The sequence below is a fragment of the Dokdonella soli genome, from assembly GCF_039523175.1.
Lineage (GTDB): Bacteria > Pseudomonadota > Gammaproteobacteria > Xanthomonadales > Rhodanobacteraceae > Dokdonella_A > Dokdonella_A soli.
In genome coordinates, this window is sequence record NZ_BAAAEU010000025.1 from 1 (window position 1) to 57,671 (window position 57,671).

The 57,671-nt window shown below is 66.4% G+C and carries 49 protein-coding genes and 4 tRNA genes (1 of these 53 running past the window's edge); 27 read left to right on the forward strand and 26 right to left on the reverse strand.

Annotation, left to right across the window (positions count from 1 at the left end):
* Positions 1-152: 152 nt before the first annotated feature.
* From ABD002_RS17080 to ABD002_RS17095, 4 genes are all read right to left on the reverse strand, one after another.
* Positions 153-228, reverse strand: a tRNA-Thr gene (locus ABD002_RS17080).
* 92 nt (positions 229-320) lie between these two features.
* Positions 321-394 (reverse strand) — tRNA-Gly (locus tag ABD002_RS17085).
* Positions 395-456: 62 nt separating this feature from the next.
* Positions 457-542, reverse strand: a tRNA-Tyr gene (locus ABD002_RS17090).
* A gap of 298 nt (positions 543-840) precedes the next feature.
* Entirely contained in the window at positions 841-1,332 is a 492-nt protein-coding gene (locus tag ABD002_RS17095; RefSeq protein ID WP_343793327.1) for an acyl-CoA thioesterase, read from the reverse strand.
* A gap of 139 nt (positions 1,333-1,471) precedes the next feature.
* Between ABD002_RS17095 and ABD002_RS17100 the strand changes: the two genes are divergently transcribed.
* A complete protein-coding gene (locus ABD002_RS17100; protein WP_343793329.1) occupies positions 1,472-2,491 on the forward strand; it encodes a DUF11 domain-containing protein in 1,020 nt (339 codons plus the stop codon).
* 53 nt (positions 2,492-2,544) lie between these two features.
* Here the strand turns inward: ABD002_RS17100 and ABD002_RS17105 are convergent, their stop codons facing one another.
* The 9 genes from ABD002_RS17105 to ABD002_RS17145 form a co-directional block, all read right to left on the reverse strand.
* Positions 2,545-3,072 (reverse strand): GNAT family N-acetyltransferase, encoded by a 528-nt coding sequence (locus tag ABD002_RS17105; RefSeq protein ID WP_343793331.1) that lies wholly within the window; start codon positions 3,070-3,072, stop codon positions 2,545-2,547.
* The gene (gene ychF, locus ABD002_RS17110; protein WP_343793333.1) at positions 3,069-4,160 is read right to left on the reverse strand and encodes a redox-regulated ATPase YchF; all 1,092 of its coding nucleotides are present in this window, start codon (positions 4,158-4,160) and stop codon (positions 3,069-3,071) included. The genes ABD002_RS17105 and ychF overlap by 4 nt, the downstream gene beginning before the upstream one ends.
* Before the next feature lie 115 nt (positions 4,161-4,275).
* Positions 4,276-4,863: an aminoacyl-tRNA hydrolase gene (gene pth, locus ABD002_RS17115; protein ID WP_343793335.1), complete on the reverse strand. Its 588-nt coding sequence runs from the start codon at positions 4,861-4,863 to the stop codon at positions 4,276-4,278.
* A gap of 97 nt (positions 4,864-4,960) precedes the next feature.
* Complete coding sequence (locus ABD002_RS17120; protein WP_343793337.1) at positions 4,961-5,647, reverse strand: 50S ribosomal protein L25/general stress protein Ctc; 687 nt, start codon at positions 5,645-5,647, stop codon at positions 4,961-4,963.
* 110 nt (positions 5,648-5,757) lie between these two features.
* A complete protein-coding gene (locus tag ABD002_RS17125; protein WP_343793742.1) occupies positions 5,758-6,714 on the reverse strand; it encodes a ribose-phosphate diphosphokinase in 957 nt (318 codons plus the stop codon).
* A 182-nt stretch (positions 6,715-6,896) separates the two neighbouring features.
* Positions 6,897-6,971, reverse strand: a tRNA-Gln gene (locus tag ABD002_RS17130).
* Between the two features lie 10 nt (positions 6,972-6,981).
* The gene (ispE, locus tag ABD002_RS17135) at positions 6,982-7,872 is read right to left on the reverse strand and encodes a 4-(cytidine 5'-diphospho)-2-C-methyl-D-erythritol kinase (RefSeq protein WP_343793339.1); all 891 of its coding nucleotides are present in this window, start codon (positions 7,870-7,872) and stop codon (positions 6,982-6,984) included.
* Positions 7,869-8,480, reverse strand: a complete 612-nt coding sequence (gene lolB, locus ABD002_RS17140; RefSeq protein WP_343793341.1) for a lipoprotein insertase outer membrane protein LolB — start codon at positions 8,478-8,480, stop codon at positions 7,869-7,871. The genes ispE and lolB overlap by 4 nt, the downstream gene beginning before the upstream one ends.
* Positions 8,477-10,162, reverse strand: a complete 1,686-nt coding sequence (locus ABD002_RS17145) for a tetratricopeptide repeat protein (protein WP_343793343.1) — start codon at positions 10,160-10,162, stop codon at positions 8,477-8,479. The genes lolB and ABD002_RS17145 overlap by 4 nt, the downstream gene beginning before the upstream one ends.
* Positions 10,163-10,405: 243 nt before the next feature.
* Here ABD002_RS17145 and hemA point away from each other — a divergent pair, with 243 nt between their 5' ends.
* A complete protein-coding gene (hemA, locus tag ABD002_RS17150; RefSeq protein ID WP_343793345.1) occupies positions 10,406-11,683 on the forward strand; it encodes a glutamyl-tRNA reductase in 1,278 nt (425 codons plus the stop codon).
* Positions 11,684-11,861: 178 nt separating this feature from the next.
* Entirely contained in the window at positions 11,862-12,944 is a 1,083-nt protein-coding gene (prfA, locus tag ABD002_RS17155; protein ID WP_343793347.1) for a peptide chain release factor 1, read from the forward strand.
* A 3-nt stretch (positions 12,945-12,947) separates the two neighbouring features.
* Here the strand turns inward: prfA and ABD002_RS17160 are convergent, their stop codons facing one another.
* The 6 genes from ABD002_RS17160 to map all read right to left on the reverse strand — a co-directional run bounded on the left by ABD002_RS17160 (position 12,948) and on the right by map (position 19,668).
* On the reverse strand, positions 12,948-13,691 hold the full coding sequence (locus ABD002_RS17160; RefSeq protein ID WP_343793349.1) for an energy transducer TonB: 744 nt from the start codon (positions 13,689-13,691) through the stop codon (positions 12,948-12,950).
* 56 nt (positions 13,692-13,747) lie between these two features.
* Positions 13,748-14,902, reverse strand: coding sequence for a succinyl-diaminopimelate desuccinylase (gene dapE / locus ABD002_RS17165; RefSeq protein WP_343793351.1), 1,155 nt, complete (start codon positions 14,900-14,902; stop codon positions 13,748-13,750).
* Between the two features lie 16 nt (positions 14,903-14,918).
* Complete coding sequence (locus ABD002_RS17170) at positions 14,919-15,272, reverse strand: Spx/MgsR family RNA polymerase-binding regulatory protein (protein WP_343793353.1); 354 nt, start codon at positions 15,270-15,272, stop codon at positions 14,919-14,921.
* Between the two features lie 114 nt (positions 15,273-15,386).
* Entirely contained in the window at positions 15,387-16,208 is an 822-nt protein-coding gene (gene dapD, locus ABD002_RS17175; RefSeq protein ID WP_343793355.1) for a 2,3,4,5-tetrahydropyridine-2,6-dicarboxylate N-succinyltransferase, read from the reverse strand.
* Positions 16,195-18,888: a [protein-PII] uridylyltransferase gene (gene glnD / locus ABD002_RS17180; protein ID WP_343793357.1), complete on the reverse strand. Its 2,694-nt coding sequence runs from the start codon at positions 18,886-18,888 to the stop codon at positions 16,195-16,197. The genes dapD and glnD overlap by 14 nt, the downstream gene beginning before the upstream one ends.
* 12 nt (positions 18,889-18,900) lie before the next feature.
* Positions 18,901-19,668 (reverse strand): type I methionyl aminopeptidase, encoded by a 768-nt coding sequence (gene map / locus ABD002_RS17185; protein WP_343793359.1) that lies wholly within the window; start codon positions 19,666-19,668, stop codon positions 18,901-18,903.
* A gap of 292 nt (positions 19,669-19,960) precedes the next feature.
* Here map and rpsB point away from each other — a divergent pair, with 292 nt between their 5' ends.
* The gene (gene rpsB / locus ABD002_RS17190) at positions 19,961-20,845 is read left to right on the forward strand and encodes a 30S ribosomal protein S2 (RefSeq protein ID WP_343793361.1); all 885 of its coding nucleotides are present in this window, start codon (positions 19,961-19,963) and stop codon (positions 20,843-20,845) included.
* A gap of 206 nt (positions 20,846-21,051) precedes the next feature.
* Positions 21,052-21,930, forward strand: a complete 879-nt coding sequence (gene tsf / locus ABD002_RS17195; RefSeq protein ID WP_343793363.1) for a translation elongation factor Ts — start codon at positions 21,052-21,054, stop codon at positions 21,928-21,930.
* A 105-nt stretch (positions 21,931-22,035) separates the two neighbouring features.
* Here the strand turns inward: tsf and ABD002_RS17200 are convergent, their stop codons facing one another.
* The gene (locus ABD002_RS17200) at positions 22,036-22,698 is read right to left on the reverse strand and encodes a trimeric intracellular cation channel family protein (protein WP_343793744.1); all 663 of its coding nucleotides are present in this window, start codon (positions 22,696-22,698) and stop codon (positions 22,036-22,038) included.
* A 375-nt stretch (positions 22,699-23,073) separates the two neighbouring features.
* Here ABD002_RS17200 and pyrH point away from each other — a divergent pair, with 375 nt between their 5' ends.
* The 17 genes from pyrH to ABD002_RS17285 all read left to right on the forward strand — a co-directional run bounded on the left by pyrH (position 23,074) and on the right by ABD002_RS17285 (position 42,336).
* Positions 23,074-23,799 carry a UMP kinase gene (gene pyrH, locus ABD002_RS17205; RefSeq protein WP_343793365.1) on the forward strand — a complete coding sequence of 242 codons (726 nt, stop codon included), beginning with the start codon at positions 23,074-23,076 and terminating at the stop codon, positions 23,797-23,799.
* 432 nt (positions 23,800-24,231) lie between these two features.
* Complete coding sequence (locus ABD002_RS17210; protein WP_343793367.1) at positions 24,232-24,570, forward strand: hypothetical protein; 339 nt, start codon at positions 24,232-24,234, stop codon at positions 24,568-24,570.
* Positions 24,571-24,839: 269 nt separating this feature from the next.
* Positions 24,840-25,541 (forward strand): RNA polymerase sigma factor, encoded by a 702-nt coding sequence (locus tag ABD002_RS17215; RefSeq protein WP_343793368.1) that lies wholly within the window; start codon positions 24,840-24,842, stop codon positions 25,539-25,541.
* Between the two features lie 596 nt (positions 25,542-26,137).
* Positions 26,138-28,147 carry a Kelch repeat-containing protein gene (locus ABD002_RS17220; RefSeq protein ID WP_343793370.1) on the forward strand — a complete coding sequence of 670 codons (2,010 nt, stop codon included), beginning with the start codon at positions 26,138-26,140 and terminating at the stop codon, positions 28,145-28,147.
* Positions 28,148-28,571: 424 nt separating this feature from the next.
* On the forward strand, positions 28,572-29,129 hold the full coding sequence (frr, locus tag ABD002_RS17225) for a ribosome recycling factor (protein WP_343793372.1): 558 nt from the start codon (positions 28,572-28,574) through the stop codon (positions 29,127-29,129).
* A gap of 76 nt (positions 29,130-29,205) precedes the next feature.
* Positions 29,206-29,946, forward strand: a complete 741-nt coding sequence (gene uppS / locus ABD002_RS17230; RefSeq protein WP_343793374.1) for a polyprenyl diphosphate synthase — start codon at positions 29,206-29,208, stop codon at positions 29,944-29,946.
* A 10-nt stretch (positions 29,947-29,956) separates the two neighbouring features.
* Entirely contained in the window at positions 29,957-30,787 is an 831-nt protein-coding gene (locus ABD002_RS17235; RefSeq protein ID WP_343793376.1) for a phosphatidate cytidylyltransferase, read from the forward strand.
* Positions 30,784-31,983 (forward strand): 1-deoxy-D-xylulose-5-phosphate reductoisomerase, encoded by a 1,200-nt coding sequence (locus ABD002_RS17240; RefSeq protein WP_343793378.1) that lies wholly within the window; start codon positions 30,784-30,786, stop codon positions 31,981-31,983. Before ABD002_RS17235 ends, ABD002_RS17240 begins: the two co-directional genes overlap by 4 nt.
* Positions 31,980-33,356: an RIP metalloprotease RseP gene (gene rseP, locus ABD002_RS17245; protein ID WP_343793380.1), complete on the forward strand. Its 1,377-nt coding sequence runs from the start codon at positions 31,980-31,982 to the stop codon at positions 33,354-33,356. The genes ABD002_RS17240 and rseP overlap by 4 nt, the downstream gene beginning before the upstream one ends.
* Before the next feature lie 64 nt (positions 33,357-33,420).
* Entirely contained in the window at positions 33,421-35,835 is a 2,415-nt protein-coding gene (gene bamA, locus ABD002_RS17250; RefSeq protein WP_343793747.1) for an outer membrane protein assembly factor BamA, read from the forward strand.
* 52 nt (positions 35,836-35,887) lie between these two features.
* Positions 35,888-36,439, forward strand: coding sequence for an OmpH/Skp family outer membrane protein (locus ABD002_RS17255; RefSeq protein ID WP_343793382.1), 552 nt, complete (start codon positions 35,888-35,890; stop codon positions 36,437-36,439).
* On the forward strand, positions 36,436-37,476 hold the full coding sequence (gene lpxD / locus ABD002_RS17260) for a UDP-3-O-(3-hydroxymyristoyl)glucosamine N-acyltransferase (protein WP_343793384.1): 1,041 nt from the start codon (positions 36,436-36,438) through the stop codon (positions 37,474-37,476). Before ABD002_RS17255 ends, lpxD begins: the two co-directional genes overlap by 4 nt.
* Entirely contained in the window at positions 37,473-37,940 is a 468-nt protein-coding gene (gene fabZ, locus ABD002_RS17265; protein WP_343793386.1) for a 3-hydroxyacyl-ACP dehydratase FabZ, read from the forward strand. The genes lpxD and fabZ overlap by 4 nt, the downstream gene beginning before the upstream one ends.
* Entirely contained in the window at positions 37,940-38,710 is a 771-nt protein-coding gene (gene lpxA / locus ABD002_RS17270; RefSeq protein WP_343793388.1) for an acyl-ACP--UDP-N-acetylglucosamine O-acyltransferase, read from the forward strand. The genes fabZ and lpxA overlap by 1 nt, the downstream gene beginning before the upstream one ends.
* Entirely contained in the window at positions 38,707-39,933 is a 1,227-nt protein-coding gene (gene lpxB, locus ABD002_RS17275; RefSeq protein WP_343793390.1) for a lipid-A-disaccharide synthase, read from the forward strand. The genes lpxA and lpxB overlap by 4 nt, the downstream gene beginning before the upstream one ends.
* 67 nt (positions 39,934-40,000) lie before the next feature.
* Positions 40,001-41,734, forward strand: a complete 1,734-nt coding sequence (locus ABD002_RS17280) for a sulfatase-like hydrolase/transferase (RefSeq protein WP_343793392.1) — start codon at positions 40,001-40,003, stop codon at positions 41,732-41,734.
* On the forward strand, positions 41,731-42,336 hold the full coding sequence (locus ABD002_RS17285; RefSeq protein WP_343793394.1) for a ribonuclease HII: 606 nt from the start codon (positions 41,731-41,733) through the stop codon (positions 42,334-42,336). Before ABD002_RS17280 ends, ABD002_RS17285 begins: the two co-directional genes overlap by 4 nt.
* A 72-nt stretch (positions 42,337-42,408) precedes the next feature.
* Here ABD002_RS17285 and ABD002_RS17290 read toward each other — a convergent pair whose 3' ends face one another.
* Both ABD002_RS17290 and ABD002_RS17295 read right to left on the reverse strand, forming a co-directional pair.
* Positions 42,409-44,841: a right-handed parallel beta-helix repeat-containing protein gene (locus tag ABD002_RS17290; RefSeq protein WP_343793396.1), complete on the reverse strand. Its 2,433-nt coding sequence runs from the start codon at positions 44,839-44,841 to the stop codon at positions 42,409-42,411.
* Positions 44,842-44,995: 154 nt separating this feature from the next.
* Positions 44,996-47,611: a CHAT domain-containing protein gene (locus ABD002_RS17295; protein WP_343793398.1), complete on the reverse strand. Its 2,616-nt coding sequence runs from the start codon at positions 47,609-47,611 to the stop codon at positions 44,996-44,998.
* Between the two features lie 3 nt (positions 47,612-47,614).
* Here ABD002_RS17295 and ABD002_RS17300 point away from each other — a divergent pair, with 3 nt between their 5' ends.
* Positions 47,615-48,070, forward strand: coding sequence for a hypothetical protein (locus ABD002_RS17300; RefSeq protein WP_343793400.1), 456 nt, complete (start codon positions 47,615-47,617; stop codon positions 48,068-48,070).
* A gap of 185 nt (positions 48,071-48,255) precedes the next feature.
* Here the strand turns inward: ABD002_RS17300 and ABD002_RS17305 are convergent, their stop codons facing one another.
* The 4 genes from ABD002_RS17305 to ABD002_RS17320 form a co-directional block, all read right to left on the reverse strand.
* Positions 48,256-49,851 carry a serine/threonine-protein kinase gene (locus tag ABD002_RS17305; protein WP_343793402.1) on the reverse strand — a complete coding sequence of 532 codons (1,596 nt, stop codon included), beginning with the start codon at positions 49,849-49,851 and terminating at the stop codon, positions 48,256-48,258.
* Positions 49,841-50,431 (reverse strand): RNA polymerase sigma factor, encoded by a 591-nt coding sequence (locus ABD002_RS17310; RefSeq protein ID WP_343793404.1) that lies wholly within the window; start codon positions 50,429-50,431, stop codon positions 49,841-49,843. Before ABD002_RS17310 ends, ABD002_RS17305 begins: the two co-directional genes overlap by 11 nt.
* Before the next feature lie 152 nt (positions 50,432-50,583).
* Positions 50,584-50,826: a hypothetical protein gene (locus ABD002_RS17315; RefSeq protein WP_343793406.1), complete on the reverse strand. Its 243-nt coding sequence runs from the start codon at positions 50,824-50,826 to the stop codon at positions 50,584-50,586.
* Entirely contained in the window at positions 50,763-51,185 is a 423-nt protein-coding gene (locus tag ABD002_RS17320; protein ID WP_343793408.1) for a hypothetical protein, read from the reverse strand. Before ABD002_RS17320 ends, ABD002_RS17315 begins: the two co-directional genes overlap by 64 nt.
* 154 nt (positions 51,186-51,339) lie before the next feature.
* On the opposite strand from ABD002_RS17320, the gene ABD002_RS17325 reads away from it, so the two are divergent.
* The 4 genes from ABD002_RS17325 to ABD002_RS17340 form a co-directional block, all read left to right on the forward strand.
* Positions 51,340-53,055 carry an LTA synthase family protein gene (locus ABD002_RS17325; protein ID WP_343793410.1) on the forward strand — a complete coding sequence of 572 codons (1,716 nt, stop codon included), beginning with the start codon at positions 51,340-51,342 and terminating at the stop codon, positions 53,053-53,055.
* Positions 53,056-53,353: 298 nt separating this feature from the next.
* Positions 53,354-56,845: a DNA polymerase III subunit alpha gene (gene dnaE / locus ABD002_RS17330; RefSeq protein WP_343793412.1), complete on the forward strand. Its 3,492-nt coding sequence runs from the start codon at positions 53,354-53,356 to the stop codon at positions 56,843-56,845.
* A 53-nt stretch (positions 56,846-56,898) separates the two neighbouring features.
* Entirely contained in the window at positions 56,899-57,573 is a 675-nt protein-coding gene (locus tag ABD002_RS17335) for a hypothetical protein (protein WP_343793414.1), read from the forward strand.
* A gap of 63 nt (positions 57,574-57,636) precedes the next feature.
* Positions 57,637-57,671, forward strand: partial view of an acetyl-CoA carboxylase carboxyltransferase subunit alpha gene (locus tag ABD002_RS17340; protein WP_343793416.1) — the start only. It continues 925 nt past the right edge of the window; only the first 35 of its 960 coding nucleotides appear in the window; it begins with the start codon at positions 57,637-57,639; its stop codon lies off the right edge, out of view.

Consider the following 57,671-nt stretch of genomic DNA (forward strand, 5'->3'; position numbering starts at 1 on the left):
CGTGGCCAATCGTGCCCACGTTCACGTGCGGCTTCTTGCGCTCGAATTTTTCCTTGGACATGCCGAAAAACCCCGATCTGATGAAACGGTTTAGGTGGAGACGAACCCGGCGAAACCAACCGGGAAAACGATGAATCGGTGACGCTCTTGAATGGTGCTCACGAATGGAATCGAACCATCGACCTCCTCCTTACCAAGGAGGTGCTCTACCGACTGAGCTACGTGAGCGGTTTATTTCAGCGGTCCTCCTGACCGCAAAGAACAGACCAGCATCCATGCTGGACTTTTCAAAATGAGCCAAAACCTCGCGGGCGGTTCAATGGAGCGGGAGACGGGAATCGAACCCGCACAATCAGCTTGGAAGGCTGAGGTTCTACCATTGAACTACTCCCGCGCCGGAACGACCTGCTTGGGTATTGCGCCGATGGCTGGTACGTCCATCGGGTCTTGCTTGCCTGGTGGAGGGAGGTGGATTCGAACCACCGAAGGCGTAAGCCAGCAGATTTACAGTCTGCCCCCGTTGGCCGCTTGGGTATCCCTCCAACAATTTCTGAATTCTTCGACCTATCGCTTCCTGCCCTGCCAGCCCGGGAGGGGATTACCTCAGGGCTTTCCTGTCCTCCGCCCTTCGGGCCGCGCCGCTTCGCGTCGCGCTCAAGTTCGCTCCCGGCAAATTGGGTCGAACCACCGAAGATGGCCGCTTGGATATCCCTACGACACGGAGCCGCGCATTTTCCTTTCCAGGACCGCCTACTGTCAAGGCTCTGAGACGCCCAATTTAACAGCTTGGCAGGCAAACCCGACGACTGCGCGTCCGCACGTGCAGCGCGCCGGTGGATTTCAGCTCTGCAGCGCGGGCCTGAACCGCGCCACTTCCGCCTCCATCGCCTTGGACAGGTCGAGCAGGCGCTGCGCGTAGTCGGCCAGGCGGCGGTCGTCGTCGCTGGCCGGTTGCCAGGATGGCACGGCAGTCGGCTTGCCATCGGGGGCATCCAGCGCGACGAAGATGATCACGCAGCTGGTCGCCAGGCGCTCCGCGGTCGTCTTGAGATCGCGCGCCGTCACGTCGACCGCGAAATGCATGCTCGAGTTGCCGGTGTGGATCAGCTTGCAGCGCACGGTGACCAGGTCGCCAATCAGGATCGGCGCGACGAACTGGATGCCGCCGACCGCCACCGTCACGCAGTACCGGCCGCTCCAGCCGACCGCAGCCGCGTAGCCGGCCTGGTCGATCCATTTCATGACCATGCCGCCGTGTACCTTGCCGCCGAAATTGACGTCCGTGGGCTCGGCCAGGAAACGGAACTCGACCTGGCGCTGCTGGCCTGGCATGGGGACTCCGGAAAATCGCGAGGGGCGCGTAGCCTAGCGCCTTGGCCAATATTTGTGTGATCGCAGTCGCGTCTCGGCAGGTGCCGCGCTCGTAAGCTGGCCGCGCCGACCACTCGGTCGCTACCACAGGGGCACGGGAATGCGCACGGGAATCTCGCTGGGATTCGCGCTCGTCTTCGCCGGCGGCGCTGGCGCCGCCGAAGTGACCGTAAAGAACGACTCCCTGGCCAACAATACCAGCGGCGCCATTCAGGCCGGGTTTGTCGCCGGCGAAAAAGCTGCGGCATGGCTGACCACGCCCTGCGACGGCAACATCGTCGCTGCACAGGTGTTCTGGCGCTCGCTGACCGGCGGTGCAGCGCAGAGTGTCGAGGGTTCCGTTGATATCTACCGTTCCGGCTCGTTCCCGAATCCCGGCACGCTGGCGCAGCGGATCATCGGCCCTCAGCTGACTGACGGCGTCATCAACGAATATCGCTATCTCGATACGAACAACACGATTCCGCTCAGCGTGCCGGTCATCCAGAACGAAACCTTCGTTGTCGCGCTGACCTTCGCCCAGGCGCCCGACCCGACTCAGGGCCCAAGCGTCGTCGACGATGCCGCTGGCCTCCAGCCGAACCGAAACGCGATCTACGCCAACATCAGCGGGAGCACCTACGCCTGGATGTCCAACGCCGACGCGCACGTCAACGGCAACTGGGTCATCCGCGCTGTGGTCAACTGCCAGGCGAGTTCCAACAGCGCGGACGTGGCCGTGACGATGACCGCCGCTCCACCATCGTATACGGCTGGCTCGACCCTCCAATACACGATCACGGTCTCGAACGCGGGACCGGCCGCGGCGCCGGGCACCAACGTCACGGATACCTTCCCTGCGGCCTATACCGGCGTGATGTGGACCTGCACGGCCAGCGGCGGCGCAAGCTGCGGGGCAGCAGGCTCCGGCAACATCGCGCAAGCCGTCGGCCTGCCCGCCGGAAGCCAAGTCACCTACACGGTGAACGGCACGGTGGCCGCCAGCGCGACGGGCACGCTCGTCAATGCGGCGACCGCGATCGTCTCGCCGCCGGTAACCGATCCGAACAGCACGAACAACACCGCGAGATTGAGCCTGGCCCCGATGAGCGACCTGATCTTCGCCAACGGGTTCGACTAGGATCCGTCATTGCGAACGGCCGGGCCGCATGCTTCCGACCGCCGAATCCGCCCTCAACCCGTCCCGCGCCCGCTCACGCGGAACACCATCGGGGTCGAGACGATGTCGTTCTCGGATCGCTCCGGCTGCACGACCTCGAAGCCGAGGCGCAGATACATCGGCACTGCGAATGCCGATGCATTGACCGTGATGCGTTCCGGTCGCGCCGCCTCGACACAGGCCGCGAGCGCGGACTGCCAGAGCGTACGTGCTAGGCCGCGGCGCTGGAACGGCGTATCGACGAAGAGCAGATGCATGTGTGCGTTGTCGCGCGTCGCGACCACGCCGGCCAGCGCAGACCCGATCTCGGCCAGATGATGCCGGTGTCCGGCCGCGATGCGCGCTGCAACCGCGTCGGGCGCCATCCATGCGCGCAGCGTCTCCGCCGCAGGTTCCGGTTGGTCCGGCAGCACGTATTCGCGCGTCAACCGCGAGATGAGCGCGCTGATCGCCGCCGCGTCAGCGACACCTGCCAGGCGGATCGCGATCGCAGTGCTGACCGCACGGCTTTCGCAATCTGCTGGAGCGCCGTGCTCGGTCACACGTTGAAGCGGAAATGCAGCACGTCGCCTTCCTTGACGATGTACTCCTTGCCCTCGAGGCGCAGGCGTCCGGCATCGCGGGCGCCGGCCTCGCCCTTGTACTTGATGTAGTCGTCGTAGGCGATCGTTTCGGCGCGGATGAAGCCACGCTCGAAGTCGGTGTGGATCACGCCGGCCGCCTGGGGCGCGGTCGAGCCCTTTTTCACCTGCCAGGCGTGGACTTCCTTCTCACCGGCCGTGAAATAGGTCTGCAGGCCGAGCAGCTTGTAGCCGGCGCGGATCACGCGGTTCAGGCCCGGCTCGTCGAGGCCGAGGTCCTTCAGGAATTCGTCGCGGTCGGCGTCCTCGAGCTGAGCCATCTCCTCCTCGATCGCGGCGCAGACCGGTACGACTTCGGCGCCTTCGACCGCCGCGCGTGCACGCACCTTGTCCAGATGCGGATTGTTCTCGAAACCGTCCTCCTTGACGTTCGCGATGTACATCAGCGGCTTCAGGGTCAGCAGGAACAGGTCGCGCACCAGCGCTCTCTCGTCCTCGTCCAGCCCAAGGCTGCGCGCGGACTTGCCCTCATTGAGACCGGCGGCGAGCTTCTGCAGCACCGGCTTTTTCGCGATGGCTTCCTTGTCGTTCGCCTTGGCGGCACGCTCGACCCGGTTCAGCGCCTTGTCGACCGACTCGAGGTCGGCCAGCGCCAGCTCGGTGTCGATCGTGTCGATGTCCGAGATCGGATCGATCTTGCCGGCGACGTGCGCGATGTCCGGATGTTCGAAGCAGCGCACCACATGCGCGATCGCGTCGACCTCGCGGATATGCGCGAGGAACTTGTTGCCGAGTCCCTCGCCCTTCGACGCGCCGGCGACGAGGCCGGCGATGTCGACGAACTCGATCGAGGTCGGGATGATCTTCAGCGGCTTGGCGATGCCGGCCAGCGCGGCCAGGCGCGGATCCGGAACCGGCACCACGCCGATGTTCGGATCGATCGTGCAGAACGGAAAGTTCGCCGCCGCAATGCCGGCCTTGGTCAGCGCGTTGAAGAGAGTCGACTTGCCGACGTTCGGCAGGCCGACGATGCCGCATTTGATGCCCATGTCTTGAAGTCCGTGATTGGGGATTCGTGATTGGTGACTCGTGACAGCAGGATGGGCGGGACGGAACCGTCGGAGTTGCGAAGGGTTTTCGCGTTTCCGAATCACCAATCACCAATCACGAATCCCGGCTGTTCGTGTGCAACTCTTTCATGGCCCGATCGAACTCGCCCGCGACCGCCAGCGGCAGCACGTCGAGCGAACGCGCGACCGCATCGATGATCGCCGCCTCGTCTGCGGCGGAGGGACGCCCGAGCACCCAGCCGGTCACGCGGTCCTTGTGGCCGGGATGCCCGATGCCCAGGCGCAGCCGGTGGAACCTGCCGTGGCCGATATGCGCGAACAGGTCGCGCAGGCCGTTCTGGCCTCCGTGCCCCCCGTCGAACTTGAGGCGCGCCGCGCCCGGTGGCAGATCAAGGTCGTCGTGGACGACCAGCATCTCCTCCGGCTCGATTTTCCAGTAGCGCAGCGCCGCACCGACCGAGGCGCCGCTCGCGTTCATGTAGGTGGTCGGCTTCAGCAGCCACAGCGGTTCGCCGGCGAGCACGACCTTCGCGGTCTCGCCGCGCAGCTTGGACTCGATGCCGAAACGCGCTGTTTCACGCTGGGCGAGTGCGTCGACCAGCCAGAAACCGGCGTTGTGCCGCGTCCGGAGATGTTCGGCCCCAGGATTGCCGAGGCCGACGATGAGGCGCAAGCCTGTCATGCGAGAGCCCCCTCACCCCTTGCCCTCTCCCGCAAGGCGGGAGAGGGGGAGCGATCGTTGCGCTGCGCGCAACCGCGATACTTCATAGAAGAGAGGATTACTTCTTCTCGTCCTTCTTCGCCGGAGCGGCGGCGGCAGTGGCGCCCGCCGGAGCGGCAGCCGCCGCTTCGCCTTCGGCCGCAACCGGAGCCGCTTCGACTTCCTCGCGGACTTCCTTCGCGACGACGACCGCGTGGTCGTGCTCCTTGCCAAAGCGCAGCTCGGGAATCTCCACGCCCGCCGGCAGCTTCAGGTCGGACAGGTGCACGATCTCGTCGGTCTTCAGCGCCGACAGATCGATCTCGATGTATTCCGGCAGATCCTTCGGCAGGCAGGAGATCTCGACTTCGTTCATCTCGTGGGTGATGACGACACCCGAGGTCTTGCCGGCCGGCGAGGCTTCCTGGTTCATGAAGTGCAGCGGCACGCGCACGCGGATCGCTTCGTTCTCGTTGACGCGCTGGAAATCCAGGTGCAGCACGAGCTGCTTGAACGGATGGCGCTGCATGTCGCGCAGAAGCACCTTCTGCACGTCGCCGCCCAGGCTGAGGTCGAGGATCGAGGAATAGAACCACTCGTTCTGGCTGGCGTGCCAGACATCGTTGTGCAGCAGCTGGATGCTGACCGGCTTCACTTCGCCACCGTAGACGATCGCCGGGACAAAACCAGCGCGACGCAGGCGGCGGCTCGCACCCTTGCCTTCATCGTTGCGCTTTTCAACCTTGATTTCGTGAGTCTTTGCCATTTTCGTATTGCCTTCTCGCAGTTGGGCCGCCTCGCGGCGGCTGGGTGACTCCCCCGCGACCAGGGGAGCTTCGCTTCAGGGCGAAGGGCCGAAGGCCCTCAGCCTGTCAATCAATCGACGTACAACGAACTCACCGACTCGCCATAGGCGATGCGGCGGATCGTTTCGGCGAGCAGTTCCGCGACCGAGAGCTGGCGGATCCTGCCGCAGCCCTTCGCTTCAGGGGACAGCTGGATTGTGTCGGTGACGACCAGTTCGTCGAGCGCCGAACCGCTGATGTTGCGGATTGCCGGCCCGGACAGCACCGGATGCGTGCAGTAGGCGACGACCTTGCGCGCGCCATGCTTCTTCAGCGCCGCCGCCGCCGCGCACAGCGTGCCGGCGGTGTCGACGATGTCGTCCACGAGCACGCAGACCTTGTCCTTGACCTCGCCGATGATGTTCATCACGGTCGCCTCGTTCGGCCGCGGGCGGCGCTTGTCGATGATCGCGAGGTCCGCGTCATCGAGTCGCTTCGCGATGGCGCGAGCACGCACCACGCCACCGACGTCCGGCGAGACCACGATCAGGTCGTCCTTGCCGTGGTGGCGCCAGATGTCCGCAAGCAGCACTGGCGAGGCGTACACGTTGTCGAGCGGAATATCGAAAAAGCCCTGGATCTGGTCCGCGTGCAGGTCGACGGTCAGCACGCGGTCGGTGCCGACGACGCCGATCATCTCCGCCGCGACCTTCGCCGTGATCGGCACGCGCGCCGAGCGCGGGCGACGATCCTGGCGCGCGTAGCCGAGATACGGGATCACCGCGGTCACGCTGGCGGCCGATGCGCGCTTGAGCGCGTCGATCAGCGCCAGCAGGTCCATGAAATTGTCCGCGGTCGGCGCGCAGGTCGGCTGCACGACGAAGACCTCCTGGCGACGGACGTTCTCCTCGATCTCGACCTGCACCTCGCCGTCGCTGAAGCGGCCGACGAGTGCCTTGCCGAGCGGCACGTTCAGTTCCGCGCAAATCGCCGCGGCGAGTTCGCGATTGGCATTGCCGGTGAAGACCAGAATGCCGGATGCGCCCATGTTGGTGTCCACGCTGCTCTACTCCGTTGCCTGATTACCGGGATTCAGTCCATCCCGGACTTCTTCCCGGCGCGGCGAGCCCGGCACATCTGCCCGGCTCACCTTCGCTGGATCGACCACTGCGCCCGATCCGCGGGCAGATGCATCCAGGCATCGCTTCACCAACACATCGACACCACGAATGGCTGGGGCGGCAGGATTCGAACCTGCGAATGCCGGGATCAAAACCCGGTGCCTTACCACTTGGCGACGCCCCAACCGAAACCTCTACGCCAGCGCCTGACGCCATTCATGCAGCCGCGCCAGCAGCGGCGACCGTGCCGTGCCGCGGACGACATACCCGCGCAGGCCCGGCGGGCACCGCGCGGCGATCGCCGCTCCTGCCTTGGCGGATTCGACCGGTGCAAAAATGCAACCACCCGAACCGCTGAGCCGCGCCTCGCCGTGACCGTTCAGCCAGTCCAGCGCACGCGCCACCGCTGGAAAGCGTTCGCGCACGACCGGCTCGAACACATTGACCGTCGTGGCGCCCGAAACAAAGAGCGGAATTGTCAGATGCGGAGCGTCGCGTGTCAATTCTGGCGCGCGAAACAGGTCGGCAGTCGGCACTTTCGCATCGGGGTCGACGACCACGTACCAGCGCTCAGCGAGGTCGATTGCACTCAGCCGCTCGCCGATGCCCTCGGCCCAGGCGCTATGCCCGCGCACGAACACCGGCACGTCGGCGCCAAGCTCGAGTCCGATCGCAGCCAGTTCGCCCTCGTCCAGGTCCGCCTCCCATAACGCATTCAACGCGACCAGCGTGGTCGCTGCATCGGAGCTGCCGCCGCCGAGGCCGCCGCCGAGCGGAATCCGCTTGTCGATCGCGATGTCCGCGCCGAGCCGGCTGCCGGACGCAGTCCGCAACGCGCGCGCCGCGCGCACCGCAAGATCATCGTCCGAGGCGACACCGGGCAGTGGGTCGACGCGCCGGACCTCGCCGTCGGTACGCACGCGCAGGCGCACTGTGTCACCCCAGTCGAGCAGCTGAAACACGGTCTGCAGCAGGTGATAGCCGTCGGCGCGACGGCCGGTGATGTGCAGGAACAGGTTGAGCTTGGCCGGCGCCGGCCAGTCGCTCCAGCCACCCCCGCCGGCAGCCGACGGATCCGACTTCACTGCAGCGTCCAGTCGCGGATCGCGAGCCGTACCCGGGTATCGCCCTTGCTCGCGAACACCTTGCTCGGCAGCGGCGGATCACGGCGCTCGTCGTAATCGAGGTATTGCACCTTCCAGCCGTCCTGGTCGATCTCGGCCGGCAGGCCATCGGTGCGGAATTCGATACGCGCTTCGCCCGGCGCTCGCAGGCCGCGCACCCAACTGGCCAGCTGGGTGACGGGGACATGCCAGCCGAGTTCGCGATCGAGCAGCCCGGCCGCGTCGGCGCCCTCGACTGGCTGCTCGCGCAGGCCTTCGAGCACTGCATGGCCCGCGTCGCCGGACAGCATCCAGGTCTTGCCGGTCACCGGCGCGTGAACGCTGAAGCGGAACGCGGCGCCGTCCTGCGTCCATTCCAGTGATCCGCTGCCGCTGTCCCGCGCGTCGGAGACTCCGAGCCGGCCGTGCAAGGTCCACGCGGCGTGCTTCGCCAACGCACTCTCGCGCGCTGCCTGGCGCGCGAGCGCCTCCGCGTCCGGCGGCTGCGGCTTCACACGCGGCCCGGCGCACGCGGCCAGCAGCAACGCGATCGTGGCGAGCGCGACGAGGGGCGACGATCGCCGCATCATGTCGTCAGCCGCCGGATCGCCTCGAGCAGGGTCTTGTTCTTCGCGTCCTTCCTGCGGCCCGCGTCCCAGACCTTGCGCGCTTCGTCGTGCTCGCCCTTGACCCAGAGCACTTCGCCGAGGTGCGCCGCGATATCCGCATCCGGCTGCTTGGCGTAGGCACGGCGCAGCTCCGCGAGGGACGCGTCGAGATCGCCCATGCGGTAGCGCAGCCAGCCCATGCTGTCGATGATCGCCGGCTCGTCCGGCTTCAATTTCAGCGCACGCTGGATCAGGTCGAGCGCTTCATGCTGCTTCGCGTCGCCCTTGCGGCTGCTGTCGGCGAGTGTGTAGCCGAGCGCATTCAGCGCCTCGGCGTCGTCGGGCCGGAGTTCGATAACGCGACGCAGATCGCTCTCGCCGGCGGCGACATTGCCCTGGTCGACCGCGAGCAGCGCCCGCGCGTAGAGCAGGCGCGGATCGTCGGGCAGCGTGTCGAGGGCGCGTGCATACACCGTGAGCGCGTCATGTGCACGCCCCTTGCGCGCGAGCAGCTCTGCTTCCAGGAGATAGGTGTTGCCGAGCTGGTCGCTGTCCTCGGCGGTCTGCGCCTCGAGCTGATGCAGGAAATCGAGCGCCTGGCCGGTGCGACCGAGCTGGTCGAGCACCACCGCCTCGCGCATCTGCGCGTCGAACCAGCGTTCGTCCTGATCGGAGATCTCGCGGTACCAGGCCAGCGCCTCGTCGCGCTTGTCGATCATCTCGGCGACCTGGCCGAGCAGGTACAGCCGCTTGCCTTGGCGGCTCGACTTGTCCGCATTGAGTTCGCGATAGAGCGCGCCCAGCGCCAGCTTGTCGTCGGCGCGCGCGGCATAGGCGGCACGCGCGGCGTAGGTGGTGTCGTCCTGCGGGCCGCTCGCGAGCGCGCGTGCGGCGCCGGCGTTGTCGCCGCTCTCCGCAAGCAAGGCCGCATAGCCGCCACGCAGGCGCAGGCTCTTCGGATCACGCTGCAACGCCTCGGCATAGGTGGCGCGCGCGGCCGCCTTGTCACCGCGATCGAGCGCGAGCCGCGCCCGCCATGCATAGGCGTCGTCGCCATGGAAGCGCGCGACCGCCGCGTCGGCGAGGCGCTGCGCCAGCCCCTTGTCGCCCAGCTTGAATGCGAGTTGGCTGACCGCGACCCAATTGTCCTCCTTCGCGGCAAGGTGCTCCGGCGTCGCGAGCCGGCCGAGCAGCTGCGCCGCCGCGGCCTTGTCCCCGGCGCTGAGCAGGGTCTGTGCGATCAGGCGCCAGGCATCGTCGCCACCGCGCCCGGCCAGCGCGTCGAGATCGGTGTAGGCTTCATCGGTGCGCTTCTCGCCGAGCGCGATCCATGCACGCGACTGCGCAATGCCCGGATCCTTCGGTGCGAGCTGCTGCCAGCGCGCCAGGGCGCGCTGCGCGAGCGGCCAGTTCTTGACCGAGAGCGCGAGCCGGGTCGCCTCCTCGCTGAGCGCCGGATCGGCGGATAGCGCGGCCGCGTCGGTGAAACCTTGCGCGCCAGTAGCGAGGTCGTTGTCCTGCAACGCGAACTGAGCTGCCAACAGCTTCAGCATCAGGTCGTGCTCTTCCGCGACCGGCGCAACGGCAGGACTCGCGGGGCCGCGTACAAGCGCCTTCGGTCGCGCGCTCGCGCAGGCGACGAGCAGCGCGCAAAGCGCGACCATGCACAGCACAAGGAGTGTGCGAACGCGGCGGATTTCGTGGACTTGGGGGGAGCGAACAGGATGCATGCAAAGCCTTGTCTTGCTTGATATCGCCGGCCAGCGCCCGCACAATCCTCGGCACTTGTCGCAGCTGGCGTGCCCGGAACGGAAGGCGCCAGCTAGCTTATCTGATCTGCTCCGCCGCGATCGGACACCCACCAAAATCACCGCCGAAATCCGCCGCGTTACGTTCGACCCTTCCACATGGCGCTGATCGCCCTCGGACTCAATCACCTGACCGCCCCGGTTTCGCTGCGCGAACGCGTCGCCTTTCCGCCCGAAGCGACTTCGCCTGCGCTCGCCGGACTGCTGGCCGAACCCGGCGTGCGCGAAGCGGCGATCCTGTCGACCTGCAACCGCACCGAGCTGTACTGCACGGTCGACGCCGGCGCGGAAGGCGTGCCGGCCGCGTGGCTGCATCGCCATCAGGATCTGACCAGCGCGCACATCGACGAGTTCCTGTATCGCCACCACGATGCCGACGCGGTGCGTCACCTGTTCCGCGTCGCGACCGGGCTGGAATCGATGGTGCTCGGCGAACCGCAGATCCTCGGCCAGGTCAAGGACGCGTATGCGCTCGCGCGCGAGGCGCACACGCTGAAGGCGCCACTCGAGCGCCTGTTCCAGAACACGTTCGCGGTCGCCAAGCGCGTGCGTTCGGACACGCGCATCGGCGCGAACACCGTGTCGGTCGCGTTCACCGCGGTGCGACTCGCCGAACGCGTGTTCACGGACCTGCGCGAGGCCTGCGTGCTGCTGATCGGCGCCGGCGAGACGATCGAGCTTGCCGCCCGCCACCTGACCGAGGCGAAGGTGCGCCGTTTGATCGTCGCCAACCGCACGCTCGACAATGCACAGACGTTGGCAACCCGCTTCGGCGGCTATGCGATCGCGCTGGCCGATCTCGGCAAGCATCTGGCCGAAGCCGACATCGTGATCGCCTCGACCGCGAGCCGCGAGCCGGTGCTGCTCCGCGAGCAGGTCGCCGCTGCGATCGCGGCGCGCCGGCGCCGCCCGATGTTCCTGGTCGACATCGCGGTGCCGCGCGACATCGAACCGTCCGTCACCGAGATCGAGGACGTCTATCTGTACACGATCGACGACCTGCGCCAGGTCATCGACGACAACCTGCGCTCGCGCCGCGAGGCTGCGCTCGAAGCCGAGGCGATGATCGAGCTGTCGGTCGAACATTTCATGGGCTGGTGGCGCGCGTTCGACGTGCACAATCCGGTCATCGACCTGCGCCGCGTTGCCGAGGCAAACCGCGACGAGACACTGGCCAAGGCGCAGGCACTGCTCGCACGCGGCAAGCCGCCGGAGGAAGCGCTCGAATTCCTCGCCAACACGCTGACCAACAAGCTGCTGCACGCGCCGAGCGCGAACCTGCGCGCGGCCGCGCTGCGCGGCGACGAGGAACTGCTGCGCGCTGCCGAGCGCCTGTTCGACGCTGCGCCCGCGGCGCGTGGCGAGCGCGAGAATTAGCTGCGTTTCCGGGCCACCCGTCGTCGTGGTTTGTCAACGCCGCGGCCTTCAATGCTCCGAGAGTGCGGCAAAATCCCACGCCGTTCGTGCTGAGGTATCGAAGCATGAACGGCCTCATGAACCTCGACAGCTCGAGATTCGCCCTTCGATACCTCAGGGCGAACGGTATGCTTATCCCATGCAAGCCAGCATCCGCCGCAAGCTCGAACAACTCGCCGAGCGCCACGAGGAACTCGAGCACATGCTCGCAAGTTCCGAGGTGCTCGCCGATGCCAAACGCCTGCGCGAGGTCTCGCGCGAACACGCGCACCTGACCCCTTTGGCCGAATCGCTGCGCGCCTACGACGAGGCCGGCAGCGCGCTGGAATCGGCGCGCGCGATGCTGCGCGATCCGGAACTCAAGGACCTCGCGGTCGAGGAAGTCGCGACGCTGGAAGCCGAGCGCGCGACGCTCGAGGACGATCTCAACCGACTGCTGATCCCGAAGGATCCGCGCGACGAGGGCAACCTGTTCCTGGAGATCCGCGCCGGTACCGGCGGCGACGAGGCCGCGATCTTCGCCGGTGACCTGCTGCGCATGTACCTGCGCTATGCCGAACGGCGCCGCTGGAACGTCGAGGTGCTCTCATCGAGCGACGGCGAGCACGGTGGCTACAAGGAGGTCATCGCGCGGGTCGAGGGCCACGGCGCGTTCTCGCGGCTCAAGTACGAATCCGGCACCCATCGCGTGCAGCGCGTTCCGGCGACCGAGGCGCAGGGCCGCATCCACACCTCGGCGGCAACCGTTGCGATCCTGCCGGAGCTCGACGAAGTCGACGAGATCGAACTCAAGGATGCCGACCTCAAAGTCGACACCTTTCGCGCCTCGGGCGCCGGCGGCCAGCACGTCAACAAAACCGACTCGGCGATCCGCATCACGCATCTGCCGAGCGGCATCGTCGTCGAATGCCAGGACGAGCGCAGCCAGCACAAGAACCGCGCGCGCGCGCTGTCGCTGCTGAAGGCGCGCCTGCTCGACGAAGAACGCAGCAAGCAGAGCGCCGCGCAGGCCGAATCGCGCAAGCTGCAGGTCGGCTCGGGCGACCGCAGCCAGCGCATCCGCACCTACAACTTCCCGCAGGGCCGCGTCACCGACCACCGCATCAACCTGACGCTCTATCGCCTGCCCGAGATCATCGCCGGCGACATGGACGAACTGATCGATGCGCTGACGCGCGAGGATCAGGCCGACCAGTTGCAGCGGCTGACTGCGGCGTCCTGACGACTACAAGGTGCGGCCGATCACGTCGGTCTGCAGTTTCGCCGCTGGCGCCAGCGCAAACGCGCCACCATTGTCTATCTTCGACCGGCTCCCGGGTGGCGTCCATGCGCAATCAAAATCAGGCGGTGCGCGTCCATCCGTGACCGTATAGCAGATCGGTACCATCACGCTTGCCGCGACGCCGTGGCCGCCAACGCGCTCGGGATCGACCGTCCATTTCCGGACCGCGGCAACAGTCGCGGCCTGTAGCGACTTCGACGAGTTGATGCCCTGGTCGGGCTGCGGTTCCACCGCGACGACCTTGCCGTCCGCGTCGTAGTTCGCCTTCACGACCACGCGTGCGACTAGGCCGAGGCGCGCCGCATCGCGAGGGAAACGGGGCGGGGCCTTCTTGCTGGTGGCTGCATTGATGATGCCGCCTGTTCTCGCGTCGTCGATGCGCACGGTGTAGTTGCCGTCCGTCGCACGCAGGAACGTGACATCCAGCGTCAGTGTCGTCTCGGTCGACACAGGCTTGCCATCGATTCTGCCGGGTTCGAACGACCAGCCGCGAATTGCGCGTTCGAGCGGCTCGCGCACCGCGGGCGCCAACTCGCCCTTATCCATGAGCGATGCGACCTTTCCGCCCGCATCGAGCGAGACGTGCCACTCGTGCGTCAGGTGCAGCGCCGCATCTTTCGGAACGGCGGCGGCGACTGGAATCGCGAACGTCAGGGCGATCGGGGCGGCAACGAACAGATGGCGCATGGCGAGACCCTTCTGTGCGGCGGGAAACCCGAGTCTGCCCGCCTAACGTGTCGCCATCAAGCGCGAAGCGCAAGCAGACGCTCGATGATCGAGCGATACAGCCCTGGCAGCCGTTCGACTTCGTCGAGCGCGACGTGCTCATCGACCTTGTGGATGCTCGCATTGACCGGCCCGAGCTCTATGACTTCGGCGCCGAGCGGTGCGATGAAGCGGCCATCCGAGGTGCCGCCGCCGGCGCTCAGTTCCGGCTGATCGATGCCGCAACGCTCGCGGATCGCGGCGATGGTCGCCTCGCGCAGCACGCCGGCGCGGGTCAGAAACGGTTCGCCGGACAGCCACCAGTCCAGCTGATTGCCATTGGACGCGGGATCGACGCCCTGTTCGCGCAGGATCGCTTCGGTGCGCTCACGCAGCGATTCCTCCGTGCTCGCGGTGCCGAACCGGAAGTTGAACACCACGCGCAACTCGCCCGGAATCACGTTGTCGGCGCCGGTTCCGGCATTGATGTTCGAAACCTGGAACGAGGTCGGCGGGAAAGCATCGTCGCCGTCGTCCCAGCGTGTCGCCGCCAGCGCCGCCAGCGCCGGCGCGAAGCCGTGGATCGGATTTTTCGCCTTGTCCGGATACGCGACGTGGCCCTGTACGCCGGCGACGCGCAGGCGACCGGTCAGCGATCCGCGCCGGCCGACACGGATCAGGTCGCCGAGGCGCTCCTTAGACGACGGTTCGCCGACCACGCACCAGTCGATGCGCTGCTCGCGCCGACGGAACTCGGCCGCGACGCGGCGCACGCCATCGACCGCGCTGCCCTCCTCGTCCGAGGTCAGCAGCAAAGCAACGGTGCCCGGATGATGCGGATGCGCTTCCACGAAATCGGCCAGCGCGATCACCATCGCGGCGACGCCGGATTTCATGTCCGCCGCGCCGCGGCCGTAGAGACGGCCGCCGCGCACGGTCGGTTCGAACGGCGGGCTGGCCCATGCCTCGGCCGGACCGCTCGGCACGACGTCGGTGTGGCCGAGAAACGCGAGCACGGGATCGCCGCTGCCGTGCGTCGCCCACAGGTTGTCGACGGAGCCGAAGCGCAGGCGTTCGATCACGAAACCGGCTCGCGCCAGACGCTCGGCGATGACTGCCTGGCAGCCCGCATCGTCGGGCGTCACCGAGGCGCGGTGGATCAGTTCGCAGGTCAGGTCGAGGACGGCGGACATAGGAGTAACGACGCGATTATTTGAACAGTTCGGCGAACCGCTTGTCGGTAAAGCCCTGGTGCACGCTGCCGTCGCCCAGGACGACCAGCGGACGGCGGATCAGCGCAGGATACTCCTTGATCAGCAGGGTCCACTCGGCAGCGCTGCCCGGTGATTTGCGCGCCTCAGGCAGGCTGCGCCAGGTCGTCGAGGCGCGATTGACCAGCTTCTCCCAGCCACCGAGCGCGGGCGCCCATTCCTTCAGCGTCGCCACGGGAATCGGATGCGCGCGGTAGTCGATGAATTCGTACGCGGCCTTGTGGCGGTCGAGCCAGTTGCGCGCCTTCTTGCAGGTGTCGCATTTGTCCAGGCCGTAGATTTTCGCTGTCATGGGTGCCCTGTCACCTCAAATGTCTCGCATAGTCTTGTAGGAGTGGCTTCAGCCGCGATGCCGTTCCCCTTGAGGGGAGCATCGCGGCTGAAGCCGCTCCTACGCAATGCCTCGTCAAGCGCGCAACAACTCGTTGATCGCGGTCTTCGCACGCGTCTTCGCATCGACGCGTTTGACGATCACCGCGGCATACAAACTGTGGCTGCCGTCCGCGGCCGGCAGCGAGCCGGCGACGACGACGCTGCCGGCGGGCACGCGCCCATAGCTGACTTCGCCGCTCGCGCGATCGTAGATCTTCGTCGACTGGCCGAGGAACACGCCCATGCCGATCACGCTTCCCTTTTCGACGACCACGCCTTCGACGACCTCCGAACGCGCACCGATGAAGCAGTCGTCCTCGATGATCGTCGGGTTGGCCTGCAGCGGTTCCAGCACGCCGCCGATGCCGACGCCGCCGGACAGGTGCACGTTCGCGCCGACCTGCGCGCAGGAACCGACCGTGGCCCAAGTGTCGACCATCGTGCCGGCGCCGACGTGCGCGCCGATGTTCACGTAGCTCGGCATCAGCACCGCGTCCCTCGCGACATGCGCGCCACGGCGCACCAGCGCGCCGGGAACGACGCGCGCACCGGCTTCGCGAAACGCCGCATCGTTCGCGCCGGAGAAGCGCAAAGGCACCTTGTCGAACGCAGCCATGGGGCCGCCGTCCATAACGCGGTTCGCGCTGATGCGGAAATACAGCAGCACGGCCTTCTTCAGCCATTGGTGCGTTTTCCAACCGCCACTGCCGTCCGGTTCGGCCACGCGCGCGGCGCCCGACTCGAGCGCGTCGAGCACGCGCTCGATCCCCGGGCGCAAGGTCGTCTCGACTTCCGTATCGGCCAACGCGGTGCGGCGCTCCCAGGCGTCGTCGATCAATGCTTCAAGATGCTGCATGTGCATTTCCATTGTTGATGGCGCGCGGCACGTCGAGGCTGCGCAGCAGGATCGCGCGCAGCGCAGCCTGTGCAGGCTCCGCCAGCGCGGCGTTGTGTTCGTCGGTGAGCGTGAAGAAATCCTCCACGCGCTCGCCGAAGGTCGCGATGCGCGCATCGTGCACGCGCACGCGTGCCTCGCGAAACGCCTGCGCGACCTGCGCGAGCAGACCCGGCCGATCGCTGCAGACCAGCGCCAGCTGGGTCGCTGCGCCGACCGCCGCGAATTCTACCTGCGGCACGCGCTGGAAGTGGCGCAATCGCCGCGACAGGCTGCGGCGCGTGACGCGGGGCGCCAGATCGCGTGCGCCGAGCACGCGCTTCAACGCTGCTTCGAGATCGCCCAGACGCGCCGCGTCCGGCGCCGTCAGCGTGACGGCATCGAGCAGTTCGAAGGTGTCGAACACGCGACCGTCCGCCGCGACCAGCAGGCGCGCGTCGACGACGCTCAGGCTGAGCCGGTCCAGCGTCGCCGTGATTGCCGCGAACAGGCCGTCACGGTCCGCGGCACAGACGAACAGTTCACCGCTGCCGCCGCGCGTCGAACGCGGCTGCACTGCGATGACGGTTCCCGCAGGCTCCGTGCGTGCGATCGCCCGCGCCTGCCAGGCGACCTGCTCGGGACGGTGGCGCAGGAAACTCGCTTGCGGAAAACCGGCCAGCAGTTGCTGCACGCGCGCCGCGTCGAGTCCCGCCTCGGCGAGCAGCTCCGACGCGCGCGCGCGGCATGCGATGGCGCGCGCCTCGGCGTGTGGCGGGCGCCCGAGACCGGCGCGCAGCGCATAACGCGCGGCAATGTGGAGATCGGCGAGCAGGCGTGCTTTCCACTCGTTCCAGAGCTTCGGATTGGTGCCGGCGATATCCGCGATCGTCAGCAGATACAGATGATCGAGCCGCTCGCGATCGCCGACCTGGACCGCGAAGCGGTGCACGACATCGGGGTCGGTGATGTCCTGGCGCTGCGCGGTCACGCTCATCAGCAGGTGCCAGCGCACGAGCCAGGCAACGAGATCGATGTCTGCTTCGGGCAGCGCAAGCTTCGAGCAGAACGCGCGCGCGTCCTCTTCGCCAAGCATGGAATGGTCGCCGCCGCGGCCCTTGGCGATGTCGTGGAACAGTGCGGCCAGCAGTAGGAGTTCGGGTTTCTCCAGCGCCGCAAAGGTCTGGCTGGCGATCGGAAATTCCGTGGCCGCGGCCACGTCGGCGAAGCGCGCGACATTGCGCAGCACGCGCAGCGTGTGTTCGTCGACCGTGTACACGTGGAACAGGTCGTATTGCATGCGCCCGACCACACGACGGAATGGCGGCAGGATCGCGGCGAGCACACCGTGCCGGTTCATCCGCGCGAGCGCCTCGACGGCCGGCGCTCCGTGGCGCAGCAGCGCGAGAACCGCGGCCATCACATGTGCGTCGGCCGCGAAGTCGTCGCCGTAGTGCGCGAGCGCTTGCTGCAGCAAGCGCATCGTTTCGGAAGACAACCCGCGCAGCTCCGGATGATCGAGCTGGACTGCGAACACATCGACCATCGCGCGCGGCCGGCGCAGGAACAGGTCCGGCGCACGTACTTCGATACGCGGTCCGATCGCGATGAAGTCCCGGTCCAGCTCGCGCGGTACGGCGCCGGGCGGCTCCAACAGCTCGGTGCAGCGCTCCTTGAACTGCACGCATAGGCGCTCGGCGATCGTCGCCGCGCGGTAGTAGCCCTGCATGAACTGCTCGACCGCGAGGTTCTTTTCGTGCTCGTCCTCGTAACCGAATTCGGCGGCGAGCCGGCGCTGGTAGTCGAACAGCAGGCGTTCCTCGGCGCGTCCCGCCGCGAGATGCAGTCCATAGCGGTCGCGCCACAGCATCGCCTCGGAACGCTGCAAGGCCGCGCGCTCGGTCGGATCGAGCAGGCCGTGCTCGACCATCGCGTCGAAATCGCCGGCATCGGCGACGCGCCGGCCGATCCAGCGCATCAGGTCCAGCGTGCGCAGGCCGCCGGGGCCGTCCTTGAGGTTCGGCTCGAGGTTGTACGCGGTGTCGTTGAAACGCGCGTGACGCGCAGCCTGCTCGGCGCGCTTGGCGGCAAGGAACACCGCCGGAGGCCAGATGGCAGGATCGCTGGTGATCGCCGTAAGCGCAGCCGTGAGGGTTGCGTCGCCGGCCAGCAGGCGCGCATCAAGCAGCGAGGTAAACACGCTGACATCCGTTGCCGCGAGCTCGCGGCACTCGGCCTGCGTGCGCACCGCGTGGCCGGGTTTCAGGCCGATGTCCCACAGGCAGGCAAAGAACGCCTCCAGCGCGCGCGCCTGGCGCGGCATCGCCACAGGCAGCGCGAGCACCAGCAGGTCGACATCGGAATAGGGAAACAGCACGCCGCGGCCGAAGCCGCCGACCGCGAACAGCGCGCAGTCGGGTGCCTCGCCCACGCAGGCCTGCCAGACGTGCGTGACGACGCGCCCGATCGCCTGTGCGCGGTGCCGCACCAGGGCGGCCGTATCGACACCGGATCGGAATCCGCCGGCAAGGCCGCGATCGACATCGCCGAGCACCTGGCGCAATGCCAGCCTCGCCTCGGCGGAGACGCCGCTGCGCGGCAGCGCCGCGGGAAGGCGCGGGAGTTCTGGAAGGAGTGCGGCGGCAGCCTCGTGCGGCGCCATCGGTCGATCAGGTCAGGCCGCGCTCGGCCACGCGGTCAGGATTTCGTAGCCGTCGTCGGTGACCGCGACCGTGTGCTCCCACTGCGCGGACAGCGAGTGGTCCTTGGTGACCACGGTCCAGCCATCCGGCAGCAGGCGCGTCTGCGGCTTGCCGGCATTGACCATCGGCTCGACCGTGAAGGTCATGCCTTTCTGCAGCTTGAGGCCGGCGCCGGCATGACCGTAGTGCAGCACCTGCGGGTCCTCGTGGTAGACCTGTCCGATGCCGTGCCCGCAATACTCGCGGACGATGGAGAAGCCCTGCGCCTCGGCGTGTTTCTGGATCGCGTTGCCAATGTCGCCAAGCGTCGCGCCGGGACGGACCTGACCGATGCCGAGCAGCATCGCCTCTAGCGTGGTGTCGACCAGGCGCCTGGCAAGCACCGATGGCGTTCCGGCGAAATACATGCGGCTGGTGTCGCCGTGCCAGCCGTCCTTGATCACGGTCACGTCGATGTTGACGATGTCGCCATCCTTGAGAAGCTTGCCGGGATTCGGGATGCCGTGGCAGATCACGTGGTTGACCGAGGTGCACAGCGTCTTCGGGAACCCCTTGTAGCCGACATTGGCCGGGATCGCCTTCTGCACATTGACGATGTGCTCGTAGGCGAGCCGGTCCAGCTCCTCGGTGCTGACCCCCGGCTTCACGTGCGGGACCAGCATTTCCAGCACTTCGGCGGCGAGGCGGCCGGCGACACGCATCTTCTCGATCTGGTCCGGGGTCTTGACGGTGACGGGCATGGTTCCTCGACGCTGGATGCTGGCCTGTGGCAACGGCGCGCCACACAGGCTATAATTTTATGGTTTCATCGCTCGACTTTGTAAGTCGTTGCAGCGAAACGAATAATGCGGTCACGCAGGCAATCTGCAAGGCCGCAACGGCAATAACGCCGAATCCGCACACGTATCGTCACCGCGTTCGGGGTGCTCCGCAAGGAGTCGCACGCGGCGGGTACGTGGAGGTCCAACCCCGGGTTTCACCGCGCAATCATCCATTGCAAGCCGCGGTGCGCCCACGCATTGGAGTTTCACCATGCCTCAAGTCACCATGCGCCAGATGCTCGAAGCTGGCGTGCATTTCGGTCACCAGACCCGCTACTGGAACCCCCGCATGGCGCCGTACATCTTCGGCGCGCGCGGCAGGATCCACATCATCAACCTCGAAAAGACCCTGCCGCTGTTCACCGACGCGATGAACTTCATCTCGGCGATCGCGCAGAAGCGCGGCACGATCCTGTTCATCGGCACCAAGCGTTCGGCACGCGAGGCGATCAAGGAAGAAGCGGCGCGCTGCAGCATGCCGTCGATCTCGCAGCGTTGGCTCGGCGGCATGCTGACCAACTTCCGCACCGTCAAGCAGTCGGTCTCGCGCCTCAAGGAACTCGAGACGATGTCCACCGACGGCAGCTTCGAGAAGCTGGTCAAGCACGAGGTGCTGTCGCGCATCCGCGAACGCGAGAAGCTCGAGAAGTCGCTCGGCGGCATCAAGGAGATGAACCGCCTGCCCGACGCGCTGTTCGTGATCGACATCGGTCACGAGGACATCGCGATCAAGGAAGCCAAGAAGCTCGGCATCCCGGTCATCGCCGTGGTCGACACGAACTACGATCCGTCCCTGGTCGACTACCCGATTCCGGGCAACGACGACGCGATCCGCGCGGTGCAGCTCTACGCCAGCGCGGCCGCCGACGCGGTGCTCGAGGGCAAGGCCGCTGCGCCGATGATGGCCGCGAGCGAGAAGGACGATTTCGTCGAACTCGATGCCGAGGGCAATCCGGTCGCGAAGAAGGAAGCGCGCGAGCGCGACGACCGCCGCAAGCCGGGTCCGCGCAAGCCGGGCGGCGACAAGCGTCCGCCGGCCGGCCGTCGTGGCCCCGCACCGCGTGGTGGCAAGGGCGAAGCCCCGGCTGCCGAGTAAGCGTCATGATCGGGCCGCATGATCGCGGCCCGACGGTGCTCGATACCGAACAACCGAGTCGTCATTCCGGCGAAAGCCGGAATCCAGTCTCTCCATCGCGAAAGAAATGGATCCCGGCTTTCGCCGGGATGACGAGCAAAGGCTTGAGTCGAAATTCCTGAAACGAGCGTCGCGCCCGCGCGCCGCTCCGGCTATACGAGGACACCATGGAAATCACTGCACAGCTGGTCAAGGAACTGCGCGAGCGGTCCGGCGCCGGCATGATGGAATGCAAGAAGGCGCTGACCCAGAACAACGGCGACATCGAAGCCGCGATCGAGTGGCTGCGCAAGCAGGGCCTGGCCAAGGCCGACAAGAAGGCCGACCGCGTCGCTGCCGAAGGCCGCATCGTGCTCGGCCACGACGGCGGCAAGGCCGTGCTGGTCGAGATCAACTGCGAGACCGATTTCGTCGGCAAGGACACGAGCTTCCTCGCGTTCGCGAACGAAGTCGCCCAGGTCGCATTGACCAGCGGCGCGCCGGACGTGCGCGAACTGCTCGACATGGTGTGGCCGGGCGGCGGCAGCGTCGACCAGGCGCGCCAGACGCTGGTCGCGAAGATCGGTGAGAACATCCAGGTGCGCCGCATGGTACGCGTGGACAGCGCGAACAAGGTCGGCGCCTACGTGCACGGCGGCCGCATCGGCGTGCTGGTCGAACTCAAGGGCGGCTCGGCGGACTTCGCGCGCAACGTCGCGATGCACATCGCCGCGATGAACCCGCCGCACATCTCGCCCGCGCACGTGCCGGCCGAGATCGTCGCCAAGGAACGCGAGATCGCGCTGGCCCAGGTTTCCGAGAAGGACAAGGCCAAGCCGGCCGAGATCCTCGAGAAGATCACTTCGGGCAAGGTCAACAAGGTCATCTCCGAGATGACGCTGACCGGTCAGCCGTTCGTGCTCGACACCAACGTGACGGTCGAGGCGGCGCTGAAGAAGGAAGGCGCCGAAGTGCTCGCGATGTACCGCCTCGCCGTCGGCGAAGGCATCGAGAAGAAGGAAGAGGACTTCCACGCCGAGGTCATGAAACAGGCCGGCCTGGCCTGAGTCACTGATTCTCCGGGATCGAAAAAGGCCGCGGATTCCGCGGCCTTTTTTGTGCGCCACAGCGGATGCGCGAGTGCGCGCGCAATGACCTCCTCCGTCCTGCGTCTATCCGGCGCGATCGGATCCCCTATCCTTCCCCGGCGTCTTCGTGGCGTCCCGCGAACCACCGGCCACTGGCAGCTGCCAGCCGCGACGAATCGCGATCGTGCGCAAGCCGAAACACAACAGCGCGCCGGCCATCGTGGTCGCCATCGACGGCAACGCCAGCGTGCTGCCGACCACGACCACGGTCGCACCGGCGAGCGCGGCGACCGCGTACAGGTCGGCGCGCAACACCATCGGCACGTCGGCCAGCAACACGTCGCGCGCCATGCCGCCGCCGATACCGGTCAGCATGCCGAGCAACGCTGCCATGACCGGATTGAGACCGGACGCGAGCGCCTTCTGCGCGCCGGCGACCGCGAACAGTGCGAGTCCCGCCGCATCGAACATGCGCACCGGGTTCTGCAGCTTCTCGATCTGCGGTGCCCACCCGAACGTGATCAGGCCGGCCGCCAGCGAGGCCGCGAGATAGCGCCAGTCGCCGATAGCCGCCGGCGGCACCGCGCCGATCAGCAGATCGCGCACGATACCGCCGGAATTGGCCGCGGCGAACGACAACACGAGCACACCGAACAGGTCGAGCCGGCGCCGCACCGCCGCGGTCGCGCCGCTGAGCGCGAAGACAAAGGTGCCGCACAGGTCGAGTATCAGTACCAGCGTCTTGATCGTCGGCACGGGGATCTCCCAAGGCTGGGAGCGCGCACTGTACCTCCCCCGATTCGGCCGGGTCAGCCCAGTGGATGCTCGCGCGTTGTCTCCTGCGCGACTCGAACCGCCAATCGACGCGCGATCATCGCCTGGAAAGGCCAGGCAGCATCAGACCAGGCTGGAGTTCAGCGCAGGTCGACCGTGGATCGACTGCATGTCGCCGATCCGGGCTGATCCCGCCGTCGCGTCCCACCGCTGCAATGCCTGATGCAACCGTGTGAGACGCGTCCAATTCCCGCTGCGACGCAGCGACGCACGTGCAAACAGCCGCAGATGGACGATCTCCCGCTAAACTACCCCGGTTTTGCCCACCGCCCACGCAGGAGCTGCCGCATGCCGAACGAGATCAAGTACAAGCGCATCCTGCTCAAGCTCTCCGGCGAGGCCTTGATGGGCGACGCCGACTACGGCATCGATCCGAAAGTGCTGCACCGGCTCGCGCGCGAGATCATCGAGGTGCAGCGCGCCGGCGTACAGGTCGGCGTGGTGATCGGCGGCGGCAATATCTTCCGTGGTGCCGGACTGGCCGCCTCCGGTATGGACCGCGTCACCGGCGATCACATGGGCATGCTCGCGACCGTGATGAACGCGCTGGCGATGCAGGACGCGATCGAGAAGGCCGGCGGCTTCGCGCGCACGATGTCCGCGATCAAGATCAACGAGGTCTGCGAGGACTTCATCCGCCGCCGCGCGATCCGCCATATCGAGAAGGGCCGCATCGCGCTATTCGCGGCAGGCACCGGCAACCCGTTCTTCACCACCGACTCGGCGGCTGCGCTGCGTGCGATCGAGATCGGCGCCGATCTTCTGCTGAAGGCCACCAAAGTCGATGGCGTCTACACGGCGGATCCGAACAAGGATGCGAGCGCGACGCGCTATGAACGCCTCTCCTACGAGGAAGTCATCCAGCGCAACCTGCAGGTCATGGACACCAGTGCGATCGCACTGTGCCGCGACCACAAGATCCCGCTGCGCATCTACGACATGTCGCGCGAAGGCGACCTGATGCGCATCATGCGCGGCGAACAGATCGGCACGCTGGTCGGCAGCAGCCGCTGATCCTCGCGGTGCAGCGCGCATTCTCCGGCGCGACCGATATATTCTGACCGGAACCTCGCCGCGCCCCTCAAGGTTTGCTGCCCGTCGCGCTTGACGCCAGCTCGAAACCCGTTCGCGAAGACGCGGTCGGAAATGACGGCCAGCTTCCGCATAGCGAAATCCACCGTCGAGTCGCAAGTCGCAAACCGCCGGCAGCCCCTGGACGACCCATGACGGAAGTCACGCTGCCCGGGCACCTGTCTTTTCGTTTCGTCCCATGCATGCGTCGTTACATCGCACGCCTGCGCAACGACCTGTAACTCGCCAGCGTCGCTCTCGTATTACTCCAATGAAGGCAACCACCTTCGGCAGCCCGAATGGATCGGACGCCCTTGTTCCGCAAGCCAGCCAGGGACATGGCCTGCGCGCGGCCATCGCGAAGGAGCATTACCCATGAAACCCCTGCTCGCCATCACCATCATCACAAGCCTGTGCGCCGCATCCGGCCTTGCCGGTGCCGGCGACAACCCGCAGCGCACGCTCGCGCCGATCACCGTCCAGCGTGGCCAGGCGAACGACTGCACGCCGCCTTCCTCGGACAAAGCCTGTGCCACGTTGCATGCGCAGATCCGCCACGACTTCAGCAAGCGCGAGATCGGCATGCTGTTCGGCGCGCGAACGTCCTACCCGGAGTCCCTGACCTCGTACGGGCGCGTACATGCGCGCTATGAGTCGTTTCTGCGCGATGTCGACATGTACGGCGCGGAGAATGTCGCACTCGTGGTCCGATAACGCCGTACCTTCGTGATCTGGCAGCGCCGTAATGCAACGGCCGCTCGACTTGCGCCCCGCGCCCCCGCGGGGCGCTTTTCTTGTAATCGCAGACGCACGTTGCGGAATGAGATATCGGCCGCGCCTGCGTAGCACAGCCGAAACGCGCATGAGCGCGGGTCGGACTGCGCCGGGCGCGCGGCCGAGCGCGTATCCGCGTCCGCGGAGGCAGGCGACGCTTGCGCAACTGCGGCATAATCGCGGGACTGCTTCCTGCCCTGGAGGCGGGAATGGCGAAGTTCGATACCACGCGCTGGAGTCTGGTGCTCGAGGCGCGAGAGAGCACGCACGATGCGCAGACGGCTCTCGCAGCGCTGTGTCGCACCTATCGCCCGCCCGTGCTCGCCTATATCCGCCGCCACGGCTACGTCGAGGACGTCGCCGAGGATCTCACCCAGACGTTTTTCACCCACTTCATCGAACACGCCCGGCACACCAGCGCCGACCCCTCACGCGGCCGCTTCCGCGCATTCCTGCTGACCGCGCTCAAGCGCTTCCTGATCGACTGCAACGCGGAAGCGCGCCGGCTCAAGCGCGGCGGCGCATTCCGCTTCGAAACCCTTGCCGATGCGCGCGCGCTCGAGATCGCAGACAACGAATCCCCCGAATCCGCGTTCGAGCGTGACTGGGCGATCACCGTGCTCGACGCCGCGCTCGCGCGCCTGCGCGCTGAAGCCGCGAGCGCCGGCAAGCTCGCGCTGTTCGAGCAGTTGAGCGAATTCCTGACCGAGCGCCCGGACGAGTCCGACTACGCGCGCGTCGCTGCTGCGCTGAACCTGCGTCGCAACACACTCGCGGTCGCCGTGCATCGCCTGCGCCATCGCCTGCGCGAACTCGTGCACGAGGAAATTTCGCACACTGCCGCGGATCGCGAACAGCTCGACGGCGAGCTGCGCGAGCTGCGTGCAGCGTTAAGCGCAGTCTTGGATTGAAGACCTGAGCCAATCGTCGTTGCGTGTACCCACGGCGCGCTTGCGGCGCCTGTTGCTGGACACAGGTTGGCGCATGGAGCGATCTCTTGTCTCTCCCGAAAACATGGAGGGCCTGCTGAGGGTTCGTGATGAATACGGCGCCTCGCGCTCGACTGGAAGCGCGACCCCTGGCAGGCGAACCTGATCGGCAATTACATCGCCGGTCAACTCGACTGCGCGTTCGGCGGCCCTGATCCGGCAAGCTACTTCGGCACGCCGCTGCCGCGTTTCTCGCACTACGCGACCGCGGATTTCCAGCTCGGCCGCAGCCTGCCGTGGCGCGGCAAGACGATCCTGGGAATCCGCAATCTGACCGATCGCAGTCCGCCGATCGACCTGCTGGTCAATGGCGCCTACAACGGCGACCTTTACGACATCATCGGCCGCACGTTCTATGTTCGTCATGAACAATCGTTTTGACGCGGCCACAGCTTGAACGCCTTCGTGGATCGCGATTCGTTTCCGCGGCCCTGCCGATTCTGCGATTCGATGTAATCGCGCACGGCAAACGCCGAATGCTTAAGGAGTGAGGCCCACTCGTTGGCAGGGAGAATGTCATGCGCAACCATTTCGTCGCGATGCTTTCCATCCTGTTGGGAGTCGCCCTACCCGATTCGCCCTGCGGATTCTTCGCTGCCGAATCTGCGACACAGGCCACCTGGGTACCTGCCGGCAACATGCAGGCACCGCGTGCGGCACATGCGGCCACATTGATTGGGAACGGCAAGGTCCTGGTCGCTGGCGGCGACGAAGGCCTGGTCAGCTTGCCCAGTGCGGAGTTGTACGATCCCACAACGCGGACCTGGAGCTACACCGGCTCGCTCGCAATGCCCCGGAACGGACACACGACCACGTTATTGCCCAACGGCAAGGCCCTGGTTGCAGGCGGACTCACCGGTCACGGGGCGTCTTCAACCCTTGTCGCAATGGCGGAGTCGTATGACCCGGCCACGGGTATCTGGAGCCCTACGGGCAACCTGGCCGCGCCTCGCTACGGGCACACGGCAACGCTGCTGAAAACCGGCAAGGTTCTGGTGGCGGGGGGCTTCGGCATGGATTTTGTTGCGAGCGCGGAGTTGTACGATCCGGCGACCGGCACCTGGAGCGCAACCGGCAACCTTGCGACGGCCCGCTATCGGCACACTGCGACGCGGCTCCAGAACGGAAAGGTACTGGTGGTCGGCGGGTCGAACAATGGTGATCTTGCCGCGTTTCTATCCAGCGCGGAATTGTACGATCCGGTCGCCGGTACCTGGAGCGCCGCCGCCCCGCTGCAATCGGCCCGGGGCTTTCACGTGGCTACGTTGCTGCAGAACGGCAAGGTCTTGGTTGCAGGCGGGGAGGGTGCTGAAGGCGGCGGCGTGCAACACACGTTGAGTTCAGTCGAGGTCTTCGATCCGGCGACCGGAATGTGGGCCGCCGGCAGCGCACTGGTCGCCGGGCAAGACGGCCTTACCGCATCCGCGCTGACGGATGGCACTGTCCTGGTTGCGGGAGGCTTTTCCAACTTTGGGCCGTCTCTGTTCGCGACCGCCACCGAGCTGTATCAGCCGGACAACGCGAGCTGGAGCGCCGCCGGCAATCTTCACACCGCGCGGGCCGGTCACACCTCCACCGTGCTGGCGAGCGGCGACGTCCTGGTTGCAGGCGGCTACAACAGCTATGACATGGGAACCTCCGGTTCGCCCGTTGCGCTTGGCAGTTCGGAGCTCGCGCAAGGCACAGCGCCCGCGGTCAACCTCGACCAGTTCGGGTTGACCGGCTCCTGGGCCAATCCGGTCACGAACAGCCAGGGTTTCGTCATGGAGGTCGATCCGGACTTCCTTGGTCCCGGTTCCGGAAACCTGTTCGCCGGCTGGTTCACCTACGACATGACCGTTGCGGGCGGCCATCGCTGGTACACGATCCAGGGGCCGGTCAACAACGGCAGTGCCTCCGCGAGGCTGCCGATCTATCTCACCGACGGTGGTCAATTCGACACGGCACAGGCGACGACGACCACACCGGTCGGACAGGCGATCCTCCAGTTCAGCGACTGCATGCACGGCATGCTGAACTACGCGTTCTCCGACGGCAGCGGCCGCACCGGCACCATTCCACTCACCCGCCTGCTCGCGAACGTGACCTGCGGGCCGACGGGCGACAATGGCAATGCCGGCAAGAGCTACCTGTTCTCCGGCGCTTGGGCCGACCTCGCCACCTCCGGCCAGGGCCTGGTGTTCGACATCAATCCGGTGCAGGGCGTGCTGTTCGCCGCGTGGTACACCTACTTTGCCGATGCCGCTCCGGGCAGCGGTCCCGCCGAGCAGCACTGGTACACGCTGCAGGCCCTGCTGATGCCGGGCATCAGCACGTTGAACGACGTCGGCATCTACGAGACCATCGGCGGGGTGTTCGATCAGGCGGCAAACACCTCGACCCATCAGGTCGGCACCGCGACCCTGACTCCCCACAGCTGCACTTCCACGACCATGACCTTCAATTTCACGGCGGGTCCGAACGCCGGCAGGAGCGGCACGCTGAACTTGACGCGAATCGCCCCGCCGCCGGCTGGCTGCCACTCGTAAGTCGATCAGCATGCAGGCGGGGTCGCGAAGGCCCCGCCCGCTGCCCACTCGCGAAATTTTCGACAGGCAACAAACTGCAGGTGCGCGTGCCACCGGCGCCAGCCGGGAATCGGCTTCGCAGTCGCGATCGTATTGGCCCGGTGCACGCCGGTCAGGCAGGCAGACCGTTGACGTCAATCCGGCCGGCATGATTCGCACGCGCTCTTCCGGAACCTGATGCATGAAGGCGCATGCAAGACTCGCTTCCTCCTGCCGCGTTGACGAGAACGGTGCACGCCGGGTGAGCATCTTTCATGAGCGCGATGGCCACCTGCGCCGAGCGCTCTTCCGACACCGAAAGACCGGGCCGGACGGGCGGGCCAGCGATCGCCTGCCCGCTGGTATACTCGCCGGCCACTCGCAACACGGAAACGGTGGCCTCGACATGCTCGACAACATCAAGAAGGACACGCAGACGCGCATGCAGAAGAGCGTCGATGCGCTCAAGAACGAACTCATGCGCCTGCGCACCGGTCGCGCCAGCACCGCGCTGATCGAACCGCTGAAGGTGCCGTACTACGGCAATGACACGCCGATCACGCAGGTCGCCAACGTCGCGATCGCGGACTCGCGTTCGATCACGATCACGCCGTTCGAGAAGAATATGGTCGGTGCGGTCGAGAAGGCGATCCTCGCCTCCGACCTCGGCCTGACCCCGACCACGGTCGGCACCGTGATCCGCATCAACCTGCCGCCGCTGACCGAGGAGCGCCGCAAGGAGCTCTCCAAGCATGTCTCGCACGAGGGCGAGAATGCGAAGGTCGCCGTGCGCAACGTGCGCCGCGATGCGCTGCATCAGGTCAAGGAACTGCTGAAGGACAAGAAGATCAGCGAGGACGACGAGCGTCGTGCCGAGGACGAGATCCAGAAGTTCACCGACAAGTTCGTCAAGGACGTCGATGGCGTCGTGAAAGCGAAGGAAGACGAGCTGATGGCGATGTAGGAAGGGCCGCAGCTTTCGCTCCTGAAAAGAGCATCGCGGCTGAAGCCGCTCCTACGCCGCCCCTACGATGTGAAGCATGGAATCCGACACCGCTCCACGCATCCCGCGCCATATCGCGATCGTCATGGACGGCAACGGCCGCTGGGCCGAACGTCGCCATCGGCCGCGCAGCTTCGGCCATCGCGAGGGTCAGAAGGCGGTGCGCGCGGCGGTCGAGTTCTGCCGGCGCCGCGGTGTCGAAGCGCTGACCCTGTTCGCATTCTCCAGCGAGAACTGGAAACGCCCGGACGAGGAAGTCGGCGCGCTGATGCAGCTGTTCCTGAAGGCGCTGGACCGCGAGGTCGACGAGTTGCACGCGAACGGCGTGCGCATCGCGTTCGTCGGCGACCTGTCCGCGTTCACGCCTGAACTCGCCGCGCGCATGCGCGCGGCGATGACGCGCACGGCCGGCAACGCCGCACTGCACCTCAACATCGCGGTCAACTACGGCGGGCGCTGGGACATCGCGCAGGCGGCACGCGCGATGGCCGAAGCGGCCGTGCGCGGCGAACTCGATACCGGCGCGATTGACGAGACGATGCTCGCGCGCCACATTTGCCTCGCCGACCAGCCGCCGGTCGATCTGTTCATCCGCACCGGCGGCGAGACGCGCGTCAGCAATTTCCTGCTCTGGCAGATCGCCTATGCGGAGCTGTACTTCACCGACGCGCTGTGGCCCGACGTCGACACTGTCGCGCTCGATGCGGCGCTCGCCGAATACGCGCGCCGCGAACGGCGCTACGGCCTGACCTCCGCGCAAGTGCGCGCAGCCAGCTGACGGGACACGCATGCTCAAGCAACGCACCCTGACCGCCCTCGTGCTGGCTCCGCTCGCCGTCGCGATCATCCTGTTCCTGCCGACCACGGTGGTCGCGGCCATCATCGCGGTGCTGTGCCTGCTGGCGCTGTGGGAATGGACGCGGCTGGCGGGCGTCGGCTCGCGTGCCTGGCGCGGCGGCATCGTTGCCGTCAACGCGCTGCTGTTCGCCGTGCTCTGGCGGGTCCGCGACCAACCGGCCGCCTGGTGCGTGATCGGCGCAGGGATCCTCTGGTGGCTGCTCGCGCTGCTGTGGCTGCGCAATTTCACCTACGCCGCGGCGCCGACCCGCGAGAATACCGCGGTGAAGCTGGTCGCAGCCGAGGTCGCGATCCTGCCGGCGTGGCTGGCCCTGATGAAAATCCATGAAGGTCCGGACCACGGGCACGCCTGGGCCCTGTTCGCGCTCGTTCTGATCTGGGCCGCGGACACCGCCGCATTCTTCGCCGGCAAGCGCTTCGGCACGACCAAGCTCGCGCCGAAGATCAGTCCGAACAAGACCACCGCCGGCGCCTGGGGCGCGCTGGCCGGCGCGGGCGCGCTCGCCGCCGTCTGGGGCTGGCTGGCCGAGGTACGCGGCGCCGCACTCGTTGCGCTGGTCGGGCTCGCGCTGCTCGCGATCGCCGCGTCGATCGTCGGCGACCTGTTCGAGAGCCTGATCAAGCGCCAGGCCAACGTGAAGGACTCCGGCACGCTGTTCCCCGGCCACGGTGGCCTGCTCGACCGCTTGGACAGCCTGTTCGCGGCGCTGCCGGTGTTCGTCGCCGGGAAAGCCCTGCTCGACCTCGCGCTTCGCCCATGAAGCGGATCGCGGTCCTCGGCGCGACCGGCTCGATCGGCGCGAGCACCCTCGACATCGTCGCGCGGCATCCCGATCGTTTCCGCGTCACCGCACTGGCCGCACACCGCAACGTCACCGCACTCGCGGACCTTTGCGCACGGTTCCGCCCCGAACTGGCCGTGATCGCCGATCCGGCCTGCGAGAGCGAACTGCGCGCGCGGCTCACGGAGGCCGGCGTCACCTGCCGCGTCGCGGCCGGACCGGCGGCGCTGATCGAGGCTGCTGCCGGCACGCATTGCGACACCGTGGTCGCGGCAATCGTCGGCGCTGCCGGGCTCGAATCGACGCTCGCCGCGGCACGCGCCGGCAAGCGCCTGCTGCTCGCCAACAAGGAAGCGATCGTGATGGCCGGCCCGCTGCTGCTGGCCGCGCTCGCTGAAGGCGGCGGCGAGCTGCTGCCGCTTGATTCCGAGCACAACGCGGTGTTCCAGTGCCTGCCCGGCGGGCGCCCGAACCTCGCCGCGGCGGGCGTGCGGCGCATCCTGCTGACCGCGTCCGGCGGCCCATTCCGTGGCTTGAAGGCATCGGATCTCGTGGAGGTGACGCCGGAACGCGCCTGCGCGCATCCGAACTGGCGCATGGGCCGCAAGATCTCGGTCGACTCGGCGACGCTGATGAACAAGGGCCTGGAGGTCATCGAGGCGCACTACCTGTTCGATGCGCCGGCCGAACGCATCGAGGTCGTCGTGCATCCGCAGAGCATCGTGCATTCGCTGGTCGAGTACGTGGACGGCTCGGTGCTGGCCCAGCTCGGCAACCCGGACATGCGCACCGCGATCGCCTGTGCGCTGGCCTGGCCCGAGCGCGTCGAGGCCGGCGTCACCCCGCTGGATCTGCTGAAGATCGCGCGGCTCGACTTCGAGGCACCGGATCTGGCGACCTTCCGCTGCCTCGACCTCGCCTACCGCGCGCTGGCTGCCGGCGGCACCGCGACCGCTATCCTGAACGCGGCCAACGAGGAGGCGGTCGCGGCGTTCCTGGACGGCCGCCTGCCGTTCCTCGCGATTCCGGAAACGATCGAGCGCTGCCTGGCCGGGCTGGGGGCGACCGCGGCGATCGACCTGGCCACGGTCCTTGACGCCGATTTAACTGCGCGTCGGGATGCCCAACGTATCATCGCCACCCTGTCCGCCAGAACGCACAAATCCGCGCCATGAGTCAATTTTTCGGTTCCATCTGGTGGCTGATCGTGACCATGGGCCTGCTGGTCACCTTCCATGAGTTCGGCCATTTCGTGGTCGCGCGACGCTGCGGCGTCAAGGTGCTGAAATTTTCGATCGGCTTCGGACCGGCGCTGTGGTCGCGTCTCGACCGCCACGGCACTCAGTTCGTGATCGCCGCGATCCCGCTCGGCGGCTACGTCAAGATGCTCGACGAGCGCGAAGTGGACGGCGCGGTCGGCCCCGAAGGATTGAAAGGCGCGCACAACCGCCAGCCGGTCCTCAACCGCATGGCCATCAGCGCGGCCGGGCCGGCATTCAACCTGATCTTCACGCTGGCCGCATTCTGGCTGATGTTCGTGATCGGCAAGCCGGACTACCTGCCGGTCGTCGGCCATGTCGATCGCGTCGCGGCCAGCGCGGGCTTCCAGAGCGGCGACCGCATCACCGCGATCGACGGCTCGGCGGTCGACACCTGGACCGACGCCAGCCTCGCGCTGCTGCAGGCCGGCATGGACCGCCACGATATCGGCGTGACCGTCATCGACGGCGGCGGCACCGAGCGCCAGCACAAGCTGGCGCTCTCGCAGCTGCCCGCGCAGCTCGACGAGGAAGGCATCATCCGCGAGATCGGCCTCGAGCCGCGGCAATGGGCGCTGGCGCCGGTGATCGGCACCGTACAGCCGGACAGCGCCGCCGCACGTGCCGGCCTCAAGCCCGGCGATCGCCTCGTCACGATCGCCGGCGACCGCATCAACGACTGGCGCGACATCCCGGCCGCGATCCAGAAACACGCCGAAGCGGGCAAGCCGCTGACGCTGGGGGTACACCGCGGCAACCAGTTGCTGTCGCTGGACGCGACGCCGACCCGCAATGCGGCGAACGCGGACACCAAGGCGCACACAGCGGGCGCCTGGGTGCTCGGGGTCACACCGCAGCCTTCCGAGGCGAAATACGACGCCACCCTGCACTATGGCCCACTGGCGGCGATCCCGAAGGCGTTCGGCGAAACCTGGGAACGCAGCCGGCAGACGTTCGGCATGCTCGGCCGCATGCTGACCGGCAGCGCGTCCCTGAAGAACCTGTCCGGCGTGATCACGATCGCCCAGGTCGCGAACAGCTCGGCCCAACTCGGACCGGCCTGGTTCCTGAATTTCCTCGCGATCATCTCGCTGAGCCTGGCGATTCTGAACCTGTTGCCGATTCCGATCTTGGACGGCGGCCACCTGCTGTATTACCTTATCGAGCTGATAAAGGGCAGCCCGGTCAGCGAACGTGTGCAGATCGCCGGTCAGTACGTCGGCCTTACCCTGCTCATGGCCCTGATGGGTCTGGCGTTCTACAACGATATCCTGCGGATCGCGTCCTGATCCGCGGGCTTGCCCCATAACAAAACCTGGCCGCGGCTGCGCCCGTCGCGGGCCCAACGATGCCCTGACGGAAGTGACGATGAAGCGTATAGCCGCCCTGTTCCTGCTCGCCTTTTTCGCCGCGCGAGCCGCCTCCGCCTTCGATGCCTTCACGATCTCCGATATCCGTATCGACGGGCTTTCGCGCATCGCGCCAGGCACGGTGTTCACCTACCTGCCGGTCGAGAAGGGCGACACCCTGACCGCCGATCGCGCCGACCAGGCGATCCGCGCGCTGTACAAGACCGGGTTCTTCAACGACGTGCAGCTCGGCCGCCAGGGCGACATCCTCGTCGTGACCGTCAGGGAGCGCCCGCAGATCACCAAGATCACGATCCGCGGCAACAAGGACCTGAGGGAAGAGGACCTGCGCAAGGGCCTCAAGGGCATCGGCCTGGCCGAGGGCGAGGCGTTCGACGACCTCAAGCTCAACGAGGTGCAGAGCGAGCTGATCCGCCAGTACTACAACCGCGGCAAGTACAACGTCTCGGTGAAGACCTCGAAGGTCAATCTCGACCGCAACCGCATCGAGGTCGCGATCAACATCGCCGAGGGCAAGGCCGCGAAGATCAAGCACCTGAACATCGTTGGCAACGCGACCTATCCGGACAAGCAGATCCGCGGCGACTTCGAGTCCGACACCTCGAACTGGACCTCGTGGTACTCGAAGGACGACCAGTACTCGCGCGAGAAGCTCTCCGGCGACCTCGAGAAGCTGCAGTCGTTCTACATGGACCGCGGCTATGCCGACTTCAACGTCGACTCGACCCAGGTCAGCATCAGCCCCGACAAGCGCAAGATGTACGTCACCGCCAACATCAAGGAAGGCGAGATCTACAAGGTCACCGACATCAAGCTGACCGGCGCCCTGGTCCTCAAGGAGGAGGATCTGCGCAGGCTGCTGCAGATCAAGGCCGGCGACGTGTTCTCGCGCAAGAAGATCGAGCAGTCGGTCGATGCGATCAGCGCCGCGCTCTCGAACATCGGCTACGCCTTCGCGAACGTCGAACCGATCCCGGCCATCGACAAGGACAAGCGCGAGGTCGGCCTGAATTTCTTCGTCAATCCCGGCAAGCGCGTCTACGTGCGCAAGGTCGTGTTCAAGGGCAACCAGCACACCGAGGACGAGGTGCTGCGCCGCGAGATGCGCCAGCTCGAGGGCGCCTGGTACTCGCAGGCCGCGATCGACCGCTCGAAGATCCGCCTGCAGCGCCTCGGCTTCTTCAGGACCGTCACGATCGACACACCGAAGGTTCCGGGCACCGACGACCAGGTCGACCTGAGCGTCGCCGTCGAGGAACAGAATTCCGGCCAGTTCACGTTCGGCCTCGGCTATTCGCAGGTGCAGGGCATCATCGCCAGCATCGGCGTGACCCAGAACAACTTCTTCGGCACCGGCGACCGCATCTCGGTCACCGCAACGAAGAGCTCCTTCCTGCAGCAGTACCAGCTGTCGTATTTCGAGCCATACCTGACCGACGACGGCGTCGGCATCGGCTACGACATCAAGCACACCAAGCTCGATACCGGCCAGCAGAACCTGGCGAGCTACCTGAGCAGCACGGATGCGTTCGACATCTACCTCGGCCTCCCGATCACCGAATCGGACACGATCAACACCCAGATCGGTCTCAGCAAGACCGGCATCGTGACCCTTCCGGGCTCCACGCCGCAGAGCGTGATCGACTACATCGACAACCTCGGCCACCACACGTTCCACACCTGGAACGTGCAGCTCTCGTGGGCGCACGACACGCGCAACCGCTTCTGGAACCCGACCCGCGGCTCGCTGCAGCAGCTGTCACTGGAGACCACGCTGCCCGGCTCGACCGTCGAGTACTACAAGGTCAACTACCGGTTCGGGCAGTATCTGCACATGACCGACAGCCTGACGTTCTACGGTCACTTCAACGTCGGCTACGGCAACACCTACAACAGCCCGACCAGCGTGCTGCCTACGAACCACCCGCGCTACATGGGGAATCTCTCGGGCCTGCCGTTCTTCGAGAATTTCTATGCCGGCGGCGTGGCGGACGTGCGCGGTTTCCGCGACAACACGCTCGGCCCGTACGACGTGTTCACCCCGCTGACCTGCCCGACGACGGACAAGAACTGCCGCCTGCCGCTCGGTGGCGCATTGAAGACCGTGGCTTCGGCCGAGGTCATCTTCCCGACACCGTTCGTCAAGGAAAACAACGACAGCACGCGCCTTTCGGCGTTCTTCGACGTCGGCAACGTGTTCAAGAACAAGCTCTGCGTTCTTCCGGAATGCAAGGCGTACAACAGCTGGAGCGCCAGCCAGCTGCGTGCGTCGGTCGGCCTGTCGCTGGTGTGGCGCGCGCCGGTGGGACCGATCGTGATCAATCTCGCCAGGCCCATCAAGAAGCAGAACGGCGACGACACCGAAGTGATCCAGTTCACCTTCGGCAACACGTTCTGAAGTCCGCGCGCGGAGGCCGCGAGCAGCGTCGAGGGTAGCGAGGAGATGCCAGGTGACGCACCACGTACAACCGCGAAACCTGATCCGTGCCCTGCTGCTCCTGTGGGCGATCGCGTTGGCCGGCGTGGCCGGCGCGCAATCGCCCCCGCCCACCCGCATCGGCTACGTGGACATGAAGCGACTGCTCGACAACGCGCCGCAGGTGGTCGCCGGACGCCAGAAGCTCGAACGCGAATTCGCCGCGCGCGACACCACGCTCAAGGCGGATGAGAAGCGCGCCGGCGAGCTGCGTGCACGCCAGACCCGCGAAGCGGCATCGCTGTCCAGGGCGGACGCGGATTCGCTGCAGCGCGAGATCGACGCGCTCGATCGCTCGATCAAGCGCAGCCGTGACGGCCTGCGCGCGGACCTGAAGACGCGCAGCGACCAGGAGCTCGACCGCAGCTGGCGCGAGATCAATGACGCGGTGGTCGAATTCGCGCGCGAGCAGAGCTACGACCTGATCGTGCCCAGTCCGGTCGTCTACGCAAGCCCCAAGGTCGACGTCACCGAGCAGATCCTCGAACGCCTGCGCCGCCAGGCCGCGAAAGGCGCTGCGAAATGAGTACCGTCCCCCGCACGCTCGGCGAGCTCGCGACACGTTTCGGGCTCGAACTGCGCGGTGATCCGGGCCGGGCGATCCGCGGCGTGGCCACACTCATCGACGCCGACGCGGATCAGCTCGGTTTCCTGGCCAACCCGCGCTACCGCTTGCAGCTGGCCGACACGCGTGCCGGCGCGATTGTCCTGCGCCGCGCCGATGCGGACGCCTGGAGTGGCGCGTGCCTGATCGCGGACGATCCCTATGTTGCGTTCGCACGCATTGCCGCGCTGTTCGAGCATCAGCCCGCCGCGACGCCGGGCATCCATCCGAGTGCAGTCGTCGCGCAAGGCGCCACGATCGCCGCTGGCGCATGCATCGGCCCGCTCTGCGTGGTCGAGGACGGCGCCGTCGTCGATGAAGGCGTGATACTCGGTCCGCATTGCGTGATCGGGCGCGGCTGCACGATCGGCGCGCAGTCGCGCCTGGTCGCGCGCGTGACCCTCGTGCAGGACGTGACCCTCGGCAAGCGCGTGCTGATTCACCCCGGCGCGGTGCTCGGCGCCGACGGTTTCGGCCTCGCGTTCGAGCGCAGCGCTTCCGATCACGGGCACTGGATCAAGGTGCCGCAACTGGGTGGCGTGCGCATCGGCGACGACTGCGAGATCGGCGCGAACACGACGATCGATCGCGGCGCGCTCGGCGATACCGTGCTCGAGGAGGACGTACGCCTCGACAACCAGATCCAGATCGCGCACAACGTGAGGATCGGCGCGCACAGCGCATTGGCCGGCTGCGCCGCGGTCGCCGGCAGCGCGACGATCGGGCGCTACTGCCTGATCGGCGGCGGCGCTGGCATACTCGGTCATTTGAGCCTCGCCGACCGTGTCACCGTGACCGCGATGAGCCTGGTCACCCATTCGATCCGCGAGGCCGGGGACTACTCCTCCGGCACACCGATCCAGCCGAATCGCCAATGGCGACGCAACGCGGCGCGCTTCAAGCACCTGGACGAGATTGCCAGGCGCATCGACGCTTTTGAAAAGGAAACGAAGTCATGACCGAACAACCCGCGTCCGTCGAACTGCCGATCGGCGTCGAACAGATTGCGGCGATGCTGCCGCACCGCTATCCGTTCCTGCTGCTCGACCGCGTCGTCGCATTCGAGCATGGCAAGCGCGTGACCGCGATCAAGAACGTGACGATCAACGAGCCGTTCTTCCAGGGCCATTTCCCCGGCCACCCGGTCATGCCCGGTGTGCTGATCATCGAGGCGATGGCGCAGGCTGCCGGTGTGCTGATCAAGCTGTCCCGCTCCACCGTCGCCGCGCAAGCGACCGTGTTCTATCTGGTCAAGGTCGATGAGGCGCGCTTCAACCGCATCGTCGTGCCAGGCGACCAGCTGCGGCTTGAGATCGAGCACAAGCGCTCGATGCGCAACATGAGCCAGTTCCAGGGTCACGCATTCGTCGGCGACCAGATCGCCGCCGAGGCCGAGATACTGTGCGCTGGGGTCGCCAACTGATGATCCACGCGACCGCGCTCGTCGACCCGGCCGCGAAGATCGGCGCCGATGTCAGCATCGGCGCCTACAGCGTCATCGGGCCGGACGTCGAGATCGGCGACCGCACCACGATCGGTCCGCATGTCGTGATCGAGGGCGCGACACGGATCGGCCGCGACAACCGCATCTTCCAGTTCGCCTCGCTCGGCGCGGAGCCGCAGGACAAGAAATTCCACGGCGAGCACAGCGAACTGGTGATCGGCGACCGCAACGTGATCCGCGAATTCGTCACCTTCAATCGCGGCACCGCCGAGGGCGGCGGCGCGACGCGCATCGGCGACGACAACTGGATCATGGCCTATGTGCATATCGCGCACGATTGCCACGTCGGCAACCACGTGGTGTTCGCGAACAACGCGACGCTCGCAGGTCATGTCGAGGTCGGTGATTACGCGATCCTCGGCGGTTTCACCGGCATCCACCAGTTCTGCAAGATCGGTGCGCACGCGTTCACCGGCATGGGCAGCCTGATCAACGCCGATGTGCCGCCGTTCGTGATCGTCGCCGGCCCGTACGCGAAACCGCGCGGCATCAACAGCGAAGGCCTGAAGCGGCGCGGATTCGATGCGGCGCGCATCGCCGCAATCAAGCGCGCCTATCGCACCGTGTACGTCGCAGGCACACCGCTCGCGCAGGCACGCGAAAAGCTCGCCGAGCAGGCCAGGGACAGCGCCGACGTCGCGGACCTGCTCGACTTCATCGAGCGCAGCGAGCGCTCGCTGGCGCGGTGAGCGCGACGCCGAAGCGCTTCACGCTGGTTGCCGGCGAGGCGTCCGGCGACCTGCTCGGTGCCGGTCTGATCGACGCGCTGCGTGAGCGCTTCCCGGGTGCGCAATTCGCCGGCATAGGCGGCCCGCGCATGGTCGCGGCCGGTCTCGATGCGTGGTATCCGGCCGACAAGCTCTCGGTGATGGGCCTGGTCGAGGTGCTGCGCCACCTGCCGGAACTGCTGGCGATCCGCCGCAGCGTCGCCCGGCGCACCATCGCGTACCACCCCGATGCGTTCATCGGCATCGACGCACCGGACTTCAATCTCGGTCTCGAGCGCAGGTTGAAGCGAGCCGGTATTCGCACCGTGCATTACGTCAGCCCGTCGGTTTGGGCCTGGCGCGAGAAGCGTGCCGCGAAGATCGGCCGCAGCGCCGATCGCGTGCTCTGCCTGTTCCCGATGGAGCCGCCGATCTATGCGCGCCACGGTGTCGACGCCCGCTTCGTCGGCCATCCGCTCGCCGACACCTTCGCGCTCGACCCGGACCACGCAGCCGCGCGCAGCGCGCTCGGATTGCCGGCGGACGTGCCGGTGCTGGCGATCCTGCCGGGCAGTCGGCTCGGCGAGATCGCGCGGCTTGGCGCCGACTTCCTCGGGGCCGCGCGCCTGCTCGCACGCGAGGTCCCGCACTTGCACGTGGTCGCGCCGATGGCGAATGCGGCCTGTCGTTCGGCGTTCGAGGCGCTGCTGCATGCGGAAACTCCCGATCCGCAATCGCCGATCCCCTGTTTCCGCGTGCTCGATGGCCGCGCACACGAGGCGACGCTCGCGGCCGACGCGGTACTGCTGGCGTCCGGCACCGCGGCGCTGGAAGCGATGCTGGCGAAGCGGCCGATGGTGGTCGCCTACCGCATCGCCCCGATGACCTACCGCATCGTCAAGGGTCTCGGCCTGCTCAAGGTCGAGCGCTACGCACTGCCGAACGTGCTGGCCGGTCGCGACCTCGTGCCGGAGCTCATGCAGGATGCCTGCACGCCGGCGGCGCTCGCCGAAGCGCTGCAGCCGAGCCTGCAGGCGCACAACATCGATCCTGCGTTGCTCGCGGAATACCGGCGCCTGCATCTGGAACTGCGTCGCGACGCCAGCCACAGCGCAGCCGCGGCCATCGCCGACCTCGTCGGCGGCGAACCGGCTGACGCTGCCTCGGGCGAACCGCCGGCGCACGATCTTCCGGAGCGTGGTTGATCACGCTGCATCGCGCATTGACGGCGTCCCCGCGCATCCGCAGGATGCGGCGCATGACGACCCCCGCGTGACAGCCCTGTCGACTTTCCACATCCATCGAACCCGCCTGCTGCGCGCCTTCGCGCTGCTGGCCTTCCTCGCACTGTTCGCGTTCGGTCCGATGACCGAGCACACAACGAACGAGAAGATCTTCGCGGCGACCCTGGCCCTGCTCTCGCTGCTGCTCGCTATGTTCGCGAGCGGCCGCCTCGCGTTCGCAATGCTGCTGATCGCGCTGGTGTTCGGCGCGATCGAGATCGCCGGCACACTCAAGTTCCTGTACCTGACCACGCCGCTGCTCGCGCCGGACCTCGAATACTTCGTGAACAGCGGCACGATCGAGGTCATCACGCACTACCCGCTGCTGCTCGGCACCAGCCTAGCGGCGCTGATCCTGATCCCGCTGCTGCTCGTGCTCGCGTTCTCCGGCGAGCACGCGATGCTGTTCGCGCCATGGCCACGCGCACCGCGCATAGGCGCACGGCTGTTCGGCACGCTCGCCGCTGCCGGACTGCTGGTCGCGTGCCTGTCGCCCGAGGGCCCGTTCAACGCGGTGTTCAACAAGCCGATGTGGATCACGGTCAACGACAAGAGCTTCATCACGGACTTCTTCACCTCGTTCAACGACACGGTGATCAACCAGCCGACGATTCCGCCCGATGTCGACCGCAGCATCTCGTGGAAACTCGACCGGCCGCTGCAGTCGCCGCCGTCGCGGCCGGACGTGGTCACGATCCTCGAGGAAAGCACGTTCGATCCGCGCATCCTCAAGCTATGCACCTTGCCGATCTGCAAGCGGCGCATGTTCGAGGCCGACAAGTCGACGCGCGCACACGGCCCGATGAGCGTGCACACGTTCGGCGGCGGCACCTGGACCAGCGAGTTCTCGCTGTTGACCGGCCTCGCCCACACGCTGTTCGGCAACGCCGGCCTGTATGCGCCCTACAACCTCGCGCCGAGAGTCGCGTTCACGCTGCCCAAGGCGTTCAAGGGCGCGGGTTATCGCGCGATCGCGGTCTACCCGATGAGCGGCGATTTCCTCAATGCGCGCAACGCCTACGACTACTACGGCTTCGACGCGTTCTACGACGGCACCCAGTACGGCCTCGGCTGGGAGAGCCACGATGCCGATCTGCTCAGGGTGTTCGAGCGCATCTACGCCGACGAGAAGCGCGTGCATCCAGACCAGCCGCTGTTCGTGTTCATGCTGACCCTGCACCAGCACGGCCCGCACATGGTGCCGCTGGCCCAGCTGCCAGCGCCGTACAACCAGCCGCTGTTTCCTGGCAAGTTCAAGCCGAAGGCGCTCGACGACTGGCTGAACCTCAACCTCGGCAACTATCTCGAGCGCCTGCAGCAGTCCGATGCGATGCTCGCGGACCTGGAGAAATTCCTGCTCGGTGGCGAGCATCCGGCCGTGCTGCTGCATTTCGGCGACCACCAGCCCTCGTTCGATGGTGCGATCAACGAGATTCCGAAGGACGTGCCGAAGGAGGCGCGCCTGACCTCGAACTGGGTCACCTACTTCATGCTGAAGTCGAATTTCCCGGTGCGCCAGAAATTCGACTACCCGGTGCTCGACATCGCGTTCCTCGGTTCACTCGCGCTCGATGTCGCCGGCGTGCCGAAGAACGACTTCTACCAGGCCAACACGCTGCTGCGCGAACGCTGCAAGGGCCGCTACCTCGATTGCAAGGACACGAAGATGGTCACGTCGTACCATGACTTCATCTTCACCAAGCTCGGCGACCTGCACGAATGAAGGCCAGTCCCCGCTCCAGCACTCCAGGACTCGTCGCCGGCGTCGATGAAGCCGGCCGTGGCCCACTGGCCGGACCGGTCGTGGTGGCGGCGGTGATCCTCGACGCACGGCGGCCGCTCGAAGGCCTCGCGGATTCGAAAGCGCTCAGCGAAGCGCAGCGCGAAAGCCTGGCGCCACAGATTCGCGCATGCGCGCTCGCATGGTCGGTCATCGCCGTCGATGTCGACGAGATCGAGCGGCTGAACATCCTCGGCGCCACGATGGCGGGCATGACCCGCGCGCTGGAGATGCTGTCGGTCGCGCCCGACCTGGCGCTGATCGACGGCAACCGCCTGCCGAAGACCTTGCCCTGCGCGGCACGCGCGATCATCGGCGGTGACGCTTCGGAGCCTGCGATCAGCGCCGCTTCGATCCTCGCCAAGACCGAGCGCGACCGCATCATGCGCGAACTCGATCCGATCCATCCCGGATACGGCTTCGTGCGCCACAAAGGCTATTCGACGCCGGAGCATCTCGCAGCTCTCGAACGCCTCGGCCCGTGCCGCGCGCATCGCGCCGGGTTCGCCCCGGTTCGGCGGCTGCTCGCACCCGAACTGTTCTGAATTGCGCGGCGCTGCCCGGCCATAGGGCGTGCACGCATCGCCGCGCTACTCGACCTCAACCGCCAGGCAGCGTCAAAAGTTGTCGAAGCCATCGTTGAAGATATCGTCGCTGGCGGACAGGTCCTTGCAGCTGCTGATCTCGGACGTGTTGGCCACAGCCGTGTAGTCGTCTTCGGTAGCGGTGATCTTCGCAGGCCCAAAGGTCGGCGCCGGCACGCTCAGGTTGAGCGCGATGGTTCCGCTGGCCGATGCCTGGACGAGATAGCTGCCGAGCAGGGCATATGCATCGCCACAACGGTCGCTCGCGTATACGTTGACGTAGCGCGTGTCGTTCGGCCGCGTTGAAATGCTGCCGAGGACGGTGATCTTGCCCCCGGCCGCATAGTCGACGCTGGTCAATACAGGTTTGTGGAGCAGATCGTTGGGTCCGGTACTTTCGTTGCCCACATTGGGCGTAGGACCGAGCAACGCCAGATCCACGGCGAGACCCACGTTGTCGAAGATCTCGTTGGCGCTCACCTGGTTGTACCTGCCCGCGTCCAGATCCACCCAGACACCAGGGCCTCCATTGGAATCGATGACATTCGCGCCGGTGCGTGTCATCGGGTAGGTGCTGCCGATCCAGTTGATCCACGACCCATTGCGCACGTGCACGCCGGCACCCGCATTGCCGAGACTTGAAGCAAAGCCGGAGCCGATGTAGTTCGATTGCACCAGAGTACTCAGGGAATTGTTGATCAGGATGCCGTCGCCGCCGTTGGCAACGATCCAGTTGTTGTTGACGGTACTCAGTATGGTGTCCAGGATTTCAATGCCGGCGTTCTGGTTGCCGTTTCCGGCGGTCGTTCCGGATGGGTCGCCGCCGATGCTGTTGTTCGCGATGGTATTGAAACTGGTGCCCTGCCCGCTGACCAGGACACCCAGACCGTCCGTCCCCGAACCACGCCCGATCAGATTGACGTCGGCGGGGTTGGGACCACCGACCACGGCGGCAGCCCCTCCATCGATCTGCACACCGATGTCGTTCGCGAACAACGGCCCCGTCGATGGCAACTCCACACCGAACGTGTTGCCGTGCACCCAGTGTCCGTTGCCGCCGGAGAAGTCGATGGCGGACCCCTTGAAATTCGTGAACGCCAGGCCGGTCACTTCCACGTGGACATTCGTCGGGGTCAACGGACCCGCGACCAATGCGCTGCTCACATTCCCCCCGAAGCTGCCGAATACGATGATGCAGATATTGCCGTTGAACGGGATAGAGCCTACCAGCGTCTGGCTGGATGTGTTCTTCGAAGCTCCGGGTTGCGTATATCCGCTGATCAGCAAGGACACGGTCGGTGACGGCAGCGGCGAGTTGAGCGCGATGACCTGCGGACCGCAGCTGTTGCCGATGAAGAACGGAATGCTGGTGGGCTTTCCGCTGGCGTTGGCACTCAGGATGGCCTGCCTCAGCGAACCGGGCCCACTGTCGTTCGTATTGGTGACCAGCTGCTCCGCTTCGACGAATACATGCTGCGACTCATAGGCACCCTGGCTGGGTGCATCGTTGATGACGCGCGCGTAATTTGCTGCATCGGTGGCCGGCAGGATCAACGGCAGAGGGATGCCACCGTCGATCACCGGAGAAGTGTCGGCAAGCATGTAGTTCGACGTCAACTGGGGGTTCGTCGTGCTGTTGTTCGCCGACGCGGATGCCAGCGTGCTCGAGCTGTCCAGCGAGCTGTTCAGCCAGGTGTTGTTGAGCGCGACCGCCTGGCTGTTTGTGAGGACCAGATCGTCCAGCGCGTTGTTCCACAGGATGTTGTTGAACAGACGAACAGGGCTGTACGGGGTGTAGGCGCCCAACAACAGCCCGGGAGATTGGTTGTGGGCGATCGTGTTGTTCGCGATCGTGAACGGCAGCCTGGGATAGTCCGCGGAGATGGCGACGGCGGCAGCGGCGTTGCCGTTGTCGTGCACGATATTGTCGTCGAACACCAGACCGCCGGAGGGGTAGACGGTCAGTATGCTGTCGTTGATGCCGTTCACGCTGTTGCCGCTGACTGCGACGTTCTCGATGTGCAAGATACCGCCGAGATTGTTGTCGCCGATCACGACTGCGTCCGTGCCTGCCGCGGGCTTGAGGCCCGTGAACGTAAGATTGCGAACGGTCAGCCCATAACCGATCAACCTGACATAGGTACCCGCGACGTTGGCACCGGTGATGATCGTGTTGTCGGGCACGGGAGTCGGCGCGGACGCGCAACCAGACGGGTAACCGCCTTCGATGGTCAACGCAAACCCATTGCTGATGGACGCCGTGAGCGGTGCTGCCAATGTATAGGTGCCGACCACCAGTGCGATGGCATTGGGCTTGCTGTTGGTTGCCGCCGCCGTGAGCGCGGCCTGGAGCTGTGCCGAAGTACTGACGCACGTCAAGGCGATCGCCGAAGCAGGATGACAGAGCACGAGGGCCGACAGACAGCCGGCGGTTTGCAGGATGCGACGCAGCGAGCAGGACAACATGAGCGATTCCCAGTGAAGACCTCAGATCTGGGAAACGAAGCGGAACGGTCGGACCGAACATCGGCTGGGGTGAGCCTGCAGCCCCCCACAGCCTTCACCCTCCGGATGCGCTTTGCCGCATCGCCCTCGTAGAGGCAATCCACCCCTCCAGCCTTCAGCGCCAGCCGCCCTCGCCGATGAACGCCGCCCAGTAGTAGGGATGATCGGACTGCCCCGCCGCGCGGCGCGCCGTCAGCACCGCACGCATGGCGGCCGCCATCGCGTCGGGCACGTCGGCGTGCTCGACGAAGCGGGCGTGATACAGGCTCTGCATCAAGTCGGAGGTCGCTGCGTCGTCGACTTCCCACAGGCTCATGATCACGGTGCGCGCGCCGGCCAGACGCAACGCGCGGCGCATGCCGAACACGCCCTCGTTGCGGCCGATCGGGCCAAGCCCGGAATCGCAGGCTGACAGCGCAATCCAGTCGACATGCGACAGATCGAGAGTGGCCAGTTCGCCCGCGCCAAGCACGCCGATCATTCGATTCCCTGCCGTCACGCGAGCGCCGCTGAAGGCCAGCCCGGACAGCGTCGCAGCATTGGACGTGCCGGTCGCTTTTTCCGCGACCGGTTCTTCCAGCGTCATGCCGCGCGCGCCACGATCTCCGGTGCAGCTCTCATCGAGACTGAAACCGTGGGTCGCGAGATGGACGATGCTCGCGTGCGGCAATGCAGCGACCACGTTTTCCTTGGTGGCCGAAGAACCCGTGATGAGCTGCACCCGGGAATCGGCGGCCGTGGTCGACAACAGGGTGTGCAAGCCATCGAGTTCGCGCGCCGCGTTCGGGATGGCGGCAAACCCCTGAGCGGCTCGCAAACACAATTGGCGTTCGGAACTTGCGGGTGCGGGCAACGTGGCCGGAAAATCCGGAGCGCCGGCCAGCAGCATGCTTGTCGATGCGGTAGCCGATGCCGGCAGTGAAAGATCGCTTTCGTGCGCGAGGGTATGCACGCGCGTGCCGTTCTCGATCAGATAACCGCTTCCGCGGTCAGGCAGTGCTGCGAAACTGACGCGGAAGAGTTCGCCCTCCGGAACGATGAACAGATGGCGGGCGCTGCTTCCGGCCACGATCGGATCGAGCAGAGCTTGCCGGAGCGCCAATCCGTTGCGACGCATCCGCGTCGCATCGGTCGCGGGGTCGCGAATCTCCAGGTACCACGCGCGCGCCTGCGCCGACAGCGCGTTGCTGTCGCCGACCAGGCGCAGCGTCACATGCCCGTCGTGCGCAAGCGTGAAGGCATACCAGTCCTCGGGCGTCTGCTTGCCGCCCGCTGCCAGCAGGCGCGCTGGATTGTCGGCGACACCCTCGGTGAACGCGATCATCAGCCCATCGGCTGGCAACGCGTGTGCAAGCTCCCCGACACTTGCAGCCCCGTCGACGTTCGTCGCGCGGCCGCGCGCCATGCGATTCCACAGTGCGCGTTCCGCGCTCTCGGCATCCGCGCGCAATTGCGCCATGCGCTCGGCGTTGATGTGGGTGCTCAACCAGGCGTCGCCGAGCGCGCTGTTTGCTGCGCGCCAGGCCTGCCAAGGCTGCTCCAATGCCGGATCGTGTGCCGAGCGCGCCGCCGCCAGTCGATGTGCCTGCGCGCGCTCCACCAGCTCACGTTCGACCATCGTCAGGCGCCACGCGACGGCGATGCTGTCGGCGTCTCCTCGCTTGGCGGCGAGAGTGACCGCAAGCGCGGTGGCCGGCACGAGCAATTCCCGATAGGCCACGCTCTGCCGTTCGGAGAATTCCGTCGCGAATGTCGCCAGCAAAGTCTGCTGGTGTTCCGCGGTCAACGTCGCGTAGCGGAATGCATCGCCGATATCGCCTTGCCCCCAACGCGCCAGGGCCAGACCGAAATTCAACGGGGCAAGGGTCGGATGATTGGGCGACAGCGAACGCCCGCGCACGTCCAGCGCACGGCGGTAGTCCTGCTCGGCTTCCGCATAACGCTTCAGCGCGAGCGCCGACGAACCCAATCCTTCCAGCGCATAGCCAAGACCGGGGCTGTCCTTGCCATCGGCTTTCTCGCGCAATGACAGCGCGCGTTGGAAATCGGCGATGGCGGTTTCGTAGTGCCCCAGCCGGTATTCGGTATTGCCGAGATTCGCGGTGACCACGGCACGCACGCGCATGGTCCGCTCGTCCTCGCCCCATGCCGCCAGGGCCTGGCGATAGCGCGTGAGCGCAGCCTCTTCTTCCCCCATCTCCTGCAACAGGTTGCCGAAGTTGTTGGCGATGATGCCGCGCTCGTAGGCTGGAGCATCCGGCAACGACGCCAGGACCGCCTCGACGTGCGCGTAGCGTCGGCGCGCGGCCGCGTAGTCGCCGATCTCCTGCAGGCCGGCGCCGACCAGCCCTTCGGCCCTCGCCGCTTCAAAACTGTTTTCGCCGAAGCGCCGGCGCGCGATCGTCAGCAGCGTCTCGCGAAGATCCAGCGCTTCGCTGTTGCGACCCAGGTCGACCAGCACGCTGGCCCGATCGGTATCGATCTTGATGCGCGCCGCGCTGTCGGCGCCGAAGCTGGCGATGGCGAGCGCCGACCCCCGCTCGAACCAGGACAGCGCATCGCGACTGCTGCCTCCGCGCATGTAGGTATTTCCAATGACATGGAGCGTCAACACTTCCTGCCAACGCGCGCGCACGCCGTGCCGGGCGTGCCAGCCGGCGAGGGCCAGTTCGGCCTGTTCCCTCGCCAGTTGCCAGCGACCGCTCAGCAATGAAGCCGCACGCGCTGCCAAGGCATGCAGTTCCAGCGCGTCATCGTGGGACGGATGAGCGGGGGCCAGCAGAGCGGCCTGGGCGAGATCCAGGGCGGACTGTGCATCCGAGCGAGCCAGCGCATCGGCAATCGCCACGCGCTGCGCGAAGCCGTGTCTGCGCACGTCAGCCGCTGCAAATCGCTGCACGCCTTCGTGAAAGGCCAGTCCATCCGGTTTGGCGAGCTCGCCGCGCACCGCAAGAACATCCAGTCGCGTCTGCAATACTGCAGCGCGATGAGCATCACGATCAGTCACCTCATCGAACAGCGTCGAGCTGAGACTTGCCGCTTGTGCGTTGTCACCCGCACCCAGGGCCTGGTAGACCCGGTCCATGCGCGAATCCAGCGCAACCGCATCGGCCCTGCACGGCCACGCGCAGACGATCAGCAGCGCGGCGAATACCGATGGGTACAAGCGACCGACGAACATGATGATTGACCCCCTCGCGACTGCCGGTACGCCCCCATTCCGCGTATTGTGCGACGGACCCCGGGGCCGCGCGGTCCGTCTGTCGTCCATCCTGTTCCGTTCACTCGGCGGGGGGCTGCGAGGACGTCGGCAAGCGATGTGACGATCTCCCGGACGAGCCGCGCTTGCGCGGCAACGTTCGAGGGCGACAAACCTCAATCCGCGTGCGGAAGCTCGAATCGCCAGCGGCGCAGATTGCTGCCGGCACTGCGCTCCGCCGCGGCCAGCGCCTCGCCGAGATCGGCACTGTCGAGCGCTTCTTCGGAGGGCGCCGGCGCCAGGACAAGCGCGCCGCGTTGCTTTCCGGCATGGCTATCATGCGCATGCCGCCACTGTGCGATCAGCCGTTCGAGCTCCGGCTGCGGCGAGCGCGACGCCAGCATCAGCAGTTCTTCGCCTGAAGCAGCGCTGCTTATCTGCCAGGTCAGTGCGTGCGGACCCGATGCAGGCAGTGTGTAGTCGACATTCGCGGCGAGCGGATCGGTTGTCCCCTCCTCGCCTGTGGGGAACAACACGGCGGCGCTGCCGTCCCCATCATCGTCAAGCACGTACAGCCAGACCGGCTCGCTGCTGCGGAAATGCAGTTGCAGGTGATCGCCAAGATGCACCGTGGCACCACTCTGCAGCGCAGCCGATGCGCCGTGTTCGATGCGCTCGAGCGCAAGTTCGGTCTGCCATGCCGCCGGCGCCGCACGGTGCGAGCTCCACACAGCAGTGAATATCCCTGCCGCAAGCAACAGGATGGCGACAGATACACCGACGATTCGCCGAGGCCGTGCACGCGGAACCGACCGATTCAGGGCTTGCGCGAACGCGATCATGCTGGGCGGGCGCTGCCGTGGATCGATCGCCAGCGCGGCATCGATGGCTTGCGCCAGCGGGCGTGGTACGCCGGCCGGCAGTGCAGGCGGATGCTCCGCCAACACGCGTGGCGCTTCATCGGCGACAGGCTCGTTGGGATAACGCGCGGTGAGCAGATGGTAGAGCAGCACACCGAGCGCATAGATATCGCTGGCTGGCGTCGGCGCGCCGCCGTCGAGCACTTCCGGCGCCAGATACTGCACGGTTCCCGACAGCACCGCCCGGCCGCAATCTCCCGCATCCTGGGTGGCTCCGAAGTCCATCAACACGATGCGTCCGCCGGCATCGCGCATCACGTTGCCCGCCTTGACGTCGCCGTGCACGAGACCGTGCCGATGCACGAAAGCAAGCGCGCCGCACAGATCGCGGCCGATCGCGTTGACATCCTCGGTCGGCAATGGCCCGCCTTCGGCCAGAAGGTCGGAAAGGCTGCGGCCGCGTACGAGTTCGGTCCACAGACCGGTGCGGCCTTCGTGCACGGCAGCGCCATAGACATTGACGATATTCGGGTGACGCAATCGTGCCAGGCGGCGCCCTTCCTCAAGGAAGCGATGCGCGAGATCCCCCGAGTCCAGTCGGCGCAATTTGAGAGCGACCTGCTGGTCGAGCAGCGGATCGTAGGCGCGCCACACCGTACCCTGGGCCCCCTCGCCGAGCTGTTCGAGCACATCGAGACCGCCGAAACGGAACAATGCCGGGGCACTCGATGCATGATGTCCGGCGCCGGCAAGCTGGGCACGGCGAAAGCCTTGAGCCAGTTGTTCGAGTTCACGCAGGGCGCCGAGCAGGCGGCGGTCGCCGCTGCGCTCGGTACTGACGGATGCCTCCGCACCGAGTGGCGCGTCGTCGGCGATGCGTCCGGCCAGGCGCTCGATGTCCTCAGGTTTCACGGTGATTACTCAATTGTTCGGCCAGTTGCACCAGGGCTCGGGAGATCATCATGCGCACGGCGTCCACAGTGCCGCCGGTTTCAGCGGCAATCTCGGGATAGCTCAAACCGAACTCGAGGCGCATCACGATCAACTCCTGCTGCCGTTTTGGCAGGTTGGCCAGGGCCCACTCATAAGCCGCCAGCCGCTCCTGACCCACCATCTGTTCGACCAGCGTCGGCGCGTCGGCATCGATCAGTTCGATATCGAGCGGCTCGGCCGGCGGACGCCGCTGCTGTCGACGGATCTCGTCGCGCACCTGGTTCAGCAGGATCTGGCGCAGATACGCCAGGAAGCTGCCGGAACCCGCCGATTCGAAATCCTCCAGATGGTGTAACGCTCGAACGAGCGTGACCTGAACAAGATCGTCGGTATCAACCGGCCCGCGCGCGGTCGCCGGCAGGCGGCCATGGGCCCAACGACGCAGCAACGGCAGGTAGCGCCGGAACAGGATTTCACGCGCGCGCGCGTCGCCGCCACGCACGCGCCGAAGCAGCGCGACGGTCGGTTCCTGTGCCGCAACCTCGTATTGCACCACCATGCCGCTCCGCGCAAGGGCCGGAGCGAGCATAGCTCAGCCCGGTATCGCTGCCGATATCCGGGAGCGATCGGCCCGTACGGCATCCTCCAACGCAGTTCCGAACGAATACCGGGCTCATTGCGTCGCCATTTCTCCTGGCATCGAAGCGCCGCTCAGAACCGCGCATTCTCCAGCGGCCGCTCGCGGTGCATCAGCGCCCATTCGACGTGTTCGGCCAGTGCGGCCTCGCCGAGCGCACGCAAGATGTCGCGCTGACCTTCGGCGTCGGGCGCGGCATCGAGCTTCGCGCGCGCATCCGAGAAGATGCCGCGCATGTAGCGGTATTGCTTGATCAGTTCCTTGCCACCCTTGAGATACGCGTAGGACTCGCGCGCGGCAGCGGTGATCGCGAGCACCCCATTACCGCGACCAGCATCGTCGTGTTGTCGGGACCGAGCCGGTGCTGGAACAGCGCCAGCAGCACGCTGATGGCCATGCTGGTCCACAGGCAGGCGCGTCCGAGGCGCAGCGTCGTGCGATGCATGCGATTGCGGTGCGCGGTCTTGCGCGTGTAGTCGTCGAGCTGACCGCCGCTCCCCGGCGCGCCGATCCATTCGGCGATCACGACCGCCAGCGCGCTCGCGCTGGTCGAGGCATCGTCGAGCTTGGATTTATCCCCTCTTCCCGAACGCAGGCCGGGGAAGGGGCAAGCGCCAAGGGCGCGAGCGCACTTGCTGTTGTTCTCGATGCTGCAGCAGCAAAAGCCCCCACCCAACCCTCTCCCCGGCTTTCAAAGCCCCGCGGTGGCTCAAAACGTGGGGATGCCTCAGGTTGCCCCCGCGCCAATCGGCTTTTTTGGGCGAGCGGAATGTTTACAGTGACGTTACAGTTCCGCTAAATGTCCCGCGACGACACGGCAAAGGTCCGACATGGAAGGGATCGGCATGAATGCAGCAGGGAAATGGCTCCGACGCGGCCTCGCCTGGATGCTCGGCGCGGGCACGCTCGCAATGGCTCTCACACGGCTCCTGTCGGCCGAGACTGACGACCCGGAGCGCATGTTCTGCCTGGCGATCGCGCTCGCGCTCGCGCTGATCCTCGTCGTCGCGAGCGGACGCATCGGCTTCGGCCTGCTGGTCGCCGGAGCATTGGCCGGCATCGTCTGGCTCGCCGGTTCGCTCGAACTCACTTATCTGCACCAGCCCTTGCTGGTATCGGATCTGCGTTATTTCACCGGCGCATCGACGGCCGAAGTGATCGCGCACTACCCGACGCTGTGGCACAAATACGCCATGGACGCGATTGGCGGCCTGCTGCTGGGGTTTGTGGCCTGGCGCCTCGAATCACCAGGCTGGTGGCGTGGCCGCACGTTGCGCGCACGCGGCGGCGCCCTGCTGCTCGCGCTGCTGCCGCTGCTGTTGATCACCTGGCCACAAGGGCCGTTCCAGAGCGTCCACGCGGTCACGCCGTGGGAATTCGTGAGCCAGGCGAACCGCAATCCGACGACCGCATTCCTGCGTTCACTCACGCGCATGCGCGTGCACATGCCTGCCTATGCACCGGACGCCGCCGCCGATTTCGACTGGGGCACCGCCTCCACCGCGCAAGCGCCGGCACGACGTCCGGATCTGGTCACGGTGCTCGAGGAAAGCACGCTCGACCCGCGCCAATGGTCGATCTGCAACGTGCCACGCTGCACGGTCCCGCTGTTCGACCCGGACGGAAACACCCATGCGCACGGGCTGCTCAAGGTGCACACCTACGGCGGAGCGACCTGGACCAGCGAGTTTGCATTCCTGACCGGCCTGCCGCACACGCTGTTCGGGCCCGCCGGCGTGTACGCGCCATTCAACCTCGCCCCGCACATGCGCGAAACCCTGCCGCGCCGGCTCAAGGCGCTCGGCTACCGGACCATCGCGATCTATCCGATGCCGCGCAATTTCATGCGCGCCGGCGACGCCTATGCCGAGTACGGCTTCGACGAGTTTTACGACTCACAGGATCTCGGCCTCGTCTGGGAAAGCACCGACTCCGACCTTATGCGGCGTTTCGTGGACGTGCTGCGGCGCGAGCGCGCGAAGGACGACCGTCCACTGTTCTTCATGGTCCTGACCATGCGCCAGCACGGCCCGCACGATCTGCCACTGGACGACCTGCCAGCACCGTGGAACCAGCCGCCGTTGCCGGGCTTCGATGCGCGCATCAACCGCAACCTGGGCCACTACCTGTTCCGCCTGCATCAATCCAGCGACGCGATCGCGGAGTTGCGGCGCGATCTGTTCGCCGACGGGCGCCCCACGGTGCTGGCGCACTTCGGCGACCACCACCCGGCGTTCGACGGCCTCGAGGCAAAGTTGCCGAACACGTTGCCGGCTGAGCTTCAGCCCGAGGCGTACGCCCTCACCTACTACCGGATCGACAGCAATCTCGATCGCACGCCCTTCACGTCGCACAGCCCGCTCGACCTCGCCTTCCTCGCCGGCCTGATGCTCGACATTGCCGATCTGCCGAAAAACGCGTATTTCGAGGCGAATGCACGCTTGCGCGAGCATTGTGGCGGGCGTTTCGACGACTGCCCCAACCGGCCGCTGCTCGATTCGTATCTGGCGCGGACGTTTGGTGAATTGCGGGTATTCGAGAAGTAAATGTCTTCCGGCAAGCGCTGGGATGGCGCGAATGCACGTGGCGCGACTGCGGTCGACGGGATCGACCGCGAACGGCGCCAGCCGGCCCGAGGGGCGAGTCCCATGGATGGGGCGAGTAACCGCCGGATCAGGGTTCGGTTCGAGTACGCTGCACCACCTTCACACCGAACCCTCCCCCTCGCCCGACGGCAGTGGGATCGAGCGTGAAGGCCGGTAGAGGTCCGCCCCATTCCGGCTGTCAATCTTGCTGCGTGAGGGAGCAGCGACTACGCTGAACCCCCGAGCGTTTCGTCCCGCCATGTCCCCCGGCTTCGTCCACCTGCACGTCCACAGCGAGTACTCGCTGACCGATTCGACGATCCGCGTCGGCGATCTGGTCGGCGCCTGCGCGCGCGCAGACATGCCGGCGGTCGCGCTGACCGACCAGAGCAACCTGTTCGCGCTGGTCAAGTTCTACAAGGCCGCGGAAGCCGCCGGCATCAAGCCGATCGCGGGCAGTGACCTGTGGATCGCCGATCCGGAGGATCGCAGCCGGCCGCAGCGGTTGACCGTGCTGTGCCAGGACCGCGAGGGCTACCTCAATCTTTCGCGGCTGCTCTCGCGCGCGTACGCCGAGAACCGCCATGGCGACCACGCGCTGGTCGATGCCGGCTGGTTCGATGCCGCCAGCGCGGGACTGATGGCGCTGGCCGGCCAGGACAGCGATATCGGCCGGCTCCTGCTCGGCGGCCGCGACGAAGCCGCGCGCGCGCGCGCCGAATGGTGGCGCACGCGCTTCCCGGATCGGTTGTATCTCGAAGCCGCGCGCGTGCAGCGCGCGAACGACGAAGGTTTCCTCGCCGGCGCGCTCGATCTCGCCGCACGGCTCGATCTGCCGGTCGTCGCCAGCAACGACGTGCGCTTCCTCGAACGCGCGGATTTCGAGGCGCACGAGGCGCGCGTGTGCATCCATGCCGGCCGCGTGCTGGCCGACCCGAAACGACCGCGCGACTACTCGCCCGAGCAGTACCTGAAATCGCCACGGGAAATGGCGGACGTGTTCGCCGACCTGCCGGAACTGCTCGACAACACGATCGAGCTGGCGAAACGCTGCAACCTCGAACTCAGCTTCGGCAAGTACTTCCTGCCCGCGTTCCCGGTGCCGGCCGAGCATACGCTGGACAGCTACATCCGTTCGCAGTCGCACGAAGGCCTGGTGAAGCGTCTCGCTGCTCACGAACCTGCATCGGGATTCACGCACGACGATTACGTGCGCCGGCTCGATACCGAGCTCGACGTGATCGTGCAGATGGGCTTCCCCGGCTACTTCCTGATCGTCGCCGACTTCATCAACTGGGCGAAGCAGAACGATATCCCGGTCGGCCCGGGCCGCGGTTCCGGTGCCGGCTCGCTGGTCGCCTACGCGCTCGGCATCACCGATCTCGATCCACTGCGCTACGGCCTGCTGTTCGAGCGGTTCCTGAATCCCGAACGCGTGTCGATGCCCGACTTCGACGTCGACTTCTGCATGGACCGGCGCGACGAAGTCATCGACTACGTCGGTCGCAAGTACGGCCGCGACCGCGTCAGCCAGATCATCACCTACGGCACGATGGCGGCGAAGGCGGTGCTGCGCGACACCGGCCGCGTGCTCGGCATGCCCTACGGCCAGGTCGACCGCATCGCCAAGCTGATACCGAAGATGCCGCTCGATCTCGCGCTCGAGGACGCGCTGGGCCGCTCCGAGAAATCACGCAAGGAGCCGGACCGCATCGTCGCCGAGTTCAAGGCGCTGTACGAATCCGATGAGGAGGTCACCGAACTCGTCGACCTCGCGCTGAAGCTCGAGGACCTCACGCGCAATGCCGGCAAGCATGCCGGCGGCGTGGTGATCGCGCCCGGTCCGCTCAGCGACTACGCGCCGCTGTTCTCCGAATCCGGCGGCGAAGGCGTGGTCACGCAGTTCGACAAGGACGACGTCGAGGCGGTCGGCCTGGTCAAGTTCGACTTCCTCGGCCTGCGCACGCTGACCATCATCGACTGGGCGGTCAAGGCGATCAATGCGGGTCGGCTGAAGACCGGCGAGGCGCCGCTCGACATCACCCAGCTGCCACTCGACGATCCGGCCGTCTACACGCTGTTCAAGCGCGCGCAGACGATCGCGATCTTCCAGTTCGAATCGCGCGGCATGCAGGGCGCGCTGAAGGACGCCAGGCCCGACCGCTTTGAGGACATCATCGCGCTCGGTGCGCTGTATCGCCCGGGTCCGATGGACCTGATCCCGAGCTTCTGCGCGCGCAAGCTCGGCCGCGAGGCGATCGAGTATCCCGATCCGCGCGTCGAGCCTGTCCTGAAAGAGACCTACGGCATCATGGTCTATCAGGAACAGGTCATGCAGATGGCGCAGATCGTCGGCGGCTACACCTTCGGTGGCGCCGACCTGCTGCGCCGCGCGATGGGCAAGAAGAAAGTCGAGGAGATGGCCAAGCACCGCGCCATCTTCCGCGATGGCGCGGCAAAGAACGGCGTCGGCGAGGCGAAAGCCGACGCCGTGTTCGACTTGATGGAAAAGTTTGCCGGCTACGGCTTCAACAAGTCGCATGCGGCCGCGTACGCGCTGGTCTCGTACCAGACCGCCTGGCTGAAGACGCACTACCCGGCCGAGTTCATGGCCGCAGTGCTGTCCAGCGACATGGACAACACCGACAAGGTCGTGAACTTCCTCGGCGAGGCGCGCGCCCTCGGCCTGACCGTGCTGCCGCCGGATATCAACGCATCGGCCTACATGTTCGAGGCGAGCGACGCGAAGACGATCGTCTACGGCCTCGGCGCGGTGAAAGGTGTCGGTCGCGGTGCGGTCGAGAACATCGTCGACGCGCGCAAAAGCGGGCGCTACACCGACCTCTCCGATTTCTGCCAGCGCGTCGATCCGCAGAAGCTCAACAAGCGCGTGTTCGAGGCGCTGATCCTTTCGGGCTCGATGGATGCACTGGCGAAGAACCGCGCCAGCCTGATGGCGCAGCTGCCCGAATGCGTGCGTGCAGCCGAACAGCAGGCGCGCGATGCGCTGGCCGGCCAGAACGACATGTTCGGCGCGGCGAGTCCGGCAGCGCCGAAGCTCGTGCTGACCGAAGTCGCGGATTGGCCGGTCGCACAGCGCCTGGCCGGCGAGCGCGACACGCTCGGCCACTATCTTTCCGGACATCCGACCGACGCCTGGCGCGACCTCATCACCGAAGTCGCGAGCTGCCCGATCGGCGAGATCGACAAGCATTACCGGCCACCCTCGGGTGAACGTCGCTCCCGTTTCGTCGACCTGCCCTCGTTCACGCTGGCCGGTTCGGTGATCGCGGTGCGCAAGCAGGGCGATTCGCGCGCATTCGTGACCGTCGAGGATTTCTCCGGCAAGTTCGAGGCCGTGCTGTATCGTGAGAGCTGGGTCGAATACGGCCCGCTGCTGACCCGCGATGCGATCCTCGTATTCGAGGGTGGGCTCAGCGTCGACGACTTCTCCGGCGGCTACCAGCTGCGCGTGCAATCGGTCACGACGATCGAAATCGCCTGCGAACGCCGCGCCCGGGTGCTGCGCCTATGCCTGAACGGCGTGCACGCGGACTTCATTCCCAAGCTCGAACACGCGCTCGCGGCGCACCGCGGCGGCGGCACGCCGGTGCGCCTGACCTATCGCAACGCGACCGGCCAGGCTGAGATCGAGCTCGGCGCCGAATGGCGCGTACGAGCGAGCCCGGCGTTGAAGGACAGCCTGCAGGCGTTGGACGGCGTGCTGGCGGCAGAACTGGTATTCAGTTGAGCGAGTGTGGAAGCAACACGAGTACGTTTCCCGATCACGCCATCAGGACGTCCATGAAATCCCTGCTGCTCCAATTCGCCGTCACGGTCGCCGCGCTATTCGTCGCACTCATGCTGTATGACGCATACCACGCGTATCGCCAGCACCAGGAAGCTCCGGCGCTGGCTGCGGATGCGAAGCGGCAAGCGGCGTTGATCGTGGATGAAACGGCCAGGCAGGCGCTCGAGGCGAGTCGCAAGCAAGCAGAGGCAATCGCGGAGGAAAGCCGCAGGCAGGCGGAGGCGATCGCCGAAGAGAACCGCAAGGCGATCGAAGCCAACCGTGCCCGCAGCGAAGAACTCGCTGCCGCGAATTCCGCCCGCGCGGTACTCGCGGGCGACCTTGCCCGGGCCGCAGCCGTGCGCGTGGCGCTGACTGAGTGCTACAACTCGATGGGTGCGTGGCCCGCGGACATGACCCAGTGCGGCATCGATGCGGCCGGCTACAAAGGGCACCTGCTCGACGAGGTACGCCTCGAATCCGGCGGCCGTTACGTACTGGTGCTCCATGCGGGCTACGGTGTGCCGGCCGGCGAGGTCCGCTTCACGCCGAGTGCGACCGGCGCGAGCATCCTGTGGAACTGCGCAACCGAAAGTTACGCGGAGATCGCGCGGATCATTCCGACCTGCCGTTACGAAGGCAATGGTGCAGCCCCGGCGGCAGCCGGTGGTAGCGACTCAGGCCCCTGACGGCGGCCCGAGCGGCTATACTTCGCCCCCTTTGCGCCTCCACCCAGGCGCGAACGTCAGCGAATGAACCCGAACTTCCTCGATTTCGAACAGCCCAT

Bases quoted from the DNA above. Each gene is read 5' to 3' on its own strand.
- ABD002_RS17310 (WP_343793404.1), bottom strand. From the start codon at position 50,431: ATGGTGGTGCAATACGAGGTTGCGGCACAGGAACCGACCGTCGCGCTG.
- ABD002_RS17220 (WP_343793370.1), top strand. From the start codon at position 26,138: ATGCGCAACCATTTCGTCGCGATGCTTTCCATCCTGTTGGGAGTCGCC.
- ABD002_RS17290 (WP_343793396.1), bottom strand. From the start codon at position 44,841: ATGTTGTCCTGCTCGCTGCGTCGCATCCTGCAAACCGCCGGCTGTCTG.
- ABD002_RS17100 (WP_343793329.1), top strand. From the start codon at position 1,472: ATGCGCACGGGAATCTCGCTGGGATTCGCGCTCGTCTTCGCCGGCGGC.
- ABD002_RS17145 (WP_343793343.1), bottom strand. From the start codon at position 10,162: ATGGTCGCGCTTTGCGCGCTGCTCGTCGCCTGCGCGAGCGCGCGACCG.
- ABD002_RS17215 (WP_343793368.1), top strand. From the start codon at position 24,840: ATGGCGAAGTTCGATACCACGCGCTGGAGTCTGGTGCTCGAGGCGCGA.
- ABD002_RS17240 (WP_343793378.1), top strand. From the start codon at position 30,784: ATGAAGCGGATCGCGGTCCTCGGCGCGACCGGCTCGATCGGCGCGAGC.
- tsf (WP_343793363.1), top strand. From the start codon at position 21,052: ATGGAAATCACTGCACAGCTGGTCAAGGAACTGCGCGAGCGGTCCGGC.
- pth (WP_343793335.1), bottom strand. From the start codon at position 4,863: ATGACAGGCTTGCGCCTCATCGTCGGCCTCGGCAATCCTGGGGCCGAA.
- ABD002_RS17300 (WP_343793400.1), top strand. From the start codon at position 47,615: ATGCAGTTCCAGCGCGTCATCGTGGGACGGATGAGCGGGGGCCAGCAG.
- dapD (WP_343793355.1), bottom strand. From the start codon at position 16,208: ATGCAGCATCTTGAAGCATTGATCGACGACGCCTGGGAGCGCCGCACC.
- prfA (WP_343793347.1), top strand. From the start codon at position 11,862: ATGCAAGCCAGCATCCGCCGCAAGCTCGAACAACTCGCCGAGCGCCAC.
- ABD002_RS17170 (WP_343793353.1), bottom strand. From the start codon at position 15,272: ATGACAGCGAAAATCTACGGCCTGGACAAATGCGACACCTGCAAGAAG.
- ABD002_RS17335 (WP_343793414.1), top strand. From the start codon at position 56,899: ATGAAATCCCTGCTGCTCCAATTCGCCGTCACGGTCGCCGCGCTATTC.
- ABD002_RS17095 (WP_343793327.1), bottom strand. From the start codon at position 1,332: ATGCCAGGCCAGCAGCGCCAGGTCGAGTTCCGTTTCCTGGCCGAGCCC.
- dnaE (WP_343793412.1), top strand. From the start codon at position 53,354: ATGTCCCCCGGCTTCGTCCACCTGCACGTCCACAGCGAGTACTCGCTG.
- glnD (WP_343793357.1), bottom strand. From the start codon at position 18,888: ATGGCGCCGCACGAGGCTGCCGCCGCACTCCTTCCAGAACTCCCGCGC.
- dapE (WP_343793351.1), bottom strand. From the start codon at position 14,902: ATGTCCGCCGTCCTCGACCTGACCTGCGAACTGATCCACCGCGCCTCG.
- ABD002_RS17210 (WP_343793367.1), top strand. From the start codon at position 24,232: ATGAAACCCCTGCTCGCCATCACCATCATCACAAGCCTGTGCGCCGCA.
- fabZ (WP_343793386.1), top strand. From the start codon at position 37,473: ATGACCGAACAACCCGCGTCCGTCGAACTGCCGATCGGCGTCGAACAG.
- ABD002_RS17160 (WP_343793349.1), bottom strand. From the start codon at position 13,691: ATGCGCCATCTGTTCGTTGCCGCCCCGATCGCCCTGACGTTCGCGATT.
- hemA (WP_343793345.1), top strand. From the start codon at position 10,406: ATGGCGCTGATCGCCCTCGGACTCAATCACCTGACCGCCCCGGTTTCG.
- ABD002_RS17120 (WP_343793337.1), bottom strand. From the start codon at position 5,647: ATGGCAAAGACTCACGAAATCAAGGTTGAAAAGCGCAACGATGAAGGC.
- ABD002_RS17285 (WP_343793394.1), top strand. From the start codon at position 41,731: ATGAAGGCCAGTCCCCGCTCCAGCACTCCAGGACTCGTCGCCGGCGTC.
- rpsB (WP_343793361.1), top strand. From the start codon at position 19,961: ATGCCTCAAGTCACCATGCGCCAGATGCTCGAAGCTGGCGTGCATTTC.
- map (WP_343793359.1), bottom strand. From the start codon at position 19,668: ATGCCCGTCACCGTCAAGACCCCGGACCAGATCGAGAAGATGCGTGTC.
- frr (WP_343793372.1), top strand. From the start codon at position 28,572: ATGCTCGACAACATCAAGAAGGACACGCAGACGCGCATGCAGAAGAGC.
- ABD002_RS17235 (WP_343793376.1), top strand. From the start codon at position 29,957: ATGCTCAAGCAACGCACCCTGACCGCCCTCGTGCTGGCTCCGCTCGCC.
- pyrH (WP_343793365.1), top strand. From the start codon at position 23,074: ATGCCGAACGAGATCAAGTACAAGCGCATCCTGCTCAAGCTCTCCGGC.
- rseP (WP_343793380.1), top strand. From the start codon at position 31,980: ATGAGTCAATTTTTCGGTTCCATCTGGTGGCTGATCGTGACCATGGGC.
- ABD002_RS17125 (WP_343793742.1), bottom strand. From the start codon at position 6,714: ATGGGCGCATCCGGCATTCTGGTCTTCACCGGCAATGCCAATCGCGAA.
- ABD002_RS17325 (WP_343793410.1), top strand. From the start codon at position 51,340: ATGGAAGGGATCGGCATGAATGCAGCAGGGAAATGGCTCCGACGCGGC.
- lolB (WP_343793341.1), bottom strand. From the start codon at position 8,480: ATGATGCGGCGATCGTCGCCCCTCGTCGCGCTCGCCACGATCGCGTTG.
- lpxD (WP_343793384.1), top strand. From the start codon at position 36,436: ATGAGTACCGTCCCCCGCACGCTCGGCGAGCTCGCGACACGTTTCGGG.
- ychF (WP_343793333.1), bottom strand. From the start codon at position 4,160: ATGGGCATCAAATGCGGCATCGTCGGCCTGCCGAACGTCGGCAAGTCG.
- lpxA (WP_343793388.1), top strand. From the start codon at position 37,940: ATGATCCACGCGACCGCGCTCGTCGACCCGGCCGCGAAGATCGGCGCC.
- uppS (WP_343793374.1), top strand. From the start codon at position 29,206: ATGGAATCCGACACCGCTCCACGCATCCCGCGCCATATCGCGATCGTC.